General features: G+C 45.0%; 56 protein-coding genes, 1 pseudogene and 1 other annotated feature (2 of these 58 cut by a window edge). Of the genes and pseudogenes, 7 read left to right on the forward strand and 50 right to left on the reverse strand.

Annotated elements, in window-relative coordinates:
- A protein-coding gene (locus M1M80_RS14845; protein WP_060399239.1) for a (Fe-S)-binding protein crosses the window boundary here: on the forward strand, positions 1 to 766 show its 3' portion. It extends 569 nt beyond the left edge of the window; only the last 766 of its 1,335 coding nucleotides appear in the window; its start codon lies beyond the left edge, outside the window; its stop codon occupies positions 764 to 766.
- A gap of 36 nt (positions 767 to 802) precedes the next feature.
- On the opposite strand, the gene M1M80_RS14850 is transcribed toward M1M80_RS14845, so the two are convergent.
- The 17 genes from M1M80_RS14850 to M1M80_RS14930 all read right to left on the reverse strand — a co-directional run bounded on the left by M1M80_RS14850 (position 803) and on the right by M1M80_RS14930 (position 18,023).
- Positions 803 to 1,171, reverse strand: a complete 369-nt coding sequence (locus M1M80_RS14850) for a VOC family protein (RefSeq protein ID WP_248596983.1) — start codon at positions 1,169 to 1,171, stop codon at positions 803 to 805.
- Complete coding sequence (locus M1M80_RS14855; protein WP_080429046.1) at positions 1,086 to 1,274, reverse strand: hypothetical protein; 189 nt, start codon at positions 1,272 to 1,274, stop codon at positions 1,086 to 1,088. Before M1M80_RS14855 ends, M1M80_RS14850 begins: the two co-directional genes overlap by 86 nt.
- Positions 1,217 to 3,013 carry a carbon starvation protein CstA gene (gene cstA / locus M1M80_RS14860; protein ID WP_060399241.1) on the reverse strand — a complete coding sequence of 599 codons (1,797 nt, stop codon included), beginning with the start codon at positions 3,011 to 3,013 and terminating at the stop codon, positions 1,217 to 1,219. Before cstA ends, M1M80_RS14855 begins: the two co-directional genes overlap by 58 nt.
- Positions 3,014 to 3,124: 111 nt before the next feature.
- Positions 3,125 to 4,018, reverse strand: a complete 894-nt coding sequence (locus M1M80_RS14865; protein WP_060399242.1) for a DUF4097 family beta strand repeat-containing protein — start codon at positions 4,016 to 4,018, stop codon at positions 3,125 to 3,127.
- Positions 4,015 to 4,569 (reverse strand): HAAS signaling domain-containing protein, encoded by a 555-nt coding sequence (locus tag M1M80_RS14870; protein WP_060399243.1) that lies wholly within the window; start codon positions 4,567 to 4,569, stop codon positions 4,015 to 4,017. Before M1M80_RS14870 ends, M1M80_RS14865 begins: the two co-directional genes overlap by 4 nt.
- Positions 4,566 to 4,892 carry a PadR family transcriptional regulator gene (locus M1M80_RS14875; RefSeq protein WP_019259126.1) on the reverse strand — a complete coding sequence of 109 codons (327 nt, stop codon included), beginning with the start codon at positions 4,890 to 4,892 and terminating at the stop codon, positions 4,566 to 4,568. The genes M1M80_RS14870 and M1M80_RS14875 overlap by 4 nt, the downstream gene beginning before the upstream one ends.
- A gap of 151 nt (positions 4,893 to 5,043) precedes the next feature.
- Positions 5,044 to 6,546, reverse strand: a complete 1,503-nt coding sequence (gene abfA, locus M1M80_RS14880) for an alpha-L-arabinofuranosidase AbfA (RefSeq protein WP_060399244.1) — start codon at positions 6,544 to 6,546, stop codon at positions 5,044 to 5,046.
- 18 nt (positions 6,547 to 6,564) lie between these two features.
- On the reverse strand, positions 6,565 to 7,410 hold the full coding sequence (araQ, locus tag M1M80_RS14885) for an arabinooligosaccharides ABC transporter permease AraQ (RefSeq protein WP_060399245.1): 846 nt from the start codon (positions 7,408 to 7,410) through the stop codon (positions 6,565 to 6,567).
- Positions 7,411 to 8,352 carry an arabinooligosaccharides ABC transporter permease AraP gene (gene araP, locus M1M80_RS14890; RefSeq protein ID WP_003237710.1) on the reverse strand — a complete coding sequence of 314 codons (942 nt, stop codon included), beginning with the start codon at positions 8,350 to 8,352 and terminating at the stop codon, positions 7,411 to 7,413.
- Positions 8,353 to 8,387: 35 nt separating this feature from the next.
- Entirely contained in the window at positions 8,388 to 9,689 is a 1,302-nt protein-coding gene (gene araN / locus M1M80_RS14895; protein ID WP_019259130.1) for an arabinooligosaccharides ABC transporter substrate-binding protein AraN, read from the reverse strand.
- A gap of 30 nt (positions 9,690 to 9,719) precedes the next feature.
- Complete coding sequence (egsA, locus tag M1M80_RS14900; RefSeq protein ID WP_060399246.1) at positions 9,720 to 10,904, reverse strand: sn-glycerol-1-phosphate dehydrogenase; 1,185 nt, start codon at positions 10,902 to 10,904, stop codon at positions 9,720 to 9,722.
- A complete protein-coding gene (araL, locus tag M1M80_RS14905) occupies positions 10,901 to 11,719 on the reverse strand; it encodes a sugar-phosphatase AraL (RefSeq protein ID WP_080429115.1) in 819 nt (272 codons plus the stop codon). Before araL ends, egsA begins: the two co-directional genes overlap by 4 nt.
- On the reverse strand, positions 11,697 to 12,386 hold the full coding sequence (araD, locus tag M1M80_RS14910; protein ID WP_003222433.1) for an L-ribulose-5-phosphate 4-epimerase: 690 nt from the start codon (positions 12,384 to 12,386) through the stop codon (positions 11,697 to 11,699). Before araD ends, araL begins: the two co-directional genes overlap by 23 nt.
- 13 nt (positions 12,387 to 12,399) lie before the next feature.
- Positions 12,400 to 14,085 carry a ribulokinase gene (gene araB, locus M1M80_RS14915; RefSeq protein WP_060399248.1) on the reverse strand — a complete coding sequence of 562 codons (1,686 nt, stop codon included), beginning with the start codon at positions 14,083 to 14,085 and terminating at the stop codon, positions 12,400 to 12,402.
- 15 nt (positions 14,086 to 14,100) lie between these two features.
- On the reverse strand, positions 14,101 to 15,591 hold the full coding sequence (araA, locus tag M1M80_RS14920; protein ID WP_060399249.1) for an L-arabinose isomerase: 1,491 nt from the start codon (positions 15,589 to 15,591) through the stop codon (positions 14,101 to 14,103).
- A 177-nt stretch (positions 15,592 to 15,768) separates the two neighbouring features.
- On the reverse strand, positions 15,769 to 16,740 hold the full coding sequence (gene abnA, locus M1M80_RS14925) for an arabinan endo-1,5-alpha-L-arabinosidase AbnA (RefSeq protein ID WP_080429047.1): 972 nt from the start codon (positions 16,738 to 16,740) through the stop codon (positions 15,769 to 15,771).
- Between the two features lie 197 nt (positions 16,741 to 16,937).
- Entirely contained in the window at positions 16,938 to 18,023 is a 1,086-nt protein-coding gene (locus M1M80_RS14930; protein WP_003237726.1) for a M42 family metallopeptidase, read from the reverse strand.
- 183 nt (positions 18,024 to 18,206) lie between these two features.
- Here M1M80_RS14930 and ysdB point away from each other — a divergent pair, with 183 nt between their 5' ends.
- A complete protein-coding gene (gene ysdB / locus M1M80_RS14935) occupies positions 18,207 to 18,599 on the forward strand; it encodes a sigma W pathway protein YsdB (protein WP_003237728.1) in 393 nt (130 codons plus the stop codon).
- Positions 18,600 to 18,615: 16 nt separating this feature from the next.
- On the opposite strand, the gene M1M80_RS14940 is transcribed toward ysdB, so the two are convergent.
- Genes M1M80_RS14940 through infC form a run of 4 tightly spaced genes read right to left on the reverse strand, consistent with a single transcriptional unit; the run spans position 18,616 to position 20,066 of the window.
- Positions 18,616 to 18,885, reverse strand: coding sequence for a DUF1294 domain-containing protein (locus tag M1M80_RS14940; RefSeq protein WP_003237730.1), 270 nt, complete (start codon positions 18,883 to 18,885; stop codon positions 18,616 to 18,618).
- Between the two features lie 55 nt (positions 18,886 to 18,940).
- A complete protein-coding gene (rplT, locus tag M1M80_RS14945) occupies positions 18,941 to 19,300 on the reverse strand; it encodes a 50S ribosomal protein L20 (RefSeq protein WP_003222420.1) in 360 nt (119 codons plus the stop codon).
- Positions 19,301 to 19,331: 31 nt separating this feature from the next.
- Complete coding sequence (rpmI, locus tag M1M80_RS14950) at positions 19,332 to 19,532, reverse strand: 50S ribosomal protein L35 (protein ID WP_003222418.1); 201 nt, start codon at positions 19,530 to 19,532, stop codon at positions 19,332 to 19,334.
- A 12-nt stretch (positions 19,533 to 19,544) separates the two neighbouring features.
- Positions 19,545 to 20,066, reverse strand: coding sequence for a translation initiation factor IF-3 (gene infC / locus M1M80_RS14955; protein ID WP_010886591.1), 522 nt, complete (start codon positions 20,064 to 20,066; stop codon positions 19,545 to 19,547).
- 58 nt (positions 20,067 to 20,124) lie between these two features.
- Positions 20,125 to 20,255 (reverse strand) — a sequence feature (ribosomal protein L20 leader region).
- Between the two features lie 448 nt (positions 20,256 to 20,703).
- Between infC and M1M80_RS14960 the strand changes: the two genes are divergently transcribed.
- Positions 20,704 to 21,366, forward strand: a complete 663-nt coding sequence (locus M1M80_RS14960; RefSeq protein WP_060399250.1) for a hypothetical protein — start codon at positions 20,704 to 20,706, stop codon at positions 21,364 to 21,366.
- Between the two features lie 29 nt (positions 21,367 to 21,395).
- On the opposite strand, the gene lrgB is transcribed toward M1M80_RS14960, so the two are convergent.
- The 4 genes from lrgB to lytS form a co-directional block, all read right to left on the reverse strand.
- Positions 21,396 to 22,091, reverse strand: a complete 696-nt coding sequence (gene lrgB, locus M1M80_RS14965) for an antiholin-like protein LrgB (RefSeq protein ID WP_003237736.1) — start codon at positions 22,089 to 22,091, stop codon at positions 21,396 to 21,398.
- Positions 22,092 to 22,111: 20 nt separating this feature from the next.
- Positions 22,112 to 22,552, reverse strand: coding sequence for an antiholin-like murein hydrolase modulator LrgA (gene lrgA, locus M1M80_RS14970; RefSeq protein WP_003237738.1), 441 nt, complete (start codon positions 22,550 to 22,552; stop codon positions 22,112 to 22,114).
- A gap of 133 nt (positions 22,553 to 22,685) precedes the next feature.
- Positions 22,686 to 23,411, reverse strand: coding sequence for a two-component system response regulator LytT (gene lytT / locus M1M80_RS14975; protein WP_019259139.1), 726 nt, complete (start codon positions 23,409 to 23,411; stop codon positions 22,686 to 22,688).
- On the reverse strand, positions 23,389 to 25,170 hold the full coding sequence (gene lytS, locus M1M80_RS14980) for a two-component system sensor histidine kinase LytS (protein WP_060399251.1): 1,782 nt from the start codon (positions 25,168 to 25,170) through the stop codon (positions 23,389 to 23,391). Before lytS ends, lytT begins: the two co-directional genes overlap by 23 nt.
- A 175-nt stretch (positions 25,171 to 25,345) precedes the next feature.
- Between lytS and M1M80_RS14985 the strand changes: the two genes are divergently transcribed.
- Positions 25,346 to 26,128 carry an HAD family hydrolase gene (locus M1M80_RS14985; RefSeq protein ID WP_019259141.1) on the forward strand — a complete coding sequence of 261 codons (783 nt, stop codon included), beginning with the start codon at positions 25,346 to 25,348 and terminating at the stop codon, positions 26,126 to 26,128.
- A gap of 42 nt (positions 26,129 to 26,170) precedes the next feature.
- Here M1M80_RS14985 and thrS read toward each other — a convergent pair whose 3' ends face one another.
- From thrS to M1M80_RS15030, 9 genes are all read right to left on the reverse strand, one after another.
- Positions 26,171 to 28,102, reverse strand: coding sequence for a threonine--tRNA ligase (gene thrS, locus M1M80_RS14990; protein ID WP_060399252.1), 1,932 nt, complete (start codon positions 28,100 to 28,102; stop codon positions 26,171 to 26,173).
- A gap of 398 nt (positions 28,103 to 28,500) precedes the next feature.
- Positions 28,501 to 29,346 (reverse strand): putative sporulation protein YtxC, encoded by an 846-nt coding sequence (gene ytxC / locus M1M80_RS14995; RefSeq protein WP_003237747.1) that lies wholly within the window; start codon positions 29,344 to 29,346, stop codon positions 28,501 to 28,503.
- A gap of 78 nt (positions 29,347 to 29,424) precedes the next feature.
- Positions 29,425 to 30,066: a TVP38/TMEM64 family protein gene (locus M1M80_RS15000; protein WP_060399253.1), complete on the reverse strand. Its 642-nt coding sequence runs from the start codon at positions 30,064 to 30,066 to the stop codon at positions 29,425 to 29,427.
- Positions 30,067 to 30,099: 33 nt separating this feature from the next.
- Positions 30,100 to 31,035, reverse strand: coding sequence for a primosomal protein DnaI (dnaI, locus tag M1M80_RS15005; RefSeq protein WP_019259143.1), 936 nt, complete (start codon positions 31,033 to 31,035; stop codon positions 30,100 to 30,102).
- A 27-nt stretch (positions 31,036 to 31,062) separates the two neighbouring features.
- Positions 31,063 to 32,484 (reverse strand): replicative helicase loading/DNA remodeling protein DnaB, encoded by a 1,422-nt coding sequence (gene dnaB / locus M1M80_RS15010; RefSeq protein ID WP_060399254.1) that lies wholly within the window; start codon positions 32,482 to 32,484, stop codon positions 31,063 to 31,065.
- A gap of 114 nt (positions 32,485 to 32,598) precedes the next feature.
- The gene (gene nrdR / locus M1M80_RS15015) at positions 32,599 to 33,057 is read right to left on the reverse strand and encodes a transcriptional regulator NrdR (protein WP_003223586.1); all 459 of its coding nucleotides are present in this window, start codon (positions 33,055 to 33,057) and stop codon (positions 32,599 to 32,601) included.
- A 273-nt stretch (positions 33,058 to 33,330) separates the two neighbouring features.
- Positions 33,331 to 33,711: an adenosylmethionine decarboxylase gene (gene speD, locus M1M80_RS15020; protein WP_003223584.1), complete on the reverse strand. Its 381-nt coding sequence runs from the start codon at positions 33,709 to 33,711 to the stop codon at positions 33,331 to 33,333.
- Positions 33,712 to 33,949: 238 nt separating this feature from the next.
- Complete coding sequence (locus tag M1M80_RS15025) at positions 33,950 to 34,972, reverse strand: glyceraldehyde-3-phosphate dehydrogenase (protein ID WP_060399255.1); 1,023 nt, start codon at positions 34,970 to 34,972, stop codon at positions 33,950 to 33,952.
- 201 nt (positions 34,973 to 35,173) lie between these two features.
- Positions 35,174 to 35,554 (reverse strand): winged helix-turn-helix transcriptional regulator, encoded by a 381-nt coding sequence (locus M1M80_RS15030; protein WP_003229458.1) that lies wholly within the window; start codon positions 35,552 to 35,554, stop codon positions 35,174 to 35,176.
- 183 nt (positions 35,555 to 35,737) lie between these two features.
- Between M1M80_RS15030 and M1M80_RS15035 the strand changes: the two genes are divergently transcribed.
- Both M1M80_RS15035 and ytbE read left to right on the forward strand, forming a co-directional pair.
- Positions 35,738 to 36,934, forward strand: a complete 1,197-nt coding sequence (locus tag M1M80_RS15035) for an MFS transporter (RefSeq protein ID WP_060399256.1) — start codon at positions 35,738 to 35,740, stop codon at positions 36,932 to 36,934.
- 23 nt (positions 36,935 to 36,957) lie between these two features.
- Complete coding sequence (ytbE, locus tag M1M80_RS15040; protein WP_003237760.1) at positions 36,958 to 37,800, forward strand: aldo/keto reductase YtbE; 843 nt, start codon at positions 36,958 to 36,960, stop codon at positions 37,798 to 37,800.
- A 37-nt stretch (positions 37,801 to 37,837) separates the two neighbouring features.
- On the opposite strand, the gene coaE is transcribed toward ytbE, so the two are convergent.
- The 10 genes and pseudogenes from coaE to M1M80_RS15090 form a co-directional block, all read right to left on the reverse strand.
- Positions 37,838 to 38,431, reverse strand: coding sequence for a dephospho-CoA kinase (gene coaE / locus M1M80_RS15045; protein ID WP_060399257.1), 594 nt, complete (start codon positions 38,429 to 38,431; stop codon positions 37,838 to 37,840).
- Positions 38,432 to 38,446: 15 nt separating this feature from the next.
- Positions 38,447 to 39,097 (reverse strand): annotated as a pseudogene (gene ytaF, locus M1M80_RS15050) (sporulation membrane protein YtaF); the annotation flags it as partial.
- A gap of 149 nt (positions 39,098 to 39,246) precedes the next feature.
- Positions 39,247 to 40,077 (reverse strand): DNA-formamidopyrimidine glycosylase, encoded by an 831-nt coding sequence (gene mutM, locus M1M80_RS15055; RefSeq protein ID WP_080429048.1) that lies wholly within the window; start codon positions 40,075 to 40,077, stop codon positions 39,247 to 39,249.
- Between the two features lie 22 nt (positions 40,078 to 40,099).
- Positions 40,100 to 42,742 (reverse strand): DNA polymerase I, encoded by a 2,643-nt coding sequence (gene polA / locus M1M80_RS15060; protein ID WP_060399260.1) that lies wholly within the window; start codon positions 42,740 to 42,742, stop codon positions 40,100 to 40,102.
- A 241-nt stretch (positions 42,743 to 42,983) separates the two neighbouring features.
- Positions 42,984 to 44,723 carry a sensory box histidine kinase PhoR gene (phoR, locus tag M1M80_RS15065; protein ID WP_060399261.1) on the reverse strand — a complete coding sequence of 580 codons (1,740 nt, stop codon included), beginning with the start codon at positions 44,721 to 44,723 and terminating at the stop codon, positions 42,984 to 42,986.
- A complete protein-coding gene (gene phoP / locus M1M80_RS15070; protein WP_003237772.1) occupies positions 44,716 to 45,438 on the reverse strand; it encodes a two-component system response regulator PhoP in 723 nt (240 codons plus the stop codon). Before phoP ends, phoR begins: the two co-directional genes overlap by 8 nt.
- 213 nt (positions 45,439 to 45,651) lie before the next feature.
- Entirely contained in the window at positions 45,652 to 46,590 is a 939-nt protein-coding gene (mdh, locus tag M1M80_RS15075; RefSeq protein ID WP_003237775.1) for a malate dehydrogenase, read from the reverse strand.
- Between the two features lie 43 nt (positions 46,591 to 46,633).
- The gene (gene icd / locus M1M80_RS15080; RefSeq protein WP_019259153.1) at positions 46,634 to 47,905 is read right to left on the reverse strand and encodes an NADP-dependent isocitrate dehydrogenase; all 1,272 of its coding nucleotides are present in this window, start codon (positions 47,903 to 47,905) and stop codon (positions 46,634 to 46,636) included.
- A gap of 164 nt (positions 47,906 to 48,069) precedes the next feature.
- Positions 48,070 to 49,188, reverse strand: coding sequence for a citrate synthase (citZ, locus tag M1M80_RS15085; RefSeq protein WP_003237779.1), 1,119 nt, complete (start codon positions 49,186 to 49,188; stop codon positions 48,070 to 48,072).
- A 333-nt stretch (positions 49,189 to 49,521) separates the two neighbouring features.
- A complete protein-coding gene (locus M1M80_RS15090) occupies positions 49,522 to 49,986 on the reverse strand; it encodes a DUF441 domain-containing protein (protein WP_003237781.1) in 465 nt (154 codons plus the stop codon).
- A 96-nt stretch (positions 49,987 to 50,082) separates the two neighbouring features.
- Between M1M80_RS15090 and ytvI the strand changes: the two genes are divergently transcribed.
- Entirely contained in the window at positions 50,083 to 51,198 is a 1,116-nt protein-coding gene (gene ytvI / locus M1M80_RS15095) for a sporulation integral membrane protein YtvI (protein WP_060399262.1), read from the forward strand.
- A gap of 31 nt (positions 51,199 to 51,229) precedes the next feature.
- Here ytvI and M1M80_RS15100 read toward each other — a convergent pair whose 3' ends face one another.
- The 6 genes from M1M80_RS15100 to ystJ form a co-directional block, all read right to left on the reverse strand.
- Positions 51,230 to 51,613, reverse strand: a complete 384-nt coding sequence (locus tag M1M80_RS15100) for an FxsA family protein (RefSeq protein WP_003237784.1) — start codon at positions 51,611 to 51,613, stop codon at positions 51,230 to 51,232.
- An 83-nt stretch (positions 51,614 to 51,696) separates the two neighbouring features.
- A complete protein-coding gene (pyk, locus tag M1M80_RS15105) occupies positions 51,697 to 53,454 on the reverse strand; it encodes a pyruvate kinase (protein WP_032731927.1) in 1,758 nt (585 codons plus the stop codon).
- A 42-nt stretch (positions 53,455 to 53,496) separates the two neighbouring features.
- A complete protein-coding gene (gene pfkA, locus M1M80_RS15110; protein ID WP_003237788.1) occupies positions 53,497 to 54,456 on the reverse strand; it encodes a 6-phosphofructokinase in 960 nt (319 codons plus the stop codon).
- 183 nt (positions 54,457 to 54,639) lie between these two features.
- Positions 54,640 to 55,617 carry an acetyl-CoA carboxylase carboxyl transferase subunit alpha gene (gene accA, locus M1M80_RS15115; protein ID WP_003237792.1) on the reverse strand — a complete coding sequence of 326 codons (978 nt, stop codon included), beginning with the start codon at positions 55,615 to 55,617 and terminating at the stop codon, positions 54,640 to 54,642.
- Positions 55,602 to 56,474: an acetyl-CoA carboxylase, carboxyltransferase subunit beta gene (gene accD / locus M1M80_RS15120; RefSeq protein ID WP_019259159.1), complete on the reverse strand. Its 873-nt coding sequence runs from the start codon at positions 56,472 to 56,474 to the stop codon at positions 55,602 to 55,604. Before accD ends, accA begins: the two co-directional genes overlap by 16 nt.
- Before the next feature lie 333 nt (positions 56,475 to 56,807).
- Positions 56,808 to 57,671, reverse strand: the 3' portion of a protein-coding gene (gene ystJ, locus M1M80_RS15125; protein ID WP_060399263.1) for an NADP-dependent malic enzyme. 369 nt of this gene lie beyond the right edge of the window; the window shows 864 of its 1,233 coding nt (coding positions 370-1,233); its start codon lies off the right edge, out of view; it ends in the stop codon at positions 56,808 to 56,810.

Raw genomic sequence — 57,671 nt, forward strand, 5'->3', positions numbered from 1 at the left:
AATTGGCCCCATGAAAAAACGGGTTGCCTTTTTTTCGGGCTGCTTAATGGATACAATGTTTTTACCGACCAACAATGCCACACTAAAACTTTTACAGCTGGCAGGCTGTGACATTGTCATCCCGCCTGAACAGGCTTGCTGCGGTGCCCTTCATGGACACAGCGGTGAAAAAAACGCGGGGAAAGAGCTCGCGAAACAAAATATCGCTGCTTTTGAAGCGTTAGACGTGGATGCTGTCATTACAAACGCAGGAGGGTGCGGAGCCTTTCTCACTGAATATGATCATTTGCTGAAGGATGACCCCGAGTGGTCGGAGCGGGCTGCTGCGTTTGTTCAGAAGCTGAAAGATTTTTCGTCCGTTTTGGTTGAGCTCGATTTCCATCAGATGAACCTAGCACTCGAGACGCCGCAGATCATTACTTATCAAGATTCATGTCATCTAAGAAATGTGATGCATACGTCGCTCGAGCCCCGCCAGCTTCTTCAAAGCATCAAGGGAACCGAATTCAGAGAGATGGATAAAGCGGACAGCTGCTGCGGATCAGCGGGAATTTATAACATCGTGGAAGCTGAGATGTCTATGAAAATACTGGACAGTAAAATGGCTGCCGTCAAAGCAACCGAAGCGATCGTCATTGTGACAGCAAATCCAGGCTGTTTGCTGCAGATGAAACTCGGCATTGAACGCGAAGGACTAAGCGGTAAAGTCAAAGCTGTTCACTTGGCTGATTTGCTGCTGGAAGCAGCTGGACACAAAACATCATAAGAAAGCCCAAAACAGAAATTGTTTTGGGCTTGTTCGTTATTCCATCGGACTGCAAATTTCAATATAATGTCCATCTGGGTCTGCGATATAAGCGACCGTCTGCCCCCATGGCTTCACTTTAGGCTCTCCAATAATCGTGACGCCTTGTTCTCTCAACCTTTTGATGACTGCTTCTACATTTTCAGTCACAAATCCGATTTCAAATGTGTGCGAATCAGATGTATCTGGAATGTCTAGCGGCGTGATTTCTCTGGCGCTCTCTCGCGTATTAAGCGCCAATATCGTAGAACCTGTTTCAAATTCGACATACGTGCCGTGTTCAGCACGAATCGGCAGTCCTAAAATATCCTGATAAAAATGAATGGCCCGCTTGCTGTCTGATACGTATAGAATAAGATATTTCATTGATAGATTCATTTCCAATCCTCCTCAAATTTTTCATTAGCCCTTCTATCCCGGGATAGATGCTTCCATCCTTAAGCTCGGATCTTTCCACATCTGCGCCCATTTTTTTACTGCTGCAACGATAATGATGAAGCCTAACAGCAGCATGATGATCGATAATACGCCATTCAATACACTATAGCCTGCTGCTTCTGGATTGAGATACACATGGCGCACCATCCAATAGCCCGCATAATTGACAGTGACATATAAATAGGCAAGCGGGATAAGGCAGGTCAGAATGTAACGGCGTTTATCGGCGATTTTCAGTACTATGGTCGCTCCGATAATCAGCCCCACTGAAGCCATCAGCTGATTGGACACGCCGAACAGCGCCCAAATGGAACCGATATCCCCTGAATACAGCAAATAACCCCACATCAAGCAGGCAAGCGCGCTGGCAAATACAGATCCCGGAATCCAGTCTGTTTTCTTCAGCGGCTTATACACCTCTCCGAAGAAATCCTGAATCAAATAACGGGCAACACGTGTGCCGGCGTCAATCGCTGTTAAAATAAATACAGCTTCAAACATAATGACAAATTGGAAAAAGTATGAGGCCAAATGGCTGAAAAACGGCATTCCGGTAAAAATATAAGTCATTCCCACCGCAAGCGTGACGGCTCCCCCTGTTCTTCCTTCTAAGTCCAAACCGATTTCCCTGCTCAATTCAGGCAAATGTACGACATCCATGCCGAGCGTACGGAAAACCTCAGGTGTGCTGTTAATCGCAAAGTAATCAGCAGGCTGTAAGGCGGTTGCCGCAATCAGTGCCATGATACCGACAAGACACTCGACAAGCATTGCACCGAACGCAACCGGCTTCATATCACTCCACTTATTCAGCATTTTCGGCGTCGTTCCTGAACCGACAAAAGCATGAAATCCCGAGATCGCACCGCAGGCAATGGTTATTGAAATGAATGGCCAGACGGGCCCTGCCAGCACCGGCCCTCCGCCTTTTACGAATTCTGTAAACGCAGGAAACGGGATGGAGGGATTGACGACAAACACCCCAGCAATCAAAGCGATAAAAACACCGATTTTCATAAAGCTGCTTAAATAATCACGGGGTGCGAGAAGCAGCCAAACAGGAAGCGCCGCTGCAAAGAACGCATAAACAGGAAGTGCTACTGAAAGCGTTTTCGTATCTAGCGTTAACAAGTCACCGAGCGTGGTAGTCTGCACCCATGGGCCGATAAAGACTCCTGCCATTAAAAAGAGAAAACCGATTGTTGAGGCGAGCTTTAAATTTCCTGTTTTCTTATAAAATAAGCCCACGCCCATCGCAATCGGAATCGTAATCCCTACCGCAAACGTTCCCCACGGATTGCGTTCAAGCGCGTGCAGCACAACCATCGACAGGCCCGCCATCGTAATCGTGATAATAAACAGCATGGACAGTCCCGTGCAAAATCCGGCAACAGGGCCGAGCTCATCCTTCGCCACTTCCGACAGCGACTTTCCATTTTTGCGCATCGATGCAAACAGCACAACAATATCATGGACGGCTCCCCCTATTACCGCCCCGATTAACAGCCATAATAACCCCGGCAAATAGCCGAACTGCGCGGCCAGAATCGGTCCGACCAGCGGCCCGGCCGCTGCGATCGCCGCAAAATGATGGCCGAACGAAACCCATTTATTTGTAGGCACATAGTCTTTTCCATCCTCAAGCGCGTGAGCAGGCGTCGGCTTGTCATCATTCACTTTGAGAACCTTCACCATCATAAATGTTCCGTATAAACGATAGGCGATAGCCAAAATACACATTGACGCTATCACAATTGTAACCGCATTCATTTTCTCCCATCCCCTTTGCTGTTTTTCATAAATATATCACAATTTCATAGTGAAAAGCGGTCATTTTTTCCTATACAAAAAAGCCGGCTGGAATGAGCCGGCTTGAGACAGTTAGTTTAGTTCAATATCTCCAGATGTTGTACGAACTTTTAAATGGTTAGAGATCCAGCTATCACCTACATAACCTACAATACGGTGCTCTGATTTTTCTTTATAAAGGATTTGGTCGAGATTGACCGAGGCATCACCGGAGTCAGCCTGAAAATCCACTGCCAAGGATGCAGGTTCTTTCTGATATTCTACGGACACACTTCCGCTCGTAGTGACGATGTCGATTTCTTCGTTCTGATTATCCTGAAGAAGATCAATATCCCCGGAGGTTGTCTTATAGTTCACCTTTTTAGCTGTTGTGTCGCTGCTTTTTATTGATCCGCTTGTTGTCTTTACCTCACCTTGGCCGAATGAATTTTGGTCAGCTTGAATATCTCCGCTCGTTGTTTTTAACGTTAGCTCGTTTTTGATGCGTGTATGCTTCACCTCAATATTTCCTGATGTAGAGTCAGCAGCTGATTGATCCGTTTGCGCATTTTCTATCAGAATATCGCCAGAGGTTGTCGTTACGGTTATCTCATCATACTTCTTTTCCGGAATAGTGATTGTGATTTTCATATCCTTTTCGCTGCCCCACGGTATAAAAGAGATGATATTCTCGCGTTCTTTTTGATTGATTTTTAATGATTTTCCATCCTGGCTCACATCGAACAGCTTTTTGCTTTTATCACTGGCTTTTCCTTCAGCAGCTACCTGAATATCATCCGTTTGCCCGCTTTTGACCTCTGTATTCATGGAGGTCGTTGTTACCTTAATTTTTTTAATATCTGAAGCATCATATGTTTCGGCAGCTTTCACCTCATCTTTTGTAAAATCCGAGGCAGCTGCAGAGATGACAGCTCCGATTACCCCGACTGCAAATACTGCGATCAATCCTATTATGATCTTTTTCATGTCTGCGCCCCCGTCACCAGCTTTAGATTATATCTGATATATCGTAAACTCATGCCATACAGCAGCTTGCCTAAGTGCCACAGCCCTATACACAGGAGCAGCCCCAGACTCCCAAACACGAGTGATAAAAAGAACTCCAGCATCATGTGCGTATTCATTTGAAACATCACCATGCCGACAAAAATGATCGGTGACACAGAAAGTGCAAGCGCCGCCCCGCATACTCCCACGTACACTCCTAAAATGCCAATAGCCGGTCCCAGCACGAAAATCATATTTAAGAAGCTTATCGCTGCTGCTGAACATACCATGTGAAAGAGGTTCTTTTTAGGGCGCTGCTCTGCTAAAGCAGTTTCCGTGACATCTTGCATCAATTCCTTTGCAATTTGTTTTGGGGAGCCGAGTTCCCTGATGATGTCCGCTTCTGGCCTGCCTTCTTTGATCCCTTCGGTAATATGTTCTTCAAAATCAAATAAGACCTCATTCCGCTCTTTTTCTGAAAGCGGCTTTAACGCTTTACTCAACTCCTGCAAAAACAGTTCTTGATTCATCGTTCTCCTCCCCTTGCCGTATCAATGATTTGATTGACAGATGCTGTGAACTGATCCCATTCTGCCAGCAGCAGTTTCATTCGCATGAAACCAAGCTTTGACATCGTGTAATATTTTCTGGCAGGCCCTTCGGAAGACGGCGCCATATATGTTTCTAAATACTCTTCTTTCGTCAGTCTTCTGAGAAGAGGATATAAGGTGCCTTCAGCAATCGCCATGTACCTGGAAATGTTTTGAGATAGCTCATATCCGTATTGGTCTTTTTCGGATATTAATACAAGCACACATAGCTCTAATGCTCCCTTTTTAAATTGAGCATTCATCATAAAATCCTCCCTGCGGCTCGTCAATTTTATTTACATTTTCCACCACTTACCCATATGGTAACATCTACTACTGAACATTACAAGGTACTGAACCATATCTACTAAGAAAAAAAGAAAAACCGGAGAGAGCTCTCCGGTTTTGTTTCTCTTATGACTGTTTTTTCAGGCGGATCACATTCCATGAAAGCGGCGTGAAATGGGCGGTTAAGGCGTTTTCGCTGACAGACGATGTTCCGTTGGAATGCGGGACGACATTTTTTCTGTTATGCTGGTTTGTCGCTTTGATATCCTGATGCTCGAGTACGATGTGCTCTGCGATTTGATAGGATTCAAAACCTCTGAGCGAAATCTCCGTCTCCATCTGATCCTCAGCTTTGTTTACCGCAAAAATGGTGAGTGTTTCTTCCTCTTCGGCGTACACAACAGCGGCATCAACATATGGCACATCAGTAAAATCTGAGCAGTCGTACTTCGGAGAAGAAATAAGCGGTTTCAGTGACTCGCCCCTTCCGTAAACAGAAGCATGCATGTACGGATAGAAAATCGGCTGTCTCCATGCTTCCCCGCCTTTTTCCGTCATGATCGGCGCGATGACATTTACAAGCTGTGCAAGACACGCGATTTTCACACGGTCTGCGTGCTGCAGCATTGTAATGAGCAGAGAGCCGACCAATAAGGCATCTTCAAAATTATAAATATCCTCTAAAATCGGACGCGCAGTAATCCACGGCTCGACTTTTTTATCAGCCTCATTTGAGTGATACCAGACGTTCCATTCATCCAGAGAGAGATTGATTGTTTTCTTGCTGCGTGTTTTTGCTTTTACATAGTCACAGGTTGCAGCGACTGATTTAATAAAATGATCCAGATCCATGGAACGGGCCAAGTAGTTTGGCAGATTGTTATCCCGGTTTCCGTAATACGTATGGAGAGAAATATAGTCGACATGCTCATACGTATGCTCCAGCACCTTTGCTTCCCAATCAATAAAGGTCGGCATGCCGCTGTTTGAGCTGCCGCAGGCAACAAGTTCAATTGATGGGTCAACCCACTTCATGACCTTTGCCGTCTCTGCGGCAAGCCGTCCGTATTCGTCAGCTGTTTTGTGGCCGATCTGCCATGGGCCGTCCATCTCGTTTCCAAGGCACCATGTCTTGATGCCGTACGGCTGTTCATAGCCATGCGATCTTCTTAAATCACTCCAGTAAGAGCCCTTCGGGTGGTTGCAGTATTCAACGAGATTTCGGGCGGCATCTATGCCTCTTGTGCCGAGGTTGACCGCCATATTGACCTCAGTGTTAACCTTTTTTGCCCAAGATAAAAATTCATTTGTTCCCACTTCATTGGTTTCTGTCGTTTGCCATGCCAAGTCAAGCCGTCTCGGGCGGTTTTCGACAGGCCCGACTCCGTCCTCCCAGTTGTATCCGGACAAAAAGTTTCCGCCCGGATAGCGGATAATCGGAACCTGCAATTCTTTGATCAGCGACTGGACATCCTTTCTAAACCCGTCTTCATCCGCTTCAGGATGATCAGGCTCATATATGCCTTCATATACCGCACGCCCCATATGTTCGATAAACGAGCCGTAAATCCGTTTGTCTACTTCACCGATTTTATATTCTTTGTCTACAATCATTCGCGCTTTTTTCATCACACGTTTCCTCCTTCATTAACCTTTGACTCCCCCTACCGTCAGGCCGGAGATAAAGTACTTTTGGAAAAACAAGAAAATGATAATGACCGGCAAAATCGCAAATACTGAGCCGGATATAAGCATGTCATAGTTGTTGCCATAAGGGCTCAGCAAGCTGGACAGCCCAATTGGAAGCGTAAACATTTCTTTCGACCGAAGCACAATCAGCGGCCATAAGAAGTTGTTCCAGCTGTTTAAGGACTGGAGGATAATCATCGCGCCGAAAGCCGGTTTCATCAGCGGCGCCATAATCCTGAAAAAAATTCCGAATTCCGTACAGCCGTCCATCCTTGCTGAATCCAGCAGGTCTTTCGGAAGGCCAAGTGCATATTGCCGGAAAAAGAAAACAGCTACCGGCGAAACGATAAACGGCAAAATGACACCCGTATACGAATCGATCAAATGCAGTCCGACTGTAAGCTTAAACAACGGGAGCATCATCACTTCCAGCGGAACCATCATAATAATCAGCACAAGAACAAAAATGATATTTCTGCCTTTAAATTCATAAACCGCAAGCCCGTACCCGATCATCGAAGAAAAAAACAGAGTGAGCACGGTCGTGAAAAGCCCAAGCACAAGACTGTTAAAAAACCATTTGAAATAAATGCTGCCGCCGTTAAACAGAAATGTATAATTATCAAGACTCATCACTTTAGGATCAATGTCAAGATTCAGACCCACACGCAACAGCTCAGATGACGGCTTTAATGATCCTAAAAGCAAACAGAAAATCGGAAAAATATACAATAGGCTCAGCATAATAAAAAACAGGGTCAGCGCGATTCTGTAAACGCTAAACTGAGGACTGTGCCGCAACATTTATCCCTCCCCCTTAAACGAGCCTGACAGCTTTAATGAAATCAGGCTGACAACAAGGATCACAATCAAAAGCACAATGCCGATGGCCGCTCCGTATCCCATTTCATTGTAAGCAAGCCCCTGCTGATACAAATATCCGACAAGCGTCAGACCGATATTACCCGGGGAATTATTTTGCCAAAGGACGTAGCTTTCCTCAAACATCCTGAATCCGCCGATGATGCTGATGGTCAGCACATATACGGTTACAGGCTTGAGAAACGGCAGCGTAATGTGCATAAATTTTTTCATCGTATTCGCGCCGTCTATATCAGCGGCTTCGTATAGCTCTTTCGGCACATTTTGCAAACCGGCCAAAAAGTAAAGAATGTTGATTCCCATCCATCTCCACGAAGCAAGCAGCACCATCAGAAACATGCCGGTATGTTCATTGTTCATCCAGTTCTGAGGTGAAAAGCCGAGTTTGAGTAAGATGGAATTGGCCAGCGACGTTTCCATTTCTCCGAAGATCAGCCGAAAAATGATCCCCGCCACTATGGTAGAGGTCAATGCCGGGATGAATAGCGCTGATTTGAATATATTTCTGAATTTGACCAGCTTTGAATTCAGGAATATGGCCAGAAGCAATGGGACAGGAATCAGCACAATCAGCGTCCAAAAGGTGTACTTCAGCGTATTCCAAAGGGCGGTATAGAACGTCGGATTGTTTAGCGCAGTGTAATTTGACAATCCGACAAACGTCACCTCTCCCGGCAATATTCTTTGAAAGCTCATGATGAAGACGCTAATGATGGGGTATAGAAAAAATACGAGAAAGGATAGAACGAATGGCGCTGTAAACAGATAGGGCGCCGCTTTTTTCGAATAAAAAAGATCTCGCCAGCCTGATTGTTTCGCAGCTGAAGGAACGGGATGAACCGTTCCCGTTTTCACAGGTTTCATGAGAACCTCCCCGCTTTCACTTTTTGAATGGGATTCTATTTCTGTTTCAGTTCACCTGCCGCTCTGTCCAAGGCTTGTTTAGGCGTTTTTTGCTGAGATTTAAGTGCGTCGAACAATACACTTCTGTTGACAAGGTCTGAAGCCTTGGCAAAATCCTCATGTAAATAAATCGGATTGATTTCATCCTTGATATCGAGCAGCACAGAAAAAATGCCTGTTCCGTTTTGGAAGTAATCCGTGTATTTGTTTTTCTCTTTTAATTCCTTGGAGCTCCAGACATCCCAGCGAAGCGGATCAAACCCGAGTACGCTCCAGAGCTTTTTGTTTCCTTCTTTAGAGCCCTTCGCAAAGGCCAAAAACTCTTTTGCTAATTCAACATGCTTAGCTTGCTTCGGCACAACAGTTGCCGTACCGCCCAAACCTGCCGAACGGTCGCCTCCCTCTTTCCATGCCGGGAGCGGCCGGATAGCAATTTTCCCTTTCAGATCAGGCATATAATCTATGAATCTTCCCATATACCAAATCGGCATCAGGACTGAAGCGGCTCCGCCTTGGTTCATAAAGCCGTAGTATTCTTCACTGTGATGCCCCCCGCCCGGCGCAGGAATCATCGTTTTATCATTGATCATGTCTTTTAAATATTGAAGTGTTTTGACGTTGGTGTCGTTATTGAGGATCAGCTTGCCGTTTTTATCAAAATAGCCTGAGTTTTGCTGTGAAATCATGGATAAGAACGTTCCGGAATCATTTGTTTCCACCGTTCCCATCGGCTTCCCGGTCACTTTGCGCACTTTCTGCCCGGCTTTATGGTAATCATCCCACGTTTTAATATCATCAGGATTGACGCCGGCTTTTTTCATAACATCCATGTTATAAAACATGACTGTCGTCCCTACATGAGTATCCAGCCCATAAAGCTTGCCGTTTTTGCTGTACAGGGTAAGCCGCGCCTCTACGAATTTATCGCGGTCCTTTTCAATCAGCGGAGACAGGTCGGCAAGCGGTATGTCAGAGCCCTTCAAAAAGTTTGAAAAACGGGCCAATTCGACATCGGCAATATCAGGGACGCCTTCTCCCGCGATTAAGGAGATAGACAAGTTATCGTGCATTTGCCCATATGGATAAACGACCGTATTCAGTTTAATTTTGCGGTCAGGATATTTTTTGTTCCATTCCTTCACCATTTCTACATAAAACTGCTCATGAAGTCCGTTAAATGTCCAAAAGGTCAGCTCGGTTTCACCCGATTTCCCGGATGATCGTTCTGCTGAACACCCAGCAATGAATAATGTCAGCAGCATCATGAGCACAAGAAAACAGGCAGTCATTTTTTTCATCTGCGTTACCCCTTCCATTCGAGGTGCGGGCTATTCATATAGACCATGATTGATCAGCGTTTTGTTTTCATTGATAATTCTTAATCCGGTGCAACGGTCTCTTAAGGTGTGGGCGTGTCTAAAGGCATTCTTGACGGAATCCTGTCCGACACCGATTTCGTCAAAAGACGCAGGGCCTCCGGCTGATCTCAGCCAATCGGCCAGCACTTCTCCTTCCGGGAGCGTTTCATAAGCCGATTGAATGGCTTGGCGCCGGTGCGGAGAAAATTCGTTCAGCCCGTCATCCAGAGCGAGCTTTCTGTATGTGTCTGTTAATAAAACAGCGGCACATCCCACCTTTGCCCCATGAAGAATCTGAGGCCGTTTTTTCTCCATTAATTCCATCTCAATCCAATGTGAAATATGATGCTCTCCGCCTGATGCCGGACGGGAATGATCTAAGGCCAGCATGACAAGCCCAGATACAATTAAAGACTCCATTAAAACCCGTATGCCTGTTTCCGTTTTCATCGCAATGTCTTCTGTGTGTTCGATACAGGCATCAAGCGCCTCCTGAACGAGCTTAGCCCCTGCTGGCGAATAAGGCTCGCCGGCAAGATGGCGGGAGATTTCCCAATCAGCTAAAGACGTTATTTTACCGAGCATGTCGCCAAATCCTGCCGCCACCATTGACTGGGGTGCCGCTTTTAATAGATCCAGATCAGCAAACAGCGCGGACGGAGCCTTCGTTTGGATGGTTGTTTTCGTACCATATAAAATAAGAGGCGCCCCGGCTGATGTAAATCCGTCTACAGATGGAGCAGTCGGATAAGAAATAAACGGCAAATCCCTCTGAAACGCTGCAAAGCGCACGATATCATGAATTGTACCCGAACCGACAGCGATCATGACATCCGTTGCTTTTTTCGTATGGACCAGGACATGAATGAGCGACCGTTCATCAGCCGTCACATCTCCGGCTTCATTTTCCGGAATGATCAGGCACTCGGCCTGAAACCCTTCTTGATTCAGTCGGTTTTCCAGATCAATTCCCGCAATGCGGTGTGTATTCGAGTCGCAGACAAGAACGATATGCTTACCGTTTTTTCTTTTTACATAATCCAATAACGGATCAGCTGCTTGTTTATCGATAACAATTTCTTCAACTTCTATAGGAAACGTCTTTTCTCCGGCGTGTTCAAAAGCACGCTGAACGTCAGCTGCGATATGATTCATAGCAGAATCCCCTCCTCAGCCAATTTGGTTACATCTTTAATGGACTCCAGCACGTAATCCGGCGAGTACAAACGCTGTTCACCCGGTTTCGCAGAACCAGTAAGAACTAAGGCGCTTTTCATGCCATAAAGCTTCCCCATCGCAATGTCTGATTCAATGCTGTCCCCGATAATCATGCATTCATGTGCGGACAGCCCCATTGCTGTACAGGCAGCCTCCGCCATCAGCCACGACGGTTTTCCGACAACAAGCTCCGTCTTCGCTTGAGCGGAAGCCTCTATCGCCCCAATCATTCCGGCCACATCGATGGCGTTGCCATCTTCGTTCGGAAAAGAGCGGTCTTTGTTCGTAGCAATAATACGAGCTCCGCCTGCGGCCGCCTGAAAGGCTTGATTTAAATCTTCGTACGTGAGCGTTTCGTGAAGGGAGATCACAAGCCAATCCGCTTCCTTCGGTTCTTTCGCGTGCTGCACGCCGGCCAGCCTCAGCTCGTCAACCAAGCCTTGTTCTCCGAGCACCCACACCTTTGAAAAACGATAATGTTTTTTAAGAAATGCTGCTGTCACGCTTGACGAGAGAACAATGTCATTTACGTCCGCATCAATCCCCGCGCCGAGAAGTTTTTTTCTGCACATGGCACGGGAGATATTCCCCCGATTGCTCAGAAAAACAATTTTTTTCCCCATTTCACGAAGCGTATGGATCGCTTCTCTTGCCCCTTCAATCAATTCATTTCCTCTGAATACAGTACCGTCCAAGTCAATCAGAATGCCGGCCGGTGACACTGCGGAATCATGACTGGCCATAATACGCATTTGCTCCGTGTTTTCGATAAAAATGCTTTTCATGAAGGACTGTATTGATTGGGTTTACATCCTTGTTCAGCATAATGGAGTGATAAGCCATTTCCGCAACCGTTTCTAATACAACTGCGTTATGAATGGCATTTAAGGCATCCGTGCCCCAGCAGAACGGGCCGTGATTATTCACGAGCACACCCGGCACCTGTTCGTAGTTATGATGCTGAAAGGTTTCCGCTATGACTTTTCCTGTATTCAGTTCGTAGTCATGAATGATTTCTTCATCGTACATTTCTCTTGTACACGGAATCGCACTGTCAAAATAATCAGCATGTGTCGTGCCTAACGGCGGTATGTCTCTGCCCGATTGCGCCCAGCTAGTCGCCCATTGAGAATGGGTATGGACAATTCCCCCGATGTTCGGAAAGGCTTTGTACAAATAAACATGAGTAGGTGTATCTGAAGAAGGCTTGAGCGATCCTTCGACGACCTCTCCTTCAAGATTCAAAACAACCAAGTCATCAGCTGTCAGGTCGCTGTATTCGACTCCGCTAGGTTTGATAACAATTCTTTCTTTTTCACGGTCGATGCCGCTGACATTTCCCCATGTAAAGGTTACCAGCTGATGCTCTTGAAGCTTCAGGTTGGCAGCCAGCACTTCTTTTTTTAATGTTTCAAGCATGCTCTATCACCCTTTATGAATTCTTTTTGGCGGCAGTTGAAAATTGAAGATTTTTGATTGTTTTCAGACGCTTCATGACATGGTTTTCTTTTCCGAAATAGTGAACCAGCTCTTTATATTCAGCGTACAACTTTTCATACACCGCGGCGTTTTCGGTGTTCGGCGTATAAGATATATCTTTCAGTTTTCCCATGTGCGCCGCTGCCTCTTTGATGTCGTCGTATCCGCCGTTTTCTTTACCTGCAGCAAGCGCGCCGAAAATGGCAGATCCTAAGGCAGGGGCTTGCGGGGAACCAGAGATTTTAATGTCCATGTTTGTCACATCCGCATAAATCTGCATGACAAACGGGTTTTTCTCAGCTATTCCGCCGGCTGCGTACAGCTCCTCGATCGGAACTCCGCTTTCTTTGAACGTTTCGATAATCATCCGGGTTCCGTAAGCTGTCGCTTCAACTAGCGCTCTATAAATCTCTTCAGGCTTCGTCAGCAGCGTCATGCCAAGCAGCATTCCTGTTAAATCAGCATCAACAAGAGTTGAACGGTTTCCATTCCACCAATCCAAAGCAAGCAGACCGCTTTCACCCGGCGCTTGAAGGTTTGCCTTCTCGCTCAGCAGTTCATGAATGCCAATGTTTTTTTCCTCTGCTTCCTCTTGATACGCTCGCGGGGCACATGTTTTCACAAACCAGTCAAAATGATCGCCAACACAGGACTGCCCGGCTTCATATCCCGCATAGCCGGGAAGAATCCCGTTATCCACGACACCGCACATACCAGGCACGATATGCACCTCTTCGCCTAGAAGAACATGGCACGTTGAGGTTCCCATAATCATCAGCATTTTCCCTGGCTCTGTGATGCCGACCGCCGGCACGGAAACATGGGCGTCAACATTGGCAACCGCAACAGCCGTCCCCGGAAGAAGGCCTGTCAGCTGTGCCATTTTTTCAGTCAGTCCGCCGGCTCTTTCCCCTACTGAATGAATAGAACCTGCTAATTTGTCTTTTGTAATCGTTTTCATTAAAGGATTTAATTTGTCAAAGAAATCATCTGACGGATATCCCGCTTTTTCACTCCATATCGCTTTATACCCCGCTGTACAGTTGCTTCGCTTGAGTGAGCCGCACAGCTGGTACACGATCCAGTCCGCAGCCTCGATGATCCGGTCAGCCGCTTCATAAATGTGAGGCGCTTCTTCGGCAATTTGCATGACCTTCGGAATCATCCATTCAGAGGAAATTTTGCCTCCGTACCGCTGTAAAAAAGCTTCTCCTTCTTCCTCCGCGATTTGATTGAGCCGATCAGCATGTTTTTGGGCCGCATGATGCTTCCAGAGCTTCACATAGCTGTGCGGCTCCTCTTCATATTCCGGCAGCATGCATAACGGCTGTCCTGCACTGTCAACAGGCAGGATCGTACATGCCGTAAAATCAATTCCGATCCCGACAATGTCTTTCGGTTCAACCCCCGTCTGTTCGAGTAATGACGGAATGGTTGTTTCCAAAACTTCGAGGTAATCAGCCGGATGCTGCAGCGCCCAGTCGCGCGGCAGCTTTTGACCCGTTTTTGGAAGGACGGTATCAATGACAGCATGCCTGTATTCTTTTACAGCAGCCGCCAGTTCCTCCCCTGTTTGGACATGAACGAGCACCGCTCTTCCTGATAAAGTTCCAAAATCAACCCCTATTGTGTAAGCCAAGTGACATCCCCCTCTCTACTTTTGAAGCCGGTAAAGCGCCTCGTTCCATTTTAATTCGTGTTTCAGCTTGTGAATTGTCGTATCACGGGAAATGAGAACACTTTCGATCCCCGCCATTTCCGCCCAATCGAGCATTTGCTCCGCTGTCAGTTCATAAGACAAGCAGGTATGGTGTGCGCCGCCGGCTAAAATCCATGCCTCCGCCGCTGTTTTCAATGACGGCTCCGGCTTCCAGAGAACACGGGCCACAGGCAGATTCGGCATCTCTTTTTCAATTTCCTGGCCGTTGACCTCATTCAAAACAAGGCGGAAACGCCCGCCGATATCAACAAGGCTAGCTTGAATGGCTGTACCGCTGATCCCGTTAAACACAAAACGCGCAGGATCCTCTTTGCCACCAATAGATAGCGGATGAACCTCGATTTTCGGCTGATCCAAAGCGACAGTCGGACACACTTCAAGCATGTGCGAGCCCAGAATCATTTCATTTCCCGGTTCAAAATGATACGTATAATCTTCCATGAAGGACGTTCTTTTTCCTTCAGCCATGATTTTCATCATCCGCACAAGAGCCGCTGTCTTCCAATCTCCCTCTCCGGCGAACCCGTAGCCCTTCTCCATCAGGCGCTGAACGGCAAGTCCCGGCAGCTGTTTCATTCCGTGCAGCACTTCAAACGATGTTGTAAAAGCTGTGTATCCGCCTTGTTCAAGAAAAGCGGTTAAGCCAAGTTCTATTTTCGCCTGTTCCTTAATGGACGCTACTTTTGCTTCGTCACGTTTTGTTTCCTCACTGATCACATAAAGCCTGTCATACTCCGCATAGAGCGTGTCAACCTCGTCGTCCGTAATACGGTTCATCACTTCAACAAGGTCTCCGATGCCATATCCGTCAACTTGCCAGCCAAATTGAATATGCGCACCCACCTTGTCTCCGTCCGTTACCGCGACGTGACGCATGTTATCTCCGAATCTGGCAACCTTAATATGTCTGCTTTCATTTAATGCAGCCGCCGTATCCATCCACTGGGAAATCTCTTTCTTCACTTCTTCATCATCCCAATAGCCGGCGACGACTTTCCGGTTCAGACCCATTCGCGAGTTGATGTAACCGTATTCACGATCGCCATGTGCGGATTGGTTGCTGTTCATAAAGTCCATGTCAATCGTACCCCACGGGATATCGCGATTATATTGAGTATGCAGATGCATAAGCGGTTTTTGATAAGAGGAAAGGCCTTCTATCCACATTTTTGCAGGAGAAAATGTGTGCATCCATGTAATGATGCCGGCGCATGTCTCACTGAACTCCGCTTCCCTTAACAGCTGTCTGATGGTTTCCGGTGAAGTGACGACCGGCTTATGCGTGATTTTATATCTGGAAGAAACCCCGCTGAGCCCCTCACAAATGCTTTTCGCATGCTGATCCACCAGTTCCAGCGTCTCTTCCCCGTATAGGTGCTGGCTTCCTGTTACAAACCAGAATTCATAATCCTTTGTCTGAAGCATGTAAACTGCCCCTTTCACATAAAATAAAACGCTTTCAAACACGAAAAAGATACGTACTAATGATGAAAAATAAATCAATAACTATTAATTTGTACGAACAATTTTATTATAGTAATTGACTATTATACTGTCAATCTTTTCTTTTAAAAAAGCCGGGCGCAGCCCCGGCTTTTTCATTCAATAGGAAGGCCAGCCCGAGCTCCAATTCAAATCATTGATGAGAAGCTTCGGAATGCCGTTGTCATTGGCGTCATAGGCATGACGAACAAGAATGTTTCCATTTACAATATCCTGGCCTCCGGGACCTTTCCATTGGTCGTTTCCGGAATCCAAAATAGTGCCCCCGCCATCCAGCATGCTTTTTCCGCTTTTATCAAGATAAGGGCCTGTAATGCTTTTAGATCTTCCGTAAGCAATTTTGTACGTACTGCTTACCCCGTTACAGCATTTATCAAATGAGACCATTAAATAGTAATAGCCATTTTGATACGTAAGAGTAGGAGCTTCCAGCGCCCCGCCATTATTCGGTCTGGCTGCAATCGAATAGAGCGAGCCTGTCGGCTTCATCGTACTCTTATCAAGCTTGGTCAGCTTAATGCCGCTCCAAAATGAGCCGAATGCAAGCCACGGGTTGCCATCCTTGTCGAATGTCAGCTCCGGATCAATGGCGTTATAATTATTGGAGCTTGTCGAACGGATCACCAAGCCTTCGTCCTTCCAGCTCCCCGAACTGATGCTTGTTGAAGATGCCAGTCCGATGGCAGATGTATTGCTTCCAAAAGAAGAGACTGAATAATACAGCCAGTACTTACCGTTATAGTATTGGATATCCGGCGCCCACTGGTTTTGGCCGTAATTCGGCACATAATTGGACCACCACGATAGCGGTGTGCTGAAAATGGATTTTTGTACGGTCCAGTTTTTAGCATCCGAAGACTTCAGAACCCGCAGTCCCCGTTCTTCAGTCAGCCCTGTTCCAAGCGCGTACCACGAGCTTCCCTCTTTGATCATAGTCGGGTCGTGAAGCAGCTCATTGGATGCCCCCCAAAATGCGGCCTCTGCTGGAGCAGCGGAAGTGAATATCAGTCCTGCAGCCAGAGCGGCGCTCGAAAAGTGAAAGAAGCGTTTCCATGTTTTTTTCATTTTCAACTTGTCTAACCTCCTTTAAATTAGAAAGCGCTTACAAATAAAGATTGTTTTATCCTCCCTTCCTTACAAATGAGCTGCGTATCGTATGTCATCATGTTCAGGAAATTTTCGGTATCTTCTTTATTGTAGTCACTCTGCTGTAATTTGTACAGACAAAAAAATAGAACCCGCCCTAAAAGGCGGATTCCTCCGTATCTTTATTGATACGTAATCTCGTCAACCGTTTTTCGGTCTAACTTCTTAATGACTTCTGTAATTAATTTTACCGCGTTTTCATAATCGTCACGGTGCAGCATGGCCGCGTGCGTATGAATGTAGCGGGTAGCAATGGTAATGGACAGTGCAGGAACGCCATTTGCTGTCAAATGGATGGCCCCCGAGTCAGTGCCGCCGCCGGCAATGGCATCAAATTGGTACGGAATGCCCGCTTCCTCTGCAGTAGCGACGACTATATCACGCAAGCCTTTATGAGAGACCATGGATGCATCGTAAATGATAATTTGCGGGCCTTTGCCCATTTTGCTTTGCGCTTCTTTCTCAGAAATGCCAGGCGTGTCTCCTGCTATCCCTACATCAACACCAAACGCAATATCAGGCTGAATGGTATGCGCAGCCGTTTTCGCTCCTCTGAGGCCGACTTCCTCCTGCACGGTTCCAACGCCATACACAATGTTTGGATGATCTGTGTTTTGTAAATTTCTTAACACATCAATGGCAATCGCACAGCCGATGCGGTTGTCCCATGCCTTCGCCAATAAGAATTTTTCATTATTCATGACCGTAAATTCAAAATGAGGAACAATCATATCTCCCGGGAGCACGCCCCATTCTAAGGCTTCTTCTCGGCTTGACGCTCCAATATCAATAAACATCTCTTTTATTTCTACTGATTTTTTTCTCGCTTCAGGAGATAAAATATGCGGCGGCTTAGAGCCGATAACCCCTGTGATGTCCCCTTTTTTCGTTACGATGGTGACACGCTGTGCCAGCATGACCTGAGCCCACCAGCCGCCAACGGTTTGGAAACGGATAAAGCCTTTATCAGTGATTTGTGTCACCATAAAGCCGACTTCGTCCAAATGTCCAGCAATCATAATTTTCGGGCCGTTTTCCGCACCTGTTTTTTTGGCAATTAAACTGCCCAGCCGATCTGTTGTGACCTCATCAGCAAATGGTTCTATGTATGATTTCATCACTTGCCTTACTTCTCTCTCATTGCCCGGTATGCCTTTTGCATCTGTTAAATCTTTCAGCATGGTCAATGTTTCATCTAATTTTGCCATGTTCTAAAAACCTCCTTCATCAGTCCTGCATTCTTATTATACAAAACCTGGCGCTAACCATACGACTATTTCACTTGAAAATCGGGTATATGTTTTTAGAACTTTCTTTAGAAAAAGTGAAACCTTTTTCTATGCTCTTCGTATTACATCAGATCATCACAATAAGGGGGGTGCCTTCACACAATGTTTGTCATGGTTCTAAGGATTATATTGCTTGCACTTTTTGCTTATTGTATTTATGCCGCGGTCAAATATGTCGCGAATCCAAAAAGAAGGCTCAAGCTGGCCCAATCAAAAGAACATTTTTATATTATCGATGAACAGAATAATACCCGAAAAAACTTTCAGCTGACGTATAAAGGCGTGCTTTTTGAAGGAGAAAAGCATATCCCTTCCAAGGATCATCCGCTGTTTATCCACACGATCTTTGTCTGGACAGAATCTCCTGAGAAGCTGAAGCATTTCTCTGTAAAAGATTTTGAAAACATTGAAGAAAAAGTGCTGGAACGATATCCAAATTGTAAGATTGACTGGGACCAGCCCATTAAACTCGCAAAAAAAGCAGAAGAGCGCTAAAACGCTTTTCTGCTTTTTATAAATCAAGCGGGCTGTAATAAATGCCGATCAAGATCGCTTCAATCACCAGAAGAAGCGGTACTCCGTACTTAAAAGACGCGTGTTTCGTTTTATGTCTGAAGGTTTGCATGCCGAGCCATACACCGAGCGCTCCAAAAACGATCGCAATCAGCCACAGCCGGTCTTCAGAAATTCTCCATTTATGCTGCTGCGCTTTTCGCTTGTCAACACCCATCACCCAAAAACCGCAAAGATTGATCAGTACCAAATAGACAGCGATAACCATGTTGCCTCATCCTTTATATAAAAAAGCCGCTCTGCTGGAGAGCGGCCTTATATGATTACTTGTTTAATTGAGCTTTAGCAGCATCAGCAAGCTGATTGAATGCAGTAAGATCGTTTACAGCAAGATCAGCAAGCATTTTACGGTTTACTTCGATACCAGACAGCTTAAGACCGTGCATTAAACGGCTGTAAGAAAGACCGTTCATGCGAGCAGCTGCGTTGATACGAGTGATCCAAAGCTTACGGAAATCACGTTTTTTCTGACGACGGTCACGGAAAGCATAGTTTCCAGATTTCATGACCTGCTGGTTAGCTACTTTGTATAATGTATGTTTTGAACCGAAATAACCTTTTGCTAATTTAAGAACCTTTTTACGACGCTTACGTGTAACAGTTCCGCCTTTTACTCTTGGCATTAAATTTCCCTCCTAATTGTTCCTTGTCCGATTACTTGATGTTAGCAAGCATTTGTTTGATACGTTTGAAGTCTCCTGCGCTTACAACAGCACTCTTGCGAAGCTTACGCTTTTGCTTTTGAGATTTGTTGGCGAATAAGTGACTTGTGTACGCATGAGAACGTTTTAACTTCCCAGAACCTGTCTTTTTAAAACGTTTAGCAGATCCGCGGTGAGTTTTCATTTTTGGCATGGGATTTCCTCCTTATTGCTTTTCGTTTTTCGGCGCGAGCATTAAGAACATGCTGCGGCCGTCCATTTTTGGTTTTGTTTCGACAGTCGCAACCTCAGCACATGCTTCAGAAAAACGGTCTAACACACGCTGACCGATTTCTTTATGAGTGATTGCGCGTCCTTTAAAGCGGATAGAAGCTTTTACTTTATCGCCTTTTTCAAGGAATTTAATCGCATTGCGCAATTTCGTGTTAAAGTCATGCTCATCGATTGTCGGACTTAACCGAACTTCTTTTAAGTTAATGATTTTTTGATTCTTGCGTGCTTCTTTTTCCTTTTTCTGCTGCTCAAATCGGAACTTACCGTAGTCCATGATTCGGCAGACAGGCGGTTTTGCATTCGCTGCAACTAACACAAGGTCAAGATTTGCGCGGCCGGCGATTTCAAGTGCTTCCTGACGGGACTTGATTCCCAGCTGGTCGCCATTTTGTCCGATTAAACGGACCTCACGTGCACGGATACCCTCATTAACCAATTGATCTTTGCTAATAATGAGCCACCTCCATAGTTTCTTCGAATTGATTCACAACTCATTTTGACTGCATTCTGCAGGCAAACAAAAAGTGCGGGCATTATAAAACACCCACACTACGAACATCTGTATCAATAAAAATGTACGGTCAACCTGCCAACTACATGCATGTGTCAATCAGGTGAGAAGCGGGTGCTTCTGCTTGTGATTTATATTCAATTCAATAACTATTCTACACAATACCGGATCTTTAGTCAAGGACGACTTATCCGGAACAACTTTTACATTGTAACATGGGTTTTCTATGAGTGCAAGAGAGAAAAAGAAAATCTTTCATCCTCATCCAGAATGGAAAGTTTCTGAACCGCTTAGCCACGCATCAAGTGTTCTGTTGAATAAGCTCGATTCGCTACATGACCGATCCCCGAAATGCTGAAAGTAGCTGATTTGCTGTTCCCACATCCAGCCGCTGACACCCCGCCATGAATAAAGACCATGAGCCGAGGATGGTAAACACCTGATTCTATTGTATATAGAATCAATAGTCTCCTTCCATCCTTCTCCTTATTTCGCAGCTTCCCATAAAACCACTGACAGGAAAAAATGTAAAGTAAAGTTAATCCCTAACCGATATAAGAAGCAGAAGGGAGTCTGACACATGAACAAACTGATACAGCTTGCTTTATTTTTCACATTGATATTAACCGGTTGCTCGAATAGCAGCACATCTTCTGAACCAAAAGCTGAAACGGTTAAGACAGCCGTAGTATTTAATCAAAAGGAACTAGAGAAAGAGCTGAAAAAACTAAAACCCGTTTCACTGGACATGGATTTCGAGAGTCCACTCGCTGCTGAGTTAGGAAAGCGGAAGGCAAAAGAAGCAGCCGAGAAGCAAAGACAGATCGCAGCCGAGAAAAAACGTGAAAAAGAGCGGGAGGCGAAACGAAAGAAACAGCAGGAGGAAGCAGCGGAGAGACAGCGATTGGCAGAGCAGCAGGCTGCAGAGAGACAGCGATTAGCGGAAGCGGAAAGACAAGCTGAACTTGAAAGACAGCGGCAGGCAGCAATCCAAAAAGAACAGAAAGCGAACGCTGAAAAAAAGCGGCAATCGCAGGCACAACGGCAGCAGACCGAGGCACCCTCATCTAATAGTCAAGATCCACCTTCTTCCTCGAGCCAGACGGATAAAACCATTCAACAGCCAGCTTCAGAGCTTCCTGATGACGATGGTTATGGTTATGAAGAACGAAAAAAGTGGCATGACGATCAAGTGGAATGGGGCATTAAACAAGGGTATATCGATCCCGAAGACGCACCATAAAAGAAAAAGCCAAGGCATTCAGCCTTGGCTTATCCTCCGATCAGCTGCATGAACACAGGTATGACCAGAACCGTTACCACTCCCACTACGACAACAGCAATACTTGCCATCGCAGCTTCAACTTCTCCCATCTCGATCCCGACAGCTACACCGAGTGCATGTCCGGACGTTCCGAGTGCCAATCCTTTAGAAATCGGATTCTTTACTTTAAACACCTTCAAGAACAATGCTCCGAGCGCATACACAATGACAGCGTTAAAGATGACCGCAAAGGCAGTGATATCGCTAATGCCTCCGATATCTTTTGATAAAGGAAGCGCAATTGCCGTTGTTGCCGCCTGCGGGAGCATGCTTTTCATCACGGCCGCATCGAGGTGAATGCCTTTTGCGAGCAAATAAACAATCGTGACAGAGCAGATAGAGCCGACAATAATGGAGGACATGATTTGCCACCAGTATTTTTTCAGCTTATCTCTTTGTTTGTACAAAGGAATGGCAAAAGCGATCGTCGCCGGTTCAAGGAAAAACTTAATGATTTCTCCCCCGTTATTATAGTCCGCGTAGGAAAAACCGCCGATTTTTAAAAATGCGATCCCAAGCACCATGGCAACAAACAAAGGAGTGAAAAGGAAGAAGCCTTTCGTTTTCTTAAATAAAAAGGTGCCGATGCCGAATGCAGCAAGTGATACGACAATTCCGAAATAAGGACTCATTGTGCTTTCCATCTGAAGAACCTCCTTTTTCCTTAATGGTGAACGAGTTCTTTATTGTTCTGCGGGCTTTGCACTGTTTTTGTTTTCACGTCCGCTGCGGTTTTGCGTTTTCCGCTCAGCGAAAGAATCAGCTGAGAAAACAATCCCGTAGCCCCCAGCAAAATAATCGTTGCGAGCAGAATGACAAGAACAATTTGCAGACCGTATTGCTGCATCACGCCAAGCGAATTCATAACAGATATACCAGATGGAACAAATAAAAATCCGATCAGAGAGGTTAAAGACGTTCCGAGCGTTTCTACTTGTTCCAGTTTAATGACTTTCAAACATAATAGGAGAAATAATAAGACCAACCCTACAACCGATGCCGGGATAGGGATTGGGACAATAGCGGCAATCATATTTGAAACCAGCATAATGACGGCAAAAATAAATGCTTGTGTTAAAAACCCGTACACTTTTTTAGCACTCATTTTCTTCACCTCTTTCTCTTTGGTACCCCCATTATAAATAAGAATCCCTTATTATAAAGCGCTTACAAGATAACATGCCGAATAGCGGGACTGAGTTGCAGAAACAAATGGCTGAAATGCAAAAAGCCGCCCATCAAATATGGAGCAGCTTTTTCAATTCCTTCGCATATGTCCGGCTGACCGGTATTTTTGATCCATCTTTCATAATCAGGTTATAGGTTGAATTAAACCACGGCTGAATTTCTTTAAGATATTCGGTATTGACGACAAAGCTCCGATGGACGCGGATAAAACCAGCATCAGACAGCTTTTTCTCAATGACAACGAGCGTATCGCTGACCGTATACGATGTATCGAAGGTTTTTACATTGACATGACCATCTTCCGTTCCGGCATAGATAATGTCCTTCGTATCTACGATCACTATTGATTCTCCTACAGATAGTGCGAGTTTGTGCTGGCCGGAATGACTGCTCTGATCTGTTTCAACAATATCCCGATTGACTTTTTTATATTTTTTCAGCGTTTGCTGAATTCTTTCCTCATCGAAAGGCTTGGTTAAATAATCAAGGGCGTCCACCTCAAATGCTTTGAGCGCATACTGGTCATATGCCGTCGCAAACACAACAGCAGGAGGATGCTTCATTTTCTTCAACCGCTTTGCGATATCAAAACCGTTTTCTCCGGATAAATCAACGTCTAAAAACAGCAAGTCAGGCTTTTGATCCATCATTTGGTCAAAAGCAGATTCAATATTTTCCGCTTCATTGATTTCCATTTCCTCATTGGTCCGCTTGAGCAAGTAAGCCAGTTCATCCCTTGCCAGCATCTCATCATCAACTATTAACACCCTGAGCATGTTCTTCTCCCTCTTTCATATGTTGCATTGGCACTCGAAAGGAAACCTCTGTCCCTTTCTGAACCTCACTCCTGATATTCAGTGCGGCCTGCTGTCCGAATAAACCAATCAGCCGCTGATTCAGGTTATAGAGCGCTGTACCGGTTCCCTCCTTAGACGGAAACGGTTTCTTTCCCAGCTCCGGAAGGATGTCCGGCGGAATTCCCCGTCCGTTATCCGTCACCTTCATATAGACGGATGTATCATCAGATAAGACACAGACCGTAACTTTGCACATGTCTTGTTTTTTCGGAAACGCATGCCGAAGCGCGTTCTCCACAAGCACCTGTAAAACAAACGGTGGGATTTCAATCTGCTCCAGCCTGCTGTCGATATTGAGCTCAATCTTATATTTCCCGGGAAAACGCGCCTGTTCTAATGATAAATAGGCGTGAAGGTGGTTCAGCTCCTTTGAGAGCGGAATCAGCAGCTGTCTCGCTCCTTGAAGGTTTGAACGAAAATAAACGCTGAGCTGCAATAAGAGCTTACGGGTTTTTTCAACATCCGTGCGGCATAACGCAGAAATTGTATTGATCGCATTAAATAAAAAATGCGGATTCACCTGTGCTTGAAGCGCTTTGATTTCAGCATCCTTGAGAAGCTTGCTTTGCAGCTCTGCTTCCCCAAGCTCAAGCTGTGTCGAAAACAGCATGGCCAGCCCCTCAGCAAGCTCCTCTTCTACCTGACTCAGGCCTGCCGGGTTTTTAAAGTACATTTTTAAGGTGCCGATTGTATTTCCGTTTGATGTCAGCGGCAGGACAATTGCCGCGTGCAAAGGGCATTCAGAATGTGTGCATTCAATCTCTTCCTGTGAAATCGCCTTCATAATTTGCCCTGTTTTTATCACCTTTTTGGACAGGCCGGTGATCAAGCTTTTTGATGGGATGTGATGATCCATTCCCGCGCCGACATGCGCAAGGATCTTTTCTTTATCAGTGAGAGACACCGCATCCGTTCCGGTCAGCTTATGGATAATAGACGCTACACTTTTACAGGAGTTTTCATTTAGACCTTGGCGAAAAAATGGAAGCGTCTGGTCAGCAATCGTCAGCACTCTGTGCGTTTCAAGCGCCCTTGCCTGCTCTTCCTTGCGAATGATCGCTTGGATAATCGACAGGAAAATAAAACTGCCTGTCCCATTGATGAGTATCATCGGAATTCCGATCATGCTGACAAGCTCCCAAGCGTCACTGAACGGCTTTGCCATCAGCAAAATAATCACCATCTGCAGTGACTCCATGCCAATTCCCACAAGAGCGGCGACACGCGGTGTCGGCATTCGGTAGCGCTTCGTAAAATACCTGCCGATAAAGCCGGCAAGAACACCCGCTAAAACGGATGATACCGCACAGCTTAAGGCCGTGCTGCCGCCGAGCGAAAAACGATGAAGGCCTGCCAGTATACCGATCCCCGCTCCTACAAACGGACCTCCGAGAAGGCCTCCGATTTCCACGCCCAAAATACGGGTATTCGCAATAGAGCCAGACGGATCTATCGCAAACACCCAGTCATTGTTTACAATCATATTTTTTTGAATTTCAATGCCTGTATAATTGCTGATGATGCTGAAAAGAGAAAAAATAGAAATTAAAACCGCTTTTCCTTTATAGCCGTCCTGATTTTGCAGCGCTTGTCTGAACAGCTTTGTATGGGCGAGAATGAACCCCAAAATAACAATAATCCCTACCCTCTCAAGCATCATAATCATTAAATGAATCATGCATGTCACCTGTTCTTTCCATTTTCATTCTAGCATGTTTTCGGTCCATGAATTTCATGGCTGACTGTTTTTTAAAAATCGTCTGAAAACATATTTCACAAGGCTATTATCTATTGTAAAATAAAACATGAGCCTTTTGGCAGAAAGATTTGAATCTGAAGCAGAGGAGAAGATCATGAAAGCCGTATTTTTTGATTTAGACGATACACTACTTTGGGATGAAAAAAGCGTCAGAACAACATTTGCAGAAACTTGTTTACAAGCGGAGAAAAAATATGGCCTTGACCATCAGGCATTCGAAGCAGCTGTTCGTGAAGCGGCGAGAGAATTGTACATGTCATATGAGACATATCCATATACAGTGATGATCGGCATTAACCCGTTTGAAGGACTGTGGTCCAATTTCTCAGAACCGATCAGTGAAGGATTTCAGAAGCTGAACAAGATTGTGCCGGAGTACAGAAGAAATGCATGGACAAACGGACTGAAAGCGCTTGGCATCGATGATCCGGCATACGGCGAATTTTTAGGAGAGTTTTTTGCGGCAGAGCGCAGAAGACGCCCGTTTGTATATGATGAGACATTTGCTGTACTCGATCAATTAAAAGGCAAGTATGAATTGCTGCTTTTGACAAACGGCGATCCGAGTCTGCAAAAGGAGAAACTCGCAGGCGTGCCTGAACTCGCTCCTTATTTCAATGAAATCGTCATTTCGGGCGCTTTCGGCAAAGGGAAACCGGATGTTTCAATCTTTGAACACTGCCTTAAGCTGATGAATATTGAAAAAGACGATGCGATCATGGTCGGCGATAATTTGAATACTGATATTTTAGGCGCTTCAAGAGCCGGAATGAAAACCGTTTGGATCAACCGGACGGATAAGAAAAACGAAACTGACGTGACGCCTGATTACATCATCAGCAGCCTTCATGATTTGTTTCCTATATTAGAGAAATAAAAAAAGCATGATCTCTTCAATGAGATCATGCTCTTTTTTATGTTATTTTTTCGCTTCAGCTACTGCCTTTTTCACAAAATCATCAAGTGAAATGGTTTCAGAGTTCTGCTCTCCGTACTTACGAACGTTTACCGCTCCGTTTTCTGCCTCTTGGTCACCGACCACAAGCATATACGGAATTTTTTGCATTTGCGCTTCACGGATTTTGTAGCCGATTTTTTCATCACGGCTGTCGACTTCTACGCGCAGGCCTTCACGCTGCAGGCGTTCCTGCACTTTTTTCGCGTAGTCTAAATGCACAGCCGGAGAAACCGGGATGACTTGGAATTGAACTGGTGCAAGCCATGTTGGCAGCGCGCCTTTGTGTTCTTCGATTAAGAAGGCAACAAAGCGTTCCATTGTTGATACGACACCTCTGTGAATAACAACCGGACGGTGCTGCTTGCCGTCTTCGCCGATATAAGTCAGATCGAAACGTTCAGGCAATAAGAAGTCAAGCTGAACCGTAGACAATGTTTCTTCTTTGCCGATCGCTGTTTTCACCTGAACATCAAGTTTAGGGCCGTAGAATGCCGCTTCACCTTCTGCTTCGTAATAATCATGGCCGATTTCGTCCATTGCTTCTTTCAGCATGGATTGTGCTTTGTTCCACATTTCATCGTCATCAAAATATTTCTCTGTGTCTTCCGGATCACGGTAAGAGAGACGGAATGTGTAATCACTTAAGCCGAAGTCTTCATATACTTCCTGGATTAAACGGACTGTACGGATAAACTCATCCTTAATTTGATCCGGACGCACAAAGATGTGCGCATCGTTTAATGTCATGCCGCGCACACGCTGAAGACCTGACAGCGCACCTGACATTTCATAGCGGTGCATTGTTCCCAGCTCCGCAATACGAATCGGAAGCTCGCGGTAGCTGTGGATGTCGTTTTTGTAAATCATCATATGGTGCGGGCAGTTCATCGGGCGGAGCACAAGTGTTTCATTATCCATTTCCATCGGAGGGAACATGCCCTCCTGATAATGATCCCAGTGTCCTGATGTTTCATACAGCTCTTTGCTTCCAAGCACAGGTGTGTATACGTGCTCATAGCCGAGGCTGATTTCTTTATCGACAATATAGCGCTCGATGACGCGGCGGATTGTCGCGCCTTTTGGCAGCCAAAGCGGCAGGCCTTGTCCGACTTTTTGAGAATTCGCAAACAGCTTTAATTCTTTGCCGAGCTTTCTGTGGTCACGCTCTTTTGCTTCTTCAAGCATGCGAAGATGCTCTTCAAGATCAGCTTTTTTGAAGAACGCTGTGCCGTATACGCGCTGAAGCATTTGGTTGTTGCTGTCACCGCGCCAATATGCACCTGCAAGGCTTAACAGCTTAAACTCTTTAATTTTTCCTGTTGAAGGAACGTGCACGCCGCGGCACAGGTCAAAGAATTCGCCTTGCTCATAGATCGAAACCGTTTCTCCTTCAGGAATCGCATCCAATAGTTCAAGCTTCAGGTCGTCGCCGATTTCTGCAAAACGGGCTTTCGCTTCTTCACGGCTGACTTCTTTTCGAACGATCGGAAGGTTCGCATTGACGATTTTTTTCATTTCTTTCTCAATTTTCGGCAGATCTTCCGGCGTAATCGCTTCTTCCATTTCTACATCGTAGTAAAAACCGTTTTCGATGACTGGACCGACACCGAATTTAACATCTTTGTAGATGCGTTTAATCGCTTGAGCCAGCAAATGAGCCGTACTGTGGCGCATAATTTGAAGACCTTCTTCTGAGCCTTCTGTAATGATTTCCACTGTACCGTCTTCATTGATCGGTGTTCTCAAATCGATTTCTTTTCCGTTCAGTTTTCCGGCTAATGATTTTTTCTTTAATCCCGGACTGATGGATGCCGCGATATCTTCTGTTGTTGTTCCTTTCGCAAACTCCTTGACTGCTCCGTCAGGAAATGTGATTTTTACCATATCTGACATCTTTGTCACTCCTTTTTTTGCATATAAAAACCCCGCCCCCTATGAAAGGGACGAGGTTGAATAAACGGAATCGTGGTTCCACCCTTTTTTCCGCATAGCCAATACTCCGGCACCTGCGGCTCTAAGCTCTGTAACGGGAGTTCCCGTCAGCCATTACTGTTCCTTATGAAGGAGTTCACAGCTGAAGTTCAAAGGCGGTAAAGCGAATGGTCCTTAGCTGGGAAGCTTGCAGCCGTGACTTCCCTCTCTTTGAGCCGGTATCATTCCTTCATGTCCTTATCAATACGTGTGTCTTTCTTAATCTCCTATGTATTATAAATTGTTCATTCCAAAAAATCAACACGATCGCATTTCCTTTTTTTCAAACCGACAGCCTTATATATACAGGCTGCCGGCCCTTATCCTTCCGAGTGCTTTACCGGTATTTCTGCACCTGAAAAAGCGTGCAGCGGAAGCATTTCCAATCGCTCTTGAAATACGTTTTGAATGGTCCTTGCCATCATGTGCTCGGGCTGGTCGGTGTAAAGCACCACTTCATCAGGCGCGATGGAAATCAGCGGCGCAAGCAAATGAGAATCAATGTACATAGGATGATCCCGGACAAATCGCCTGTCTATGTATTTCATTTTTTCCCGTTCCGGCACATAGCGCAGCTCCCATAATGTAAATGAACCATCATGGACAATATGCACCTTTTTGATTCGCGGCTGTTTGGCTGTTACATAGTCTCTGAGTGTTTGAATAAAGTTTTGATATTCCTGTTCCATCTTATATTCATCTATCGCCGCTTCCGTAATGTCTCTCAGCTGTTTGTAGTATTGTCCGAGTCGGAAAGTCTGAAAAGAACGAATGGAAAATACACCTTCCTCTAAACAGATCGTTTGGAGTTCATCCAAAATTGATTGTTTCCGCGAAAGCTTTAGCGGCTCAAAAGGAAGATCGTCTGCTTCTCCTTCAATAATACTGTGTGCGAGCTGAAGGATTTGCTGCTGTTCATCCTGGTCCGTGAAGCAGTATGTTCCCTCAATCAATGACAGCATATGCTCGTCTTCTTTGCATTCTAAAAAAAATTTGACCAGAATCGGCTCCATAAAACGCTGAATAGAGAAAGCCGGCTTCGCTTTTTCAATCCCGATTTTCCGTATGCCTTCACGGACAATGAGGTTGTTCCGATCGTCCGAATGCTGAATGAGATGTAAAAAAGCGGCTGCATCATGGTCATCTTCAAAGATTATTTCAAGCATGTTTGTCCCCCCTTACGGCATCTGTTACAAGTATATGGGGGATGTTTTTAAAATAGACGTAAAGGTCACTGGCAAATCTTAATTTGATTCTTGAAACAAGCTTTGCATTTTCTTTCTGAAGATAAATGGCAGCGAGACAAAAACGATATACAAAGTGAGCACCATAAAGAAAGCGGGCAGATTCCCAGTCAAAAAGCTTGCTCCCAGCACATTCAGCGCAATGGTCCCAGGGATGATTCCCGCGGCCGTCGCTGCAAAATACGGCAGCGCTTTGACATTGGAAAGGCCTGCCGCATAGCTGACGAAATCAAAATTGATCGGCAGGATTCTTAAAAGAAAGATATAAAAAAATCCGTTATCCTCCATTTGCTTCTGAATGGCTTCCAGCTTTTCATAATGGCCGTTCTTTTTCGCCGCAAACAAGCCGGCCGCAAAAAACGATACAGCAGAAGCGCACATCGAACCGAACAATGTGTAAAGCGTGCCGAGAAGCGGGCCAAACGCAAGTCCGCCCGCTATAGAAATAACAGATACCGGAAATAAAACAAGAGGTCTGACGATGGATATCCCGATAAACATAAGCGGTGCAAAGACCCCGAATGACAATACCCATACTCTGATCTCTTTTGGCGATAAATTCAAATACGTTTTATTTCCCCAATAGATTAAACCTGCACCTGCAAGCACTGCCAGCCATTTAACAGCCGTTTTTATTTTCATACCCTCAGTTCCTTCCCCTTTGAACCGCAGCGATTACGGATGGCGGCGGTTTTCTCCGTCAAGGCGGATCGGAGCAGCCAGATATAATATCCGCTCCATTAGTCTTGCCGCTTTTACTTCTTCCTTTTCTCCCCTTTGCGAATACGTAAAATGATGCTTCAGCTCGTCAGGTGAGAAATTAGAAGAAAAGAAAGTCGGCAGCTGCTGGGACATTCTGTGCTGAAGCACCGTTCCAATGACTTCATCCCTTACCCAGCTTGTCATTGATTCCGCCCCGATGTCATCAAGCATCAATACGGGTGTTGTTTTGACCATATTGAGTTTCTCTTCCAATGAATGGTCTTGCAGCGAATTTTTAAGCTCTCTCACAAATTCGGGCACATAGACGATCATAGAGGAATACTCTTTTTCCGCCAGCTCATTGGCAATCGCAGCGAGCATAAACGTTTTTCCTACCCCGAACTTCCCGTATAAGTACAGTCCTTTCCCTTTTCCCGTCTCATTATAGCTTTTCAGAAAATCTGTAACATGCTGGAACATCGCGAGCCTGCTCGGGTCACTGATATCGACCTGCTGGAACGTTGCCCCGAGGAGATCCTGCTGGATATACATGCTTTTCATAAGAGACTTTTGTTTTTTCTGCTGGTCGAGCTTCCGTTTGACCGGACATTCATAATACTCGATATCAATAGAGCGGCCATTGACAACAAGCTTCGGATGGTAGCCCTCCAACAGATTGTTGCAATCTTCATCTTCCGAACAATAGGAGCAATTCTTGCTTTGCCCGATATATTCATAAAGCTTATTTAAGCTCTTTTCGATCATTTTTTGGTCAATTATTTCTTCGTTTTCCTTCAAAAATACCTGAACATCTTGATCATTCATGACTTTTTCCTTCATTTGTTCAAGGCGTTTTTGGAAATCCGGTCTGCCGGTTACGCCCTGCAGGGAACGGCCGATTGGTTCCATCTATTACTTCACCCCGCATCTCTGCCTTTAATAGGCAGAGTATTTTTTCAGTTTTTGCATTTCTTCCATCATCTTTTTCTTCTGTTCTTCCAAATCCTGCGGTTGCAGCTTCTGCTGTCCGGCTTCTGAATCGGATGCTGTCTCTTTTTCTTTCATCCAATCAGGAAGTTTTTCTTCGCGAATCACTTTTTGGTTTCGTTTTGAAGGCTGATTTGCTTTTCCCTCAGCCCATTCAAGGTATTGGCGGTTTTCTTCTATCGCGAGCTTCATCGCTTCTCTGACCGTTTTTACCTTTTTGCGCGCCCAATGCGAGGCGATTTTTTGAATATAGTTTTTCGACAGCTTCATGTCAGTTTTCAGCATGACATAATAAATTAACACATTTGTAACGCCTGGCTCGAGCTTCTGTTCAAACATAATTTCTTCAATGATTTTCAGATCCGCTTTTGACGGCTCTGTTCCGTCGGCAATGTCCTGGAGAAGCTTCTTCGGAGAAATCGCCTCCAGCAATGCGATCAGCTTTCCGTCCAGTGAATCCTCTTCCACCGGCTTTTCGCCTTCACGCAGGTGCACCGGCTGTGTTTTTTCCACTAAGTCAGGCAGCTGTCCGTTTCTTTCGATTTGATACCAATCGCTGGCCGCTTTTCTTAAAGCCTCCGTCGTAATCACATCACGCTCATCAATCGCACTCATCACGACATTTTGCATCTGCAAAGGATCTATGCCATACAGATAAGAAAGCTTTTTGATTGTGTCGCGCACCTGCTGGGTCATCGCTTTTCTCGGAATCATCGTCTCAGAAAGTCCCGCTAAAAACAAATCAAAATCAAACACTTCCTCCGTTATGGTATAAGACGGCGCTTGTCCGACAGAAGTATATTCTGTGCCCGGCGCAAGTCTCACCGTATCCTCCATATCAGATGTGAGCTTCCATTCACTCGGCTGCAGCGATTCAAACGCATGATTAAACGGCCGCGTAATGTCCTTCGCATCTTCTGAAATAGCCGGGTGCGTGAAAAATTGTTTTAATTGCTGATACTTTGTTTTTCCGACTCTATTGTACAGAAAAACATTCAGCATTCCGTCTTCAAAAAATTCATTTGGCCTGAGCGGCGGGAGGAGTTCATATATAAAGAGGCGCTCCTGCCGCTCGGATTCTTTCATATATGCTTTTAGCAATCCGATACCCTCGAGCTTCCCCTGTTCCTGATGAATCGTTTTTAAATTGGACTGTGTCATCCCCATCAGCTGTCTATGTGTGGACTCTCCGCCCCACAAACGGTTTTGTTCAAGCTCTCCCCACAATGTCATATAAAGAGAGAATGCAACAGGGCCGATTAAGGGCTGATACAGTTGTGTGATAATTTGTCTGTCTATATCCTGCAGCATCGATCTGCTTTTGACCACATACGGATCTACAGGCAGTACATCTTTCCAATAGTCAGCCATACATTCTCAAACCTTCCGAATTTGTTTCTACCTTTCATTTTACACCGTTTCTTATATCTATCAAATGCCAATTTTGCACATGAGAAAAGAGCTAGAAGAATCCTCTTAGCTCTTTTACCGCTCTTTCTTTATTAAGTCTTTTAATTCGTCGATAAAGACATTTATATCTTTAAACTGCCGATAGACGGACGCGAACCGCACATATGCGACTTCATCAATCTTAGCCAGCCGGTCCATGACCATTTCTCCGACAAGCTCGCTTTTTACCTCAGAGCAGCCTTGATTGCGAAGTTCTTTTTCAATATCAAAGCACATGTCTTCAAGCGTTTTGAGTGAAACGGGTCTTTTTTCACATGCTTTTATGAGGCCGCGCAGCATTTTTTCTCTGCTGAATTCCTCACGCACGCCTTCTTTTTTCACTACGATGAGCGGGGTTTCCTCTACTTTCTCAAAGGTCGTAAACCGGTAGTGGCAGGATTCGCACTCACGTCTTCGGCGAATGGATTTTCCGTCATCCACAGGACGTGAATCAAGGACTCGCGTTCCGTTATGCTGGCATGAAGGACATTTCAATAAAATCAGCTCCCAACTATTTCGTTCCCTGCAATGTATTTTCGGCAGCCTCCGCCTTTTCAAAATAAATGTGACAGCCATCTGTCGGGAGAGCCGTTGTGTAAAGCATTCTACAGCATCAGGTGGTTTGTGAAAATCTCTTTCTTATTTTACAAAAAAAATGAAAAAAGAAAAAGCTGACCACTCTTGTTTCTTTATAAAAATAAAAGGAGCATAAGCTAAAAAGCGCATAACGGCTTTCTAGCTTCAGCTCCCTTTGTGTTCGTGATTACTTTATAGTACTTTCGCTTGCGCCTGTTTAATTTGCACAGGCCCCATTCCTCTCGGTATTTCAATGTTTTCTCTTGTATCAGCATGTAATGCCTCTGCGATGTAGTCAGCAGCGACATTAGGATCTAAGTCTCCACAAGTATAAACATCAATGCTCGCATATCCGTGCTCAGGAAAACTGTGAATTGTTAAGTGTGATTCAGAAATAATCACAACTCCGCTTACGCCTTGCGGTGCAAATTTGTGAAATGCAACCTCGCGCACCTCAGCACCTGATTTTAGAGCAGCATTTACAAACGTTTTTTCAATAAAATCCATGTCATTCAGCTTATCAAAATCGCATCCCCATAGCTCGGAGATAACGTGACGCCCCATTGTTTCCATAGTCATGGACCCCCCTTAACAAGAATTAAAAAGTGAAATTCCAACAACTGGGTCGGCCATTTACCACGGGGGAAAGTTAGTCCGGAGAGGTCCTAACCCTTTAAGTAATTCCGAAACAGTCTCAAGCAAGAAGTTCACGAAAAATAGTATACTGTGTTTAAGTCTAATTTGCAAGGTGCGTTTTTTCAGAAATATGCTGTTAAGGGTTTTTTCTTCAAAGTGCGTCCATGACCTTATTCTATACAGCAGACGGATGTTTCATTCGTGCCGCTACATGGCGGATCAGATCAACGACTCTGCATGAGTAGCCCCATTCGTTGTCATACCACGCGAGCACCTTTACTTTCCTGTCTTCCATTACCATTGTTGTAAGCCCGTCAATGACCGCTGAATGGGGATTCGTATTGTAGTCAGTTGAAACGAGCGGTTCATCTGAATAATCAAGCACGCCGTACATCGACGTTTTGGCAGCCCGTTTAAATGCCTCGTTTACCTCTTCAGCCGTTACATCTGATTTCAGATCGACAACGAGATCAACTAATGAGACGTTCGGAACAGGGACACGCAAGGCGAGGCCATGAAGCTTTCCTTTCAGATGCGGCAGTACGAGCGAAAGCGCCTTTGCCGCTCCAGTTGTCGTTGGAATGATGGATTCACCGCAGGCCCGCGCCCGGCGCAAATCCTTGTGCGGATTATCAATATTTTTCTGGTCATTCGTATACGCATGAACCGTGGTCATCAGCCCGCTCTCAATGCCAAATTCTTCATCCAGCACTTTAACAACAGGCGCTAGGCAGTTTGTCGTGCATGACGCATTTGAAATGATGACATGACGGTCTGCGTCGAATTGGTCCTCATTTACTCCCATCACAATGGTAACGTCTTCATTTTTTCCCGGAGCAGTCAGAATGACTTTTTTCGCACCCGCTTCTATATGGCCCATCGCTTTATCTTTTGAATTAAATTTTCCTGTTGCTTCAACAACAATGTCAATATCATATTCGCCCCAAGGAAGCTGTTTTGGATCACGGCTGTTTAATAAAAGCACTTTCTTTCCATTCACGATCAGGCTGTCTTCACCAGCCAAAACCTCTTTGTCGTACCTGCCGTGAATTGTGTCATACTTTATTAAATGAGCCAGCGTTTCTGCGGAATAGCTGGCGTTAATGGCCACTACTTGAATTTGATCGTCTAACATTGCTTTTCTGAAGACCATTCTTCCGATTCTTCCAAACCCGTTGATCGCTACTTTTACCTTCATGTTGGACACCCCTTATCAATTATGCCATCCTAATTTACTGCTATCTAAAATTAGTATAACACATTAAAATGAAATCGCCAGTACATATTGATAAAAATCAACGATTATAACGCTAATTTATGATGCATTATAGGTTTTCTTGCACACAATATCAGGCGTAAGAACCAAAGAGCAGCCAGCGCTCCGCACTGACTGCTCTTTTTATGATTCCTGTTTTAACTTATCATTGAGCACACTTTCTTCTAACACAGAAAATGTATCCCCGTACACTCTGTTAATATGATTCGCTCCCCAAGCACACAGCATGTCTAAAATCCCTTCTAAGCTGCGGCCGTATTCGCTGAGCTCGTATTCCACTTTTGGAGGAACCTGATTGTACACGATCCGGTTAATGACACCGTCCGCTTCCAGCTCACGCAGCTGCTGGGTCAGCATTTTTTGTGTGATGTTAGGCATCAGGCGCTTTAATTCACTCGTGCGTTTTTTTCCGTGCGTCAGGTGGCATAAAATGACGCATTTCCATTTCCCGCCGATCACTTCAAGAGTCGCTTCAACAGAAATGTTATATTTTTTCTTCTCCATACCGTTCATTCTCCTTACAGGCACTAAAAAGTGACTATAGCACTTAAAAGTACGTACTTTTCTTTCTTGATGATATCTTTCATAATCACATTTGCCGGCTGATTTGAATCTGCTCTATTTTATTTATATAGCTTACTCGGCAGAATTTCAATCATACAACACATTACACAAAGGAGGAATATGATGACTACAGCCAATAAAAGCAAAAGCAGCATTCCTGCACTCCTGGCTCTGGCTGTAAGTGCATTCGCCATAGGGACAACCGAATTTATCAGCGTCGGCCTTTTGCCGTTAATTTCTGATGATCTGGACATTCCTGTCACAACAGCGGGATTGACCGTTTCCCTATATGCGCTTGGCGTTACATTCGGAGCCCCTATTTTAACTTCATTGACGTCAAGCATGTCACGAAAGACGCTATTGCTTTGGATCATGTTCATTTTTATTGCCGGGAATACGATGGCAGCTACCGCTTCAAGTATCGGGATTTTATTAGCAGCACGTGTGATATCAGCTTTTTCACACGGTGTGTTTATGTCGATCGGTTCGACGATCGCAGCGGATATTGTCCCTGAGGATAAAAGGGCCAGCGCGATTTCGATTATGTTTACAGGCCTCACTGTGGCAACTGTAACCGGTGTTCCTTTCGGCACGTTTATCGGTCAGCAGCTCGGCTGGCGTTTTGCCTTTATGGTTATTATCGCCGTCGGAGTTATTGCTTTCATTACAAATGGCATCCTTGTTCCGTCCAAATTACGAAAAGGGACGAAAACAACGATGCGAGATCAATTGAAGCTTGTGACAAACGGCCGGTTATTGCTTTTATTTGTCATTACGGCGCTTGGATACGGAGGAACATTCGTTGTGTTCACATATCTGTCTCCCTTGCTTCAGGAAGTAACAGGCTTCAAAGCCGGAACTGTAGCAGTGATCCTGCTCGGATACGGAATTGCCATCGCAATCGGCAATATGATCGGCGGAAGGCTGTCAAACCGAAATCCGATTGCCGCTTTATTCTATATGTTTATCGTACAGGCACTCGTTCTGTTCGTACTAGCATTTACGGCTCCATATCAAACAGCTGGCCTCATTACTATTCTCTGTATGGGCTTGCTGGCCTTTATGAATGTGCCCGGCCTTCAGGTGTATGTCGTTATGCTGGCTGAACGTTTTGTCCCGAGTGCAGTTGACGTCGCATCCGCGATGAATATCGCTGCCTTTAATGCAGGGATTGCGCTTGGCTCATACCTTGGAGGTGTGATTACCGATTCAATCGGACTGATTCACACCGCTTGGATAGGCGGATTAATGGTAGTCGGTGCAGTTATCTTAACAGGCTGGAGCCGCTTGATGGAAAAACGAGATCGGCAGGCAGCCTGACAATTTCAAAGGAGGAAATCAACATGACAACACATTTACAAGCTACAGCAACACTTCATAATGGGGTAAAAATGCCTTGGTTCGGCCTCGGCGTGTTCCAAGTGGAAGAAGGAACTGAACTGGTAAACGCCGTTAGAACCGCAATTGTTCACGGATACCGCAGTATTGATACTGCCGCTATCTATGGAAATGAAGCTGGAGTCGGAGAAGGGCTTCAGCAAGGTATTGACGAAGCAGGCATCTCAAGAGAGGACCTATTTATTACATCAAAAGTGTGGAATGCGGATTTAGGATACGAGGAAACACTCGCCGCGTTTGAAACAAGCCTGTCAAAACTCGGTTTGGATTATTTAGATTTATACCTTATCCACTGGCCTGTAGAGGGAAAATACAAAGAAGCATGGAGAGCGCTTGAAACACTTTATAAAGAAGGCCGTGTCAAAGCGATCGGCGTGAGCAACTTCCAAATCCATCATCTTGAAGATTTGATGACGGCTGCTGAAATCAAGCCTATGATCAACCAAGTGGAATTCCATCCGCGCCTTACACAAAAAGAGTTGATGGCATACTGCCAAAAACAAGGCATCCAGATGGAAGCCTGGTCACCTTTAATGCAAGGGCAGCTGCTGGATCATCCTGTACTGGCAGACATCGCTCAAACATATAACAAATCTGTCGCGCAAATCATTTTGCGCTGGGATCTGCAGCATGGCATCATTACGATTCCTAAATCAACGAAAGAACATCGTATTAAAGAAAATGCCAGCGTATTTGACTTTGAATTAACACAGGGTGACATGAACCGAATCGATGCGCTGAATGAAAACCTGCGCGTCGGTCCTGATCCGGACAACTTTGATTTTTAATGAAAAAACACCGTTCATATTGAACGGTGTTTTTGTATTATGCCCAGCCAGTGATGACTTCATCAAGCTGCTGTCTGGTTTCTTCAAGCGTGCCGCTGTTATCGATGACTTGATCTGCTCTTGCTGTTTTTTCCTCTAAAGGCATTTGAGCGCGGATACGGCTGACTGCTTCTTCTTCCGTCAGCTGATTGCGCTTCATAAGACGTTCCAGCTGAAGCTCTTTGGTCACACTGACCACAATAATTTTATCAACTAAAGATTCCAATTTGCTTTCAAACAATAGCGGGATATCCAATACAACAAATGCCTCCCGATTTGCAATGGCTTCATCACGGCGCTTAAGCATTTCCTGCCTGACTGCGGGATGAACAATTGCATTTAAAGCGAGACGCTTTTGTTCATTTGTAAATACCAGTGCCCCAAGCTTTTTCCGATCTATATCGCCATTTGGGAGCAGAATGTCTTCACCGAATTCGTCAATGATTTGCCGGTAGGCCGGCATCCCTTTTTCTACCGCTTGTTTTGCAATAATATCTGCATCTATAACTGTTATTCCTTTTTCAAACAGCATATTGGCAACCGTGCTTTTGCCGCTAGCTATTCCTCCCGTTAAACCAATGACTAAGGTCAAGAGATCAACTCCTTTTTACAATTTCCAGAGCCCAATCGTGATCAGCAGAAGCCCCGGCAAAAACGCCATTTTATCGATCCATTTCCACTTAGACAGAAAATGGCCGGCATTGATTCCGATTGATACAAACAGCGAGCTCATGACTGCCACGGCGATGCTCATCACAATCGGTGAAAAACCGAGAATGGCTGCCCCTATACCTGCTCCGAAGGCATCAATTGATAAGGCAAATCCCAATAAGACCGCCTCAATTCCATTGATCACACCCGATTTGTCGATATCCGCACTCATGGGCTTTCTCAAAATATGAATCACAATCCCTAATGACCGAACCTCTAAATTAAGCAGCGTTTTTTCATGCAATAAGTATTCTTTGTCTTTTGCCGGCCTGAAAAATTGATACAGAACCCACGCACCGATTCCGACCAATATCAAACCGCCAAGCTTCTCCGTCACATATACAGGAAAAAACTTTGTGAGAAAGCTTCCGATCAGCATAGATATAAACATGACAGCACCGGAACAGCAGGCGATAACCAAAATCGCTTTAAACGGTATTTTCATTTTTCTCAATCCGTACGTAAATCCGACTGAAAAACTGTCCAAGCTGACAGCCAACGCCAGCAGCAGTATAGAAACCATTTGCATATCCGTTTCTTCCTTTCTGTTGGTGCTCTTGTATCAGATGTAAAATGCCCGGGATTCATCACAATCATATATATGGAAAAGTAAAAAATCCGTGTTTCGAAAATGGCATTCCTCTATTACAGAATTACTGATATATGCACCGACAGCTTGGACGATGAAGCATTATGCTACTCTTTTTTCTGGCACTTCGCGCAAAAATGCGTGCCCCTGCCTCCGACGACAATTTTTGAAATCATCGTACCGCAATTTTTGCACGGTTCGTCTTTTTTTCCGTACACAAAATGCTGCAGCTGGAACATTCCGATTTCCCCTTGGGAGTTGATATATGAGCGGACAGTGCTGCCGCCCGCGTCAATCGCTTCCTGCAGGGTGTTTTTGATTTCAGCGTGAAGTGTTTTGATTGTTTTGTCTGATAATTGATTTGCTTTCGTCTCGGGATGGACACCCGCTCTGAAAAGAGCCTCGTCCACATAAATGTTCCCGAGTCCGACAACCGTTTTTTGATCCAGCAGGGCGGTTTTGACAGCACGGTTTGTTTTAGCAAGCTGTTCTTTTAAATATGCACTCGTAAATTCTTCTGCATCCGGCTCCGGCCCTAACTGAGAAAGCGGAAGCTCGCCCGCTTCCTCTCCCGGTTTAAATAAGTGCATGGTTCCGAACTTTCGCACATCCCTGTAACGAAGCTGGGTTCCGTCCGTCATCGTGAATATGACATGCACGTGTTTATCGTCTGGCTCCTCCGCTTGATGAAGCCCGTATTTCCCTTCCATTCGAAGGTGGGAAACCATGACATAATGATCTAAATGAAACAGTAAAAACTTTCCCCGTCTTCCGATAGACTGTATCGTTTCTCCTGTTAGTTTTCGCGCAAATTCCTCCGGTTCGGCAGGCCGTTTGATGATATTTGGCCATCTGATCTCTACCGATTTAATTGTTTTTCCCTTTACAAGCCCGGTCAGAGTGCGCCGGACCGTTTCAACCTCTGGTAATTCCGGCACATCCATCACTTCCTATCTCTATTTATTTCGCATCGTACCAAGATGGGCCAGATGCAAAGTCCACCTTTAACGGCACATCTAATGCAAGCGCATGCTCCATCACTTCAGGAACAAGCTTTTCAAGAATTTCAATTTCTTCCTGCGGCGCTTCAAAAATCAATTCATCGTGCACTTGAAGCAGCAGCCTTGCCTTCAATTGCTTTTCTTTCAGCTTGGCAGCCATATCAATCATGGCTTTTTTGATAATATCAGCGGCGCTTCCTTGAATCGGTGTATTCATTGCCGTCCGCTCCGCAAAACTGCGGATATTAAAGTTTCGGCTCGTCAGCTCAGGAATGTAGCGGCGGCGATGCATAAGCGTTGTTACGTAGCCCTTTTGCTTCGCGTCCTGAACTGAGTCCTCCATGTACGCTTTTACGCCCTGGAAGCTTTCCAAATAGCGGTCGATAAATGCTCCGGCTTCCTTCCGGGTAATGCCGAGATTCTGTGACAGCCCGTAATCGCTGATGCCGTATACGATGCCAAAGTTGACCGCTTTCGCCTGGCGTCTCATCCCAGATGTCACTTCATCCTCAGCGACATGGAACACATCCATTGCCGTTTTCGTATGAATATCCATATCATTTGTAAAAGCTTCGATGAGATTTTGATCCTTTGAAATATGGGCAAGCACCCGCAGCTCGATTTGTGAGTAATCGGCTGCAAAAATAAGCCAGTCTTTTTCAGACGGAACAAAAGCTTGGCGGATTTTACGTCCTTCCTCAAGCCTGATCGGTATGTTTTGCAGGTTCGGATCAGTCGAGCTGAGACGGCCGGTTTGCGTTAAAGCTTGGTTAAATCGCGTGTGCACCTTATGCGAATCCGGTCTCGTCACCTTTAAAAGCCCTTCAATATATGTCGATTGAAGCTTGCCAATTTGTCTGTACTGCAAAATATAGTCGACAATATCATGTTTGTCTGCCAGCTTTTCAAGCACATCGGCTGACGTTGAATAGCCTGTTTTTGTTTTCTTCACGACAGGCAGGCCGATCTTTTCAAACAAGATGACGCCGAGCTGTTTCGGAGAATTGATATTAAACGGCTCTCCCGCAATCTCATGGATTTTTTCTTCATATTCCTTCAGCTTCGCGCCCAGTTCTTCACCCATCCGCTTTAAACGGTCAACATCGACCTTGACGCCAGTTGATTCCATTTCGCCGAGAATAAGCGCGAGAGGCATTTCGAGCTCTTCAAACAGTTCAAGCTGATCGTTGTTCTCCAGCTCCTGAACGAGCTTTTCCCGAAGGCTTTGAATGGCTAACGCTTTTCTGACAAGGTGCTCAGACAGTACATCTTCCGACGGAACAGCCCGTTTTGCTCCTTTGCCGTAAACTGATTCGTCGCTTTGAACGATATGCAAGCCGTAATCTTTAGCCACACTCGCAACGTCGTCATATGAATTGCCCGGATTGATGATATAAGCCGCAAGAAGCGTATCAAACTCCGCTCCTTTCAGCTCAATGCCCTGCCAGCGCAAAGCGACAACAGCCCGCTTGCTGTCGAAGACCCATTTCTTCTGCTCGTCATTTTCTACCCATTCTTTAAACACCTGAGACTCCACGGCAATGTCTTTCGGAATGAAATAAGATCCCGTTTCATTAACGATCGAAAAACCGAGAATCGGCTCTTCATGATAATTATCGCCGATCTGTTCAACGACAAATGCGGATGGAGAAACCAATATGCCGCTTGTTACGTCTGTGACAGTTTCGACATTAATTTCTTCTAACGACTGATCCTGTTCTGCTTCTTCGCTGTCTTCCCCTAGCCGTTCAAGAAGTGTGTTAAAACCAAGATCTTTAAAGATGGAAATCACCTGTTCACGATTAAAGCCTTGATATTCCAAGCCGGAAACGGATACCTCAATCGGCGCATCCGTCATAATCGTCGCAAGCTCCTTGCTCATCAATGCCTGATCTTTAAATTCCTCAAGCTTTTCCTTCAGTTTCTTCCCGCTTACCTCGTCAATGGACTCCAGCAGTTTTTCAACGGAATCGAACTGTTTTAATAGCTTAATCGCTGTCTTCTCTCCTACGCCGGGCACACCTGGAATATTATCTGAGGAATCGCCCATCAGACCCTTCATGTCAATAATTTGCTCAGGCGTAAGCCCGTATTTCTCTTTTACGTGCTCCGGTGTGTAAAATTCAACATCGGTAATTCCTTTTCGCGTAATGGCAACCGTCGTTTTGTCTGTTGCCAGCTGAGTTAAATCCTTATCTCCAGAGAAAACCTTTACTTCAAATCCGTCTTTTTCAGCCGATTTGGCCAGTGTGCCGATAATATCGTCGGCTTCGTATTGTTCCAATTCGTAGCGGCTGATCTGATAGGCATCCAGCAGCTCGCGGATAAACGGCAATTGTTCGGAGAGCTCAGGCGGGGTTTTCTGTCTGCCGCCTTTATATTCTTTAAATGTGCCGTGACGAAATGTTGTTTTCCCGGCATCAAATGCAACCAGCATGTGTGTCGGTTTTTCATCCTCAAGCATCTTCATCAAAATCATCGCAAAGCCGTATACGGCATTCGTATGAACACCTTTATCATTGCTTAACAGCGGCAATGCAAAAAACGCCCGGTAAGCCAGACTGTTTCCGTCTACAAGCACTAATTTTTTTCGTTCCGTCATTCAATATCCTCCTAAGAAGCCTCAGGCTTCTATTCATCTCTTACATAGTCATTAGCTCCTCTTATTTTAACAAAGTTCAATTTGAAAGGAAAATACGTGAACTGAAGAGAAGACACAAAAAAGGACGGGAACACAAATGGTTCCCGCCGTCAAAATTGGCTCCTTGGATGAAGGGGTTCTACTACATCCTATCAGCATAGGTTTAACAGTGCATGAAGATATTGTTAAACCTTTGTAAACATTAGGCGGACGTTTCAGCGGCCCGTTTCAGCGTCACTGTAAAGACCGTTCCCCGTCCAAGCTCGCTTGTGACATCGATTTTCCCTTCATGAGCCTCTATTAAATGCTTTACGATCGCGAGGCCTAGGCCTGTTCCGCCCGAATTCCTGCTTCTGTCTTTATCCACGCGGTAAAAACGTTCAAAGATGCGCGGAATTTCTTCTTTCTGAATTCCGATTCCGGAATCCGCAACTTCAATCTGAATGTCTTTTTCTACGGGCTTTACATTGATAGCTACAGAGCCCCCCTCAGGCGTATAGGTTAGCGCATTATTTACGAGATTAAGAAATACCTGTTTCAGCCTGTACGGGTCTCCCGATACATAGAGCGTGTCTTTCGGGACATTCAGTTGTAAGGAGATGCCTTTCTCATCCGCCTTATGCTTAAGAAGCGTTTCAATCTCACCAAGCATTTTAGCTGGATCAAATGTGTCAATGCTGAGCGTAAAATTTTGCTGCTCGATTTTTGAGAGATCGAGAAGATCCTGAACCAAAGACTGAAGCCTTTCGCTTTCTTTCAGAATAATAGAGAGAAACTCAGAAAGCGCCTCTTTGTCCTCCATCGCCCCGTCCAATAACGTCTCCGTAAACCCTTTAATAGAGGTAATCGGCGTTTTCAGTTCATGAGAAACGTTAGCCACAAAATCCTTTCTCATCTGCTCTAATTTCTTCGTCTCCGTCATGTCATGGAAAACGAGCACAATTCCTTTCCATTCATCGTCCGGCCCCATAATCGGAACGCCATCCACTTCAAAATAACGCCGCTCAATTTTGATCGGAAGTCTTAACAGCTTGCATTTCTTTGTCTCCGTCATAAAAATGTCTTCGACAAGCTGGATCACTTCTTCATGTACAAATGCATCATGATAAAGACGGCGCAGCATCTGATTCGGATTGATATGAAACTGCTTGGCGTAAGACCTGTTCACGAGATTGATAAAGCCTCTTCCGTCAATCATAATCAGCCCGGAGCCGATATTTTCAATGACAGTCAGCAGCCGGTCCCGCTGCATTTCCTGCGTTCTCGTCATTTCCATCAGATCTACGGCAAGGCTGTTCATCGCACGGCCGAGCTTATCAGAGTGCCTGATATAGCCGCCGTACGTCCGGGCATCATAGTTCCCCTTAGACAGTTCTGTTGCTACGTTTGTCGCTGCTTCAATTGACCTTTTATAACGTGAGGTCATACTGGAATAAAAATAAACAATGACGATAAAAGCAGTACAAAGACTGGCCGTCAGCATCCCCCACAATTCGCCGTTCAAGCCGGAGCTATGTTCAGGGGCTGAAAGCAGCACATATCCTGTTTTTTCACCTTCACTTCTAAGCGAAAGTCCGTAATGAAGCTTGTTATCTGCTGTTGAGAGAACACCCTCATGGCCAGAAACAAGCGCCTGCACCTTTTGAGAATCTGCCGCACTCCCGTTTGACCCGTACAGCACCTTGCCGTCCGTATCTATAACGGATGCGTTCACATCAAGCGCGCCGCCTGCATCTTGAATGATTTTCTCATTTGCTTGATCATTCAGATTGCCGGCATCAAGAAGTGAGGCCATATATTTGGCTTCTTTTTCAATGTGTTCCTCTGCTTTTCTTTGATCAGATGATTCAAAGAGCTGCTGCAAAAACAGCCCGAGGACACTAAACACCAGAATCATACAGACAACAAGTACAGAAAAAAGGCGCACACGGTATTTATTCATTCATTTTTGGCTCCTCCAGTTTATACCCCAATCCCCTAATTGTTTTAATATAGATCGGTTTTTTTGTATTGTTTTCGATTTTGTCGCGGAGATGGCTGATATGCACATCAACAATTCTCGTATCTCCGGCAAAATCATAATTCCAGACAGCGCTCAGCAGCAGATCTCTCGTCAGCACTCTGCCTTTATGTCTGCCCAAATAGAGCAGCAGTTCGAATTCTTTCGGTGTCAGCTCAAGCTGATTTTCTTTAAAATACGCTTCATAATGATCAGGCAGGATTTTCAGATCGCCAATCACGATCTGGCCTTCCATTTCATCGTTCTTCATTTCACTAGAGGGCGCAGCCATTTCGGAACGCCTTAAAATCGCTTTGACTCTTGCATTTACTTCCCTTGGACTGAACGGCTTGGTCATATAATCATCAGCACCAAGCTCAAGCCCTAATACTTTGTCGAATTCCTCATCCTTCGCTGTCAGCATTAAAATGGGAAACATCAATTTTTGCTGTCTCAGCTGCTTGCATACTTCGATTCCGTCCAGTTTTGGAAGCATCACATCAAGCACAATCAAATCAGGCTTCTCTGTTTCCGCTTTTTTGAGTGCTTCTTCCCCGTCTGAGGCGGTAATGACATCATAGCCTGACCGTTCCAAATTGTACTGTAAAAGAGTAACAATAGATTCTTCATCATCCACAACTAAAATTTTCTTGTTCATGCTGTGCCTCCAGTATTATAATTCCCCGACATCCTATTTCTCTATTTTATGTCATCTTAACATGTTTCATGATCTTATTTTAACGAAAGCAGGACATTCCGACAATTCGCCTTTTACATCATTTTTCAAAAAGAAATAAAGGAGTGAATGATAGCGCTTTCATTTATAGTAAAAAGAGAAAGGCTCTATCAAGCAAGCCTTTCTCTCTTTTTATTAAGATAATACTTTCATGACATTTTTGACAGATTCAACTGATTTATTCAGCTGTGCTCTTTCATAGTCTGTCAGTTCAAGTTCAATGATTTGCTCAAGACCGTTGCCGCCTACAATTGTAGGAACACCAAGGTAGATGCCTTCATAGCCGTATTCACCTTCAAGATAAGCAATTGTAGGAAGGACGCGGCGCTGATCTTTCAAGATCGCTTCGACCATTTCTGTCAGAGAAGCAGCAGGCGCATAATACGCGCTTCCGTTTCCAAGAAGATTCACGATTTCGCCTCCGCCTTTTCTTGTGCGCTCCACAATTGCGTCAATCCGTTCTTTCGGAATAAGGGTTTCAAGCGGGATACCGCCAGCATAAGAATAACGCACAAGCGGTACCATATCGTCACCGTGTCCGCCAAGAACGAAACCAGTCACGTCTTTTACTGACAAGTTTAATTCCTCTGCCACAAATGTTCTGAATCTTGCCGTATCAAGCACACCGGACTGGCCGATTACGCGCTCTTTAGGGAAGCCTGATTCTTTATACACCGCGTAAGTCATTGCATCAACAGGATTTGTCAGCACCACAATGATAGAGTCAGGAGAATATTTCACGATTTCTCGTGTAACGCTTCTCATAATTTTTTCGTTTGTAGAGACCAGATCATCTCTGCTCATACCAGGTTTTCTTGCGATACCGGCTGTAATGACAACAATGTCAGAACCCGCTGTATCCTCATAGTTGGATGTTCCCGTAATTTTCGCGTCAAAGCCTTGAACAGGGCTTGCTTCAAGCATATCAAGCGCTTTTCCCTTTGTCGGGTTCTCCAATTGCGGAATATCAACAAGAACAACGTCTGCCAGCTCTTTTTGAGCGATTAAAAATGCGGTTGTCGCTCCGGTAAAACCTGCTCCGATAACAGAAACTTTTTTACGAGTATTTCCCATGTCTCTCTTCTCCTTTATGGCTAGTTTTAGGCTGTTTCCTTGCTTAGTCCATGTTTTTAATCAGTTCTTCTCCGAACTCTGAACATTTCACTTCAGTTGCGCCATCCATTAATCTGGCAAAATCGTAAGTTACGACTTTAGAAGCGATTGTTTTTTCCATAGATTTGATAACCAAATCAGCCGCTTCGTTCCATCCTAAATGCTCAAGAAGCAGAACGCCTGAAAGAATAACTGAAGATGGGTTTACTTTATCAAGGCCTGCATATTTAGGAGCCGTTCCGTGTGTCGCCTCGAAAATCGCATGTCCTGTTTCATAGTTGATGTTCGCTCCAGGAGCAATACCGATTCCGCCTACTTGCGCTGCAAGAGCATCAGAAATGTAATCTCCGTTCAGGTTCATTGTCGCAACGACATCAAACTCGTTCGGACGCGTTAAGATCTGCTGAAGGAAAATGTCAGCAATGCTGTCTTTGATAATGATTTTGCCTGCTGCTTCCGCTTCGCTTTGCGCTTTGTTTGCAGCGTCTTTTCCTTGTTCTTCAGCAATGCGGTCATATTGAGCCCACGTGAAGACTTTTTCGCCGTATTCTCTTTCAGCAAGTTCATAGCCCCAGTTTTTGAAGGCGCCTTCTGTGAACTTCATGATGTTTCCTTTGTGAACAAGCGTTACAGATTTGCGGCCATGCTCAATCGCATAATCAATTGCAGCTCTGACCAAACGGCTTGTTCCTTCTTCAGAAACAGGCTTAATGCCGATACCTGATGTTTCAGGGAAACGGATTTTGTTGACGTTTAACTCATTTTGCAGGAAGCTGATGAGCTTTTGCACTTCTTCAGAGCCTTTTGCGTACTCGATGCCTGCATAAATATCTTCTGTATTCTCACGGAAGATGACCATATCAGTATCTTCAGGGCGTTTTACCGGTGACGGCACTCCAGTAAAGTATCTTACAGGTCTTAAGCAGACGAATAGGTCAAGCTCTTGTCTGAGCGCTACGTTCAAAGAACGGATACCGCCGCCGACAGGTGTCGTTAACGGCCCTTTAATCGCGATGAAATATTCGCGGATCACATCTAATGTTTCAGCAGGAAGCCACTCACCTGTTTTATTATAAGCCTTTTCTCCGGCATAAACTTCTTTCCATGTAATTTTCTTTTCGCCTTTGTAAGCTTTTTCTACTGCTGCTTCCAAAACCTTCGAAGCCGCGTTCCAAATATCAGGACCGGTTCCGTCTCCTTCGATAAACGGGATAATCGGGTTGTTTGGTACGTTTAATACTCCGTTAGAGACTGTAATTTTTTCACCTTGTGCCACAATAAAAACCTCCCAGTATGTAATTCATATTTAGAAAACATTTTATTTTTCTTATATAGAAAACAAAATGATTTTTCTCAACATTCAATTTAAAGTGTAAACCACTTTTGATGTTCTGAACAAGAGGCTAACCTCATTAACGCAAGCCAGCCTCCAATGGTTCTTTAGGCTCTTTCTTCAATCGGAACAAATGCTTGTTTATCAGGGCCCGTGTAATCTGCGCGCGGGCGGATCAGACGGTTGTTGTCATACTGCTCAAGAATATGAGCGAGCCAGCCGGACATTCTGCTTACAGCAAAAATCGGTGTAAACAAATCATGGTCAATGCCGAGGCTGTGGTAAACAGAAGCCGAATAGAAATCAACGTTAGGCGGAAGCTTTTTCTCTGATGTGACGATCTCTTCTATGCGAATCGACATCTCATACCATTTGCTTTCGCCTGTCAGGTTGGTCAGGCGCTTGCTCATTTCTTTCAGATGCTTCGCGCGCGGGTCGCCATGCTTATAAACGCGGTGGCCGAATCCCATAATTTTTTCTTTCTTTTCCAGCTTAGCGCGGATGTACGGCTCAGCGTTTTCCACTTCGCCGATTTCTGTCAGCATTTTCATAACGCCTTCATTCGCCCCGCCGTGAAGAGGCCCTTTCAGCGCGCCGATTGCGGCAGTAATGCCTGAATAGATATCAGAAAGTGTCGCGACGCAGACCCTCGCTGTGAACGTTGACGCGTTCAGCTCATGGTCAGCATGTAAAATCAATGCTTTGTTGAAGGCTTCAACCTCAATTGGCGAAGGCTCTTCACCGTTTAATGTGTAGAGAAAATTCTCGGCAATGCCGTAGTCTTCTCTTGGTTCAACAGGCTCAAGGCCTTTGCGGATTCTGGAAAACGCCGCAACCAGACCAGGCACCTTTGCCTGAAGGCGGATCGCCTTTTTGTAATTGGCTTCCGGGTTCATGGTTTCAGCCTCGCTGTCAAGCAGGCCTAGTAATGAAATTGCTGTCCGAAGAGCAGCCATGGGATGAACATTTTCGAGGGAATAAGATTTGAAGTGCTCAATAATTTCTTGCGGAACGGCAGCTTCCTTTGCAAGCTGCTGCTTTAACTCTTCAAGCTCTTTTTTGTTTGGCAGCCTTAAATGCCAAAGCAAGTAGATGATTTCTTCAAAACTTGCATTCTCTGTTAAATCATCGATATCATACCCCACATATGTAAGGGTATCATCAATAATAGAACTAACAGATGATGTTGTTGCTACAACCCCTTCAAGACCGCGTGTCGCTGTCATATATAACATCTCCTTTTCAATAAATTTCCCCTTTAAGAGTGTTGTAAAAACATGAGGCTTACTTAAAAAGCACGATGCAAGTATTTCTCTCCCCCTAAAAGAAAATGCTTACATTTTACTGCCTGCTGGTAATGAAACCCTTTGCTTATGAAAGAACATAACAAATTCTTATAAGCTTATTTAAGTTTAAGCCTATTCTCATTATAAACAATAATCAGACATTTGTTAAATGTTTACCTATAATTTTTTTTTTCATTCTGTGATTTCCCCGAAAAAACGCCTTTATTTGCGGGTTTTTGCATACAAAAAAAAGCGGCTTAAAGCCGCTTTTTTTCATGAAGTGAACAATTTTACGATCTGCATAGCAATATAAGCAATTCCCGCTCCGATCAGCGGACCCACCGCTACTCCGCCAAAAAGTGCGACTGCAAGAATGGTTCCGATCACAAGAGCAGTTGTAATATGCGGGTCATTTTCCAGCAGGGTCAGGCCGTTTTTGGCAATCAGCGCCACTGCGATTCCCGCTCCCAAGGCGATCCATGCGTAGGAAGACCGCATTGCTTCTCCAAGCTGCTTAAATCCGATTTCTCCTGTTGCAATCGGAACAAGAACAGCGATTGTAATAATGGTCACACCCCAGTTGATGCCTTTCGACTGGATGGTTGGAAATAATTTCTGGTCAAGTCCAACGATTTTGATGATCAAAAGGACGGATACAGCAAAGAGCAATGATTGATTTTTTGCGATAAGTGCGATAGCCAAGAGTAATATTAAAAATAAATTCGCTTGTGTAAACACATGCCATCCCTCCTTTAAGATGAATGTATTCATATTCAGCCGGAGCGTGAATACATATAAAAAATAGGACATGCTGACGAGAGGAGGACCGTTTTCGTGAATCAATCTTATATCACTATTTTTTTCAGAACCCTCTTTGTCATGTCAATTACCGCAGGATCGATAGCTGCGGCCTATTATTCGTTTCCGTTAACTTATCCGTTCCTGATCGCCCTTATTCTTTCATCAGCGATTCATCCTGTTGTTGACTATTTGGACAGAGTGACAGGATTCCCCCGAACGATAAACGTTCTGGGCGTGCTTGCTTTTTTTCTGCTCGCAGCCTTCGGCATGCTCACCATTCTGGTAGCCGAAATCATAACGGGAACAGCGTATCTTGCAAAAACGCTGCCTCCGCATATCAGCACGTTTATCTCATATTGTGAAAAATTGTTTACAACACATATCCAGCCGCTCTATCACGAACTGACCCTTTTGTTTCAAGAATTGGAGACCAACCAGCAGGCTTCCATCGTTACCCACATTCAGACACTTGGTGATTCCGCCGCTAAAAATGCCGGGCTGCTGCTGTCCCACATTCTAGAAATGATCCCAAGGTTTTTCGCGCTTCTTCCCAATACAGCGGCGGTTCTGATTTTTTCTCTTCTGGCAACATTTTTTATGACAAAGGATTGGCACAAGCTGAAAGCCATGCTCGTTTCGGTTCTGCCGGATCGGGTTACAGCTAACAGCAAAGCGATCAGCAGCGAATTAAAAAAAGCAATGACCGGTTTTATCAAAGCGCAGGCCGTTCTCGTTTTCATTACGATGGTGATTGTATTTATCGGCCTTTCTCTCTTAAAAGTTAAACATGCCGCAACAATTGCTTTTTTAATCGGGCTTGTTGATCTTCTCCCTTATTTGGGTGCTGGCTCGGTATTTGTGCCGTGGATTTTGTATTTATCGATTACAGGCCAGCTGCCCCAGGCCATCGGAATCGGGGTGCTGTACCTCGTCGTTCTTATTCAAAGGCAGCTGACAGAACCCAAAATACTTAGTAAATCAATCGGTATCGATCCGCTGGCAACGCTCATCGCCCTGTTTGCCGGTTTTAAATTATTCGGGTTTTTAGGACTAATTGCAGGACCGGCTGTTCTCGTCATCATTCAGGCGTTCATTACAACAGGCGCATTAAAGGAAATATGGTCGTATATCACCGTTCAGCAAAAATAAAAAGCAGCCCATGTTGCATGGCTGCCGTTTTTTATTTGATGATGATCCGCTTGTTCTTCGACATTCCTCTCAGCCATTTGAACAGAATCGGCTTACACCAGCTGCGGGTGAACGGGATAAGCAGACAGGCACCGGCCAAATCTGATAAAAAGCCCGGAAGCATCAGCAAAAGACCGCCAATGAAAATGCACAGGCCGTCAGCAATCGCTTCGCCAGGCATTTTGCCATATTGAAGATCACGCTGAACCTTGTAATACACTTCGGTTCCTTGTTTTTTTGCAGCTGCTGCGCCGATAATGCCCGTCAGAATCATTAAAAGGACCGTCGGCAATATGCCGATCAGCTTGCCTGAAAATAGGAATATGCCGATTTCTATTGCCGGAAACACAATAAAAAGCAAAAATAAAAATCTCATATCCAAGCCCCCCACACGTGTAACACGCCTCTGTTCAACATAAAGAGAAAAGGAAGGGAAGCCCCTTCCGTTTTCACCTCTGATTAAAGAACGCTCGCACGTCCTTGATAGACTGCGCCTCTGGAAGCGTCAACTGTAATATCTTGGCCATCTGCCAAAATAGACGTCGCATTTTCCAGACCAACGATAACCGGAATGCCAAGGCTTAATCCGACTACCGCAGCATGGCTTGTCAAGCCGCCTTCTTCTGTAATAAGGGCAGACGCTTTTTCAAGTGATGCAATCATATCACGGTCAGTGCTTTTTGTAACAAGAACCGCACCGTCAGTCATTTTTTGCTCAGCTTCTTTTGCATTTTGTGCAATGACAACCGGACCGTAAGCTGATTTGCGTCCAATGCCTTGGCCTTTAGCGATGATATCGCCGACAGTGTACACTTTCATTAAGTTCGTAGTGCCAGACTCACCGACAGATCCTGCTGTAATGACGATCAGATCGCCGTGTTTTACAATTCCGCTGTTCAATGATTTTTGGACAGCATCCTCAAGCATCTCATCTGTTGAGTTCGCATTTTGACCGCTTTCTGCAAATACGCCTGATACGAGCGCTAGCTTTCTGGAAATAGAGTCATTTACAGTAACAGCAACAATCGGCGCCTGCGGACGGTATTTTGCGATCATACGTGCTGTATGGCCGCTTTCAGTCGGCGTTACGATTGCAGCAGCATTCAGGTTAATCGCCGTATGCGCGACAGATTGTCCAATAGCATCTGTAATCGTCATGCCTACTTGATCTCTGCGTTTAGAAAGAATTTCTTTATAATTTAAAGCTTCTTCAGAACGGGAAGCGATGTTGTGCATTGTTTGAACCGCCTCAACCGGATAGCTTCCGGCAGCTGTTTCACCAGAAAGCATGATTGCATCTGTGCCGTCGAAGATCGCATTTGCAACGTCACTTGCTTCCGCACGAGTCGGACGCGGGTTGCGCTGCATGCTGTCAAGCATTTGTGTCGCTGTAATAACAGGTTTGCCCAGCGCGTTGCATTTTTTGATCAGTTCTTTTTGGACGAGCGGCACTTCTTCAGCTGGAATTTCCACACCTAAGTCTCCGCGTGCAACCATTAAACCGTCAGACACTTCGAGAATAGAATCGATGTTGTCAACGCCCTCTTGGTTTTCGATTTTAGGGATGATTTGAATATCCTGAGCGTTGTGTTCTTCAAGAAGCTCACGGATTTCAAGCACGTCCGTAGAACGGCGTACGAAAGACGCTGCGATAAAGTCTACTCCTTGCTCAATACCGAAAACGATGTCTCGCGCATCTTTTTCAGTGATACCAGGAAGGTTAACGCTGACGCCCGGTACGTTAACACCCTTTTTATTTTTGAGTGTTCCGTTGTTTAGTACTTTTGTTTTGATTTCGCGATTAGCGGCATCAACATCAAGCACCTCAAGGCCGATAAGGCCGTCATCTAACAGAATCGTTGACCCTTGTTCAACGTCATCGACTAAACCTTCATATGACACTGAAATTTTATCTGTTGTTCCTACAACCTCGTCCATTGAAATGATAAGCTCTTTGCCTGTTTCAAGCTCAATGCCGCCGTTTTCCATTGTATGTGTGCGGATTTCAGGACCTTTTGTATCAAGCAGGATACCAACGTTTTTGCCAAGCTTTTTGCTTGCTTCGCGGATATTTTTTATTCTTGCACCGTGCTCCTCAAAATCTCCGTGAGAAAAATTCAAACGAGCCACGTTCATTCCTGACTCCATTAATTTCGTAAGCATTTCAATACTTTCACTTGCCGGACCGATGGTACAAACAATTTTAGTTTTTCTCATTTGGTTCACTTCCTTCTGAAATCTTCAGCCTTCAGCTGCACATTAAATAGACAGTTCTTTTGAAAGCTGATACATGTTTTGCTCAACTGTGTGTTTTGTTTCCAGTATTTCTATAATATCATGGTCTACAAGCTTATTGTTTTGTATACCTACACAGCGTCCGCCTTTTCCTTCAAGCAGCAGTTCAACTGCATATGCGCCAAGACGGCTTGCCAGCACGCGGTCAGCAGCGCTCGGAGACCCTCCGCGCTGGATATGGCCCAATACAGATACCCTAGTTTCAAGATTTGTTTCTTCTTCAATGCGTTTCCCGAATTCAACACCGCTGCCTACACCTTCGGCAACAATAATAATACTGTGCTTCTTGCCGCGTTCGTGGCCGCGTTTTAAGCGGGCAATGATTTCGTGCATGTCATAGTCTGCCTCAGGGATCAAGATTGATTCCGCGCCCCCTGCAAGACCGGCCCACAATGCGATATCGCCGGCATGGCGGCCCATTACTTCGATCACATATGTACGTTCATGAGAAGTCGCTGTATCGCGAATCTTATCAATTGCGTCAATTACTGTATTTAAAGCTGTATCGAAGCCGATTGTAAAATCAGTGCCCGGAATGTCGTTATCAATTGTACCCGGTACACCTACACATGGAAACCCGTGTTCCGTTAATTTTTTGGCACCCATATAGGAACCGTCTCCGCCGATGACAACAAGGCCTTCAATACCGAGCTTCTTCAAGTTTTCTATCCCTTTTTCACGGCCTTCAACCGTTTTGAATTCAGGACATCTTGCCGTATAAAGCTTTGTTCCTCCGCGATGTATAATATCGCCTACAGATCCGAGTTCAAGCTTTTCAATCTTTCCGCTGATCAATCCTGCGTATCCGTTGTAAATGCCGTAAACTTCAACGTCATGATAAATCGCTTTTCTGACTACTGCGCGAACTGCTGCGTTCATTCCCGGGGAATCCCCGCCGCTCGTTAATACCCCTATACGTTTCATTCTCCATTCACCTCAGCAACATATATGATTAAACATAACATGATCATTGCCCTAAAAACAATGAAAAGGGATCTCCATCCTCCCTATGAAACCTTACCTATTATACAATTAAATAAATTGTTTTTAAATAAAATTTAAGGAATGTCACAAAAAATAAACGTGAGCCAAAGGCTTCACGTTTATTTAGTTTACCCCGATATATTGATCTTCAATCGAGACTTTGCCAATTGCTTTATATTTTTCGTAGCGCTGCTGAACTAATTCTTCTTCGCTCAGCTTCAGCAAAGTTTTTAACGATTGTTTAAGGGTTTCGTCCATATAGCTTGCCTGCAGCTTTACATCGTGGTGCGCTCCGCCTTTTACTTCTTTTATCATATGATCTATAATACCTAATTCTTTTAAATCCGGCGCAGTGATTTTCATTGTTTCTGCTGCTTTCTTAGCAAGACTGGAGTCCTTCCATAAAAGTGCCGCGGCACCTTCCGGAGAAATAACAGAATAAGTAGAGTTTTCCAGCATATGCAAGTGGTTTCCTACACCCAGACCCAGGGCTCCGCCGCTTCCGCCTTCACCGATGACGATGCAAATAACAGGCACTCGGAGACCGGCCATCTCAAACAGGTTTTTGGCAATGGCTTCGCTTTGTCCTCTTTCTTCCGCTGCTCGTCCAGGGTATGCTCCCTTCGTATCAATAAAACAGATAATCGGTCTGTTGAATTTGTCAGCCTGTTTCATGAGACGAAGCGCTTTTCGGTAGCCTTCAGGATGCGGCATCCCAAAATTGCGGACAAGATTTTCCTTTGTGTCTTTGCCGCGCTGATGCCCGATTACCGTTACAGGAAGGCCATGGAACTTCGCAATGCCGCCGACAATGGCTTCATCGTCTCCGTACGCTCTGTCTCCGTGACATTCAAAAAAGTCGGTAAACAGGTGTTCAATATAATCAAGCGTTGTCGGACGGTCCGGCAGACGCGCGATTTGAACACGGTCCCAAGGCTTCAGATTTTTGTAAATATCATCCTGAAGCTTAGCGAGACGGTCTTCGAGCCGTTCGATTTCTGCACTCAGATCCATATCGGAATCTTGGGTGAATTTTTTCAGTTCGGCGATTTTGGTTTGCAGTTCAATCACCGGTTTTTCAAATTCTAATCTTGCAGCCACTCAAAGTCACCTCCCGATTGATGCATATCCAGCAGATTTTCTAACGTTTGTTTCATATCTTCGCGGTGAATAACCGCATCAAGCTGTCCATGTTTTAATAAAAATTCTGCCGTTTGGAAGTCCTCAGGCAATTTTTCCCCTATCGTTTGTTCAATAATCCGTCTTCCGGCAAAACCGATCAGCGCGCCAGGCTCAGCGAAATTGTAATCGCCAAGGGATGCAAAGCTGGCTGATACGCCCCCGGTAGTCGGATGCGTCATAACTGAGATAATGAGGCCCTGTTCTTCACTGAACAGTTTTAAAGCAGAGCTTGTCTTAGCCATCTGCATCAAACTTAATATGCCTTCCTGCATTCTCGCGCCGCCTGAAGCCGTAAAAATAATAAACGGAACTTTATCAGCTTTTGCTTTTTCAATCGCAAGCGTGATTTTTTCACCGACGACTGAACCCATGCTGCCCATTCTGAATGAAGAATCCATGACTGCGACAACAGCCGGGTGTCCGCCGATTGTGCCCTTGCCTGTCACAACAGCCTCGTTTAAGGATGTTTTCTCGCGATCTTTTTCAAGCTTTTCAAGATATCCCGGGAAACCGAGCGGGTTTTCCGATAACATTCCTTGATTGAATTCCTCAAAGGATTGTTCATCCATTAAGCTTGCGATACGCTGTTTTGCATTCATCGGGAAATGATAATCGCAGTTCATGCATACCCGCATATTTTTATCCAACTCTTTAGTGAGCATGATTTTTTTACATTTGGGACATTTTGTCATAATGCCTTCCGGAACATCGTGCTTCGCTTGATCAGACGGTACGGAAGCATACTTTTTCTTTTTAGTGAATATATCCTTTAACAAATGATTACCTCCCTTTTGTGAAGGGTTCTCTTCACCGCATGTCATCAAACAGATAGACTTGCTAATAACTTTACCGAAACTATTGTACTTTTTTTGTCAAACGCTGTCATCCTCAATTCGACAACTTTTTATACAATGACGCGTTCGGAAAGGCTCGGATGAATTCAGATAAAACGTTGAAATAACAGGATTGGCAGCGTATTCAAAAATGACATTAAACTCGGCTGAAATTTTTTTAAGACCAGCCATTAAAAAAATTTCAGCCGCCAGTTTAACTTGAGAACAGCGCGCCGGTCTCCGCCAACGCGCTGCCATTTTTGGAATGAACTAAAATTATTCACCAATAATCGTAAGTTTTCTCGTTTTTTCAGCAACTTCCTCAGGGTCAACAGTGATTCTTGCGACACCTGTTTCCATCGCCGCTTTTGCCACAGCCTTCGCAACAGCAGGCGCAACACGTTTATCAAACGGTGCAGGGATAACGTAGTCTGCGCTAAGCTCTTCTTCTGAAACTAGTGAAGCAATAGCTTCAACCGCAGCGATTTTCATTTCTTCGTTAATGTGAGTGGCGCGAACGTCAAGCGCTCCGCGGAAAATGCCAGGGAATGCAAGAACATTGTTTACTTGGTTCGGGAAGTCAGAACGGCCCGTTCCGATAACACTTGCGCCAGCTTCACGCGCATCTTCCGGCATAATTTCCGGAGTCGGATTTGCCATTGCAAAGATAATCGGATCCTTTGCCATGCTTTGAACCATTTCTTTTGTTAACGCACCTGCTACTGATACGCCGATAAAAACGTCAGCATCAACGATGACATCTTTCAAAGAACCGTCTTTCCGGTCTTGGTTTGTGAATTTCGCCACTTCATTTTTGACATCGTTCATACCGTTCGGGCGCCCTTCATAAATCGCTCCTTTTGAATCGCACATCACGATGTCGCGTACGCCGTAATGGTGAAGAAGCTTGATAATCGCAATACCTGCTGCACCGGCTCCATTTGCGACAACTTTAATGGAAGACAGGGATTTTCCAGACAGTTTCAGCGCGTTTACAAGACCTGCTACAGTTACAATGGCAGTACCGTGCTGATCATCATGGAAAACTGGGATGTTTGTTTCTTTTTTGAGACGTTCTTCAATGATAAAGCAGTTAGGCGCTGCAATATCTTCAAGGTTTACGCCGCCAAATGTCGGTTC

It is taken from the genome of Bacillus inaquosorum (genome assembly GCF_023238325.1).
In the GTDB taxonomy this organism is placed as follows: Bacteria; Bacillota; Bacilli; order Bacillales; family Bacillaceae; genus Bacillus; species Bacillus inaquosorum.

What these genes read in the sequence shown, in the direction of transcription:
- M1M80_RS14870 (WP_060399243.1), bottom strand. Translation starts at nt 4,569, where the DNA reads ATGAATCAAGAACTGTTTTTGCAGGAGTTGAGTAAAGCGTTAAAGCCG.
- thrS (WP_060399252.1), bottom strand. Translation starts at nt 28,102, where the DNA reads ATGTCAGATATGGTAAAAATCACATTTCCTGACGGAGCAGTCAAGGAG.
- M1M80_RS14875 (WP_019259126.1), bottom strand. Translation starts at nt 4,892, where the DNA reads ATGAATGCTCAATTTAAAAAGGGAGCATTAGAGCTATGTGTGCTTGTA.
- dnaB (WP_060399254.1), bottom strand. Translation starts at nt 32,484, where the DNA reads ATGGCTGACTATTGGAAAGATGTACTGCCTGTAGATCCGTATGTGGTC.
- M1M80_RS14940 (WP_003237730.1), bottom strand. Translation starts at nt 18,885, where the DNA reads ATGGTTATCGCTGTCTATTTGGTACTGATCAATCTTTGCGGTTTTTGG.
- araA (WP_060399249.1), bottom strand. Translation starts at nt 15,591, where the DNA reads ATGCTTCAGACAAAGGATTATGAATTCTGGTTTGTAACAGGAAGCCAG.
- M1M80_RS14855 (WP_080429046.1), bottom strand. Translation starts at nt 1,274, where the DNA reads ATGGGCGCAGATGTGGAAAGATCCGAGCTTAAGGATGGAAGCATCTAT.
- M1M80_RS14985 (WP_019259141.1), top strand. Translation starts at nt 25,346, where the DNA reads ATGAAAGCCGTATTTTTTGATTTAGACGATACACTACTTTGGGATGAA.
- M1M80_RS15035 (WP_060399256.1), top strand. Translation starts at nt 35,738, where the DNA reads ATGACTACAGCCAATAAAAGCAAAAGCAGCATTCCTGCACTCCTGGCT.
- M1M80_RS15000 (WP_060399253.1), bottom strand. Translation starts at nt 30,066, where the DNA reads ATGAAAATAAAAACGGCTGTTAAATGGCTGGCAGTGCTTGCAGGTGCA.
- pfkA (WP_003237788.1), bottom strand. Translation starts at nt 54,456, where the DNA reads ATGAAACGTATAGGGGTATTAACGAGCGGCGGGGATTCCCCGGGAATG.
- lytS (WP_060399251.1), bottom strand. Translation starts at nt 25,170, where the DNA reads ATGATTCATTTAATGATTATGATGCTTGAGAGGGTAGGGATTATTGTT.
- araL (WP_080429115.1), bottom strand. Translation starts at nt 11,719, where the DNA reads ATGCGTATTATGGCCAGTCATGATTCCGCAGTGTCACCGGCCGGCATT.
- phoR (WP_060399261.1), bottom strand. Translation starts at nt 44,723, where the DNA reads ATGAATAAATACCGTGTGCGCCTTTTTTCTGTACTTGTTGTCTGTATG.
- araD (WP_003222433.1), bottom strand. Translation starts at nt 12,386, where the DNA reads ATGCTTGAAACATTAAAAAAAGAAGTGCTGGCTGCCAACCTGAAGCTT.
- polA (WP_060399260.1), bottom strand. Translation starts at nt 42,742, where the DNA reads ATGACGGAACGAAAAAAATTAGTGCTTGTAGACGGAAACAGTCTGGCT.
- M1M80_RS14960 (WP_060399250.1), top strand. Translation starts at nt 20,704, where the DNA reads ATGAACAAACTGATACAGCTTGCTTTATTTTTCACATTGATATTAACC.
- dnaI (WP_019259143.1), bottom strand. Translation starts at nt 31,035, where the DNA reads ATGGAACCAATCGGCCGTTCCCTGCAGGGCGTAACCGGCAGACCGGAT.
- araQ (WP_060399245.1), bottom strand. Translation starts at nt 7,410, where the DNA reads ATGTTGCGGCACAGTCCTCAGTTTAGCGTTTACAGAATCGCGCTGACC.
- citZ (WP_003237779.1), bottom strand. Translation starts at nt 49,188, where the DNA reads ATGACAGCGACACGCGGTCTTGAAGGGGTTGTAGCAACAACATCATCT.
- ytbE (WP_003237760.1), top strand. Translation starts at nt 36,958, where the DNA reads ATGACAACACATTTACAAGCTACAGCAACACTTCATAATGGGGTAAAA.
- M1M80_RS15025 (WP_060399255.1), bottom strand. Translation starts at nt 34,972, where the DNA reads ATGAAGGTAAAAGTAGCGATCAACGGGTTTGGAAGAATCGGAAGAATG.
- lrgA (WP_003237738.1), bottom strand. Translation starts at nt 22,552, where the DNA reads ATGAGTGCTAAAAAAGTGTACGGGTTTTTAACACAAGCATTTATTTTT.
- araP (WP_003237710.1), bottom strand. Translation starts at nt 8,352, where the DNA reads ATGAAACCTGTGAAAACGGGAACGGTTCATCCCGTTCCTTCAGCTGCG.
- M1M80_RS15100 (WP_003237784.1), bottom strand. Translation starts at nt 51,613, where the DNA reads ATGAGATTTTTATTTTTGCTTTTTATTGTGTTTCCGGCAATAGAAATC.
- rplT (WP_003222420.1), bottom strand. Translation starts at nt 19,300, where the DNA reads ATGCCAAGAGTAAAAGGCGGAACTGTTACACGTAAGCGTCGTAAAAAG.
- lrgB (WP_003237736.1), bottom strand. Translation starts at nt 22,091, where the DNA reads ATGGAAAGCACAATGAGTCCTTATTTCGGAATTGTCGTATCACTTGCT.
- speD (WP_003223584.1), bottom strand. Translation starts at nt 33,711, where the DNA reads ATGGAAACAATGGGGCGTCACGTTATCTCCGAGCTATGGGGATGCGAT.
- ysdB (WP_003237728.1), top strand. Translation starts at nt 18,207, where the DNA reads ATGTTTGTCATGGTTCTAAGGATTATATTGCTTGCACTTTTTGCTTAT.
- egsA (WP_060399246.1), bottom strand. Translation starts at nt 10,904, where the DNA reads ATGAATCATATCGCAGCTGACGTTCAGCGTGCTTTTGAACACGCCGGA.
- M1M80_RS14850 (WP_248596983.1), bottom strand. Translation starts at nt 1,171, where the DNA reads ATGAAATATCTTATTCTATACGTATCAGACAGCAAGCGGGCCATTCAT.
- rpmI (WP_003222418.1), bottom strand. Translation starts at nt 19,532, where the DNA reads ATGCCAAAAATGAAAACTCACCGCGGATCTGCTAAACGTTTTAAAAAG.
- M1M80_RS14930 (WP_003237726.1), bottom strand. Translation starts at nt 18,023, where the DNA reads ATGGCAAAATTAGATGAAACATTGACCATGCTGAAAGATTTAACAGAT.
- phoP (WP_003237772.1), bottom strand. Translation starts at nt 45,438, where the DNA reads ATGAACAAGAAAATTTTAGTTGTGGATGATGAAGAATCTATTGTTACT.
- mdh (WP_003237775.1), bottom strand. Translation starts at nt 46,590, where the DNA reads ATGGGAAATACTCGTAAAAAAGTTTCTGTTATCGGAGCAGGTTTTACC.
- cstA (WP_060399241.1), bottom strand. Translation starts at nt 3,013, where the DNA reads ATGAATGCGGTTACAATTGTGATAGCGTCAATGTGTATTTTGGCTATC.
- M1M80_RS15030 (WP_003229458.1), bottom strand. Translation starts at nt 35,554, where the DNA reads ATGGAGAAGAAAAAATATAACATTTCTGTTGAAGCGACTCTTGAAGTG.
- lytT (WP_019259139.1), bottom strand. Translation starts at nt 23,411, where the DNA reads ATGCTCAGGGTGTTAATAGTTGATGATGAGATGCTGGCAAGGGATGAA.
- abfA (WP_060399244.1), bottom strand. Translation starts at nt 6,546, where the DNA reads ATGAAAAAAGCGCGAATGATTGTAGACAAAGAATATAAAATCGGTGAA.
- M1M80_RS14865 (WP_060399242.1), bottom strand. Translation starts at nt 4,018, where the DNA reads ATGAAAAAGATCATAATAGGATTGATCGCAGTATTTGCAGTCGGGGTA.
- pyk (WP_032731927.1), bottom strand. Translation starts at nt 53,454, where the DNA reads ATGAGAAAAACTAAAATTGTTTGTACCATCGGTCCGGCAAGTGAAAGT.
- ytxC (WP_003237747.1), bottom strand. Translation starts at nt 29,346, where the DNA reads ATGCTTGAAATAATCTTTGAAGATGACCATGATGCAGCCGCTTTTTTA.
- araN (WP_019259130.1), bottom strand. Translation starts at nt 9,689, where the DNA reads ATGAAAAAAATGACTGCCTGTTTTCTTGTGCTCATGATGCTGCTGACA.